Source organism: Antarcticibacterium flavum, assembly GCF_006159205.1.
Lineage (GTDB): Bacteria > Bacteroidota > Bacteroidia > Flavobacteriales > Flavobacteriaceae > Gillisia > Gillisia flava.
The window spans coordinates 1-57,671 of the sequence record NZ_CP040812.1 but is presented as its reverse complement, the minus strand read 5'-3'; the positions used below and the strand labels follow the sequence as shown (position 1 = coordinate 57,671).

Here is a 57,671-nt window from a genome sequence, read left to right as displayed (position 1 = left end):
AAGTACTGTGATCACGTGTGTGAATAATCCCAGCCTGGAATCGAAAAATGCTTTAAGGGTAAGAGGCAGAATACAAAGGGGGACTATATACACATATCTGGGTTCAAATCTTACCACCAGGGTGGTAAGAAAGACCATAAGTAATAAGTTGAAGAAGATAAAAGTGATCTTTACATTGTTGTCATAAATATCCCGGCGGTATTTTCTAATGAAAAGCAAAAGCATTAAGAGTGCCAGGCACACCAGCAGCGAATAACCAAATATGATCCAATTGTAACTAGATTCACTCCAAAGTTGTGATTCATATTCCTGTTTAAGGGAATTTAAAATATCCAGCTTCTCCCCTTCTACGATCTCTCCCCGGGAGATAATGATAGTACCTCTTTCTATACTTCCCCTGGTATAGGATATCGCATTAAGTTTACTGTCGAGTTCTCTTTGAGTAAACGCCCCGTCGAAGACGACATTAGGTTCAATAACCTCATAGAATAACTCCAGTAATTCAGGTTTAAGGGAGGTAAGATTGCTCCTGTTTATGTTTGTGTTCAAATAATCTGGGATCTCCTCCTGCAGGAAAATTTGGCCGTAATTGATCTCCTCTGCAAAATTTCCTCTTTTAAGATAGACAGGCTGGTCATCTTCCATCCTGGTATCATCCTGGAGTACTCCTATCCCATATAATTCATCCAGTAATTTCTCAACAAAATTGGAGATTACCTGCTCCCGGCGATCCAGGATACTATCGCTGAAAACTTCAGATATCTTCTCCTCTGCATTTGCCTTAACCTCCTCCACAACATTATCATTGAAATTGTAGTAGGGAATGTGATTGGAAATGATCTGGTCCTTTTCCTTTACAATTTCATCATCTGTCTTTAAAATAGCAAAATCAAAGGGAGCGTACAGGTTCTCATACTGCCAGGGTTTTCCACGGGTTATTTCATATTTAAATTTTCCTCCTTTTGGTAAAAGATATACTATAAGAACACCGGTGAGTATAAATAAAAAAACCTTGTAGAATAAGGCCTGGTTTTTATAGAAGTTGTTTATGAAATTATTCATCTAAAAGATTCCTGTTAATCAAAAGTAATAAAAAAACATCATGCAAGCTGTTGCCTTGGTTTGTTCTTTATAAAATGATTAAATTCGCAACAAATGAAATTCAAATCATAACGTCATGAAAGAAGTTGTTATAGTAAGCGCTGCGCGTACTCCAATTGGAAGTTTTCTTGGAAGTTTATCTACTGTTCCTGCCACGAAATTGGGGTCAATCGCCATAAAAGGTGCTCTAGATAAAATAAATCTGAAACCTGAACTTGTAGATGAGGTTCTTATGGGAAATGTTGTGCAGGCTGGTCTTGGACAGGCTCCCGCAAGACAGGCTGCACTTGGTGCAGGCATTCCTTATAACGTTTCCTGTACAACTGTAAATAAAGTTTGTGCCAGCGGGATGAAAGCCGTTATGCAGGGTGCACAGTCTATCGCCCTTGGAGATGCAGAGATCATTGTTGCCGGGGGAATGGAAAATATGAGTATGATCCCTCATTACCTGCACCTTAGGAATGGCCAGAAATTTGGGCCTGCAACTATGATTGACGGCCTTCAAAAAGATGGATTAAGTGATGCTTATGACCAAAGTGCGATGGGAGTATGTGCAGATGCCTGTGCTGTAGAACATGAATTCTCTAGAGAAGATCAGGATGCCTATGCCATTCAATCCTATGAGCGATCTGCCAAAGCCTGGAAAGATGGTAAATTTGATAACGAGGTGGTCCCGGTAGAGGTCCCTCAACGTAGAGGTGAGCCTGTTATCTTTAAAGAGGATGAGGAATATAAGAATGTAAAAATAGATAAGATTGCCTCTTTACGTCCTGCATTTTCAAAAGATGGAACAGTGACAGCTGCCAATGCATCTACAATAAACGACGGTGCCGGTGCTGTTATCCTGATGAGCAGGGAAAAGGCCGATGAACTTGGATTGAAATCCCTTGGAACTATAAAAGGGTTTGCAGATGCTGCCCAGGATCCCAAATTATTTACCACTTCCCCTGCCAAAGCATTACCCAGGGCCCTTGACAAAGCAGGAATTTCGAAAGATGATGTGGATTTCTTTGAATTCAATGAAGCCTTCTCTATAGTAGGACTTGCAAATATGAAATTGATGGGTCTTACAGATAAAAATACGAATGTTAACGGTGGGGCTGTATCTTTGGGCCATCCCCTTGGCTGTTCAGGAGTAAGGATCATAATTACCCTACTTAGCGTACTGGAGCAAAATAATGCCAAAACCGGTGCTGCCGCAATATGTAATGGTGGCGGGGGAGCTTCGGCAATTGTAATTCAAAGAGACTAAGTAGAACCCGGAACCTATTCTTGATGCAATACGGTATTTGCAACCTTAGTATTGTGCCGGTAAGAAATCTCCCGGCCGATACCGCTGAAATGGTTACCCAGCTCTTATATGGCGAAAGTTTCAAGATCCTCGAAGAAAGGGGTAAATGGAGCAGGATACGTAATGCATTTGATTCGAGTGAAGGCTGGATTAACAACAGGCAACTATTTAAGATTCCTGAAGAAACCTTTATAGATCTCCAGGACAGTGCCCCTATTTATTCATCAGATCTTATTGAATTCATCACCGAGGAAGCGGGAAATCTTATGGCCATACCCATTGGATCCCTGCTTAATTACGCTTCCTTGCAGGATTTTACATTTGAAGGTAATATTCTTTCGGGTAACGGTGACAGGAAAGCTTTGATCGATACTGCCTTATTATACTTAAATACCCCATACTTATGGGGAGGGAAAACCCCATTTGGAATTGACAGCAGCGGGTTCACCCAGATGGTTTACAGGCTTAATGGCTATCATCTTCTTAGAAATTCAGCACAGCAGGCTACCCAGGGAGAGGCTTTGAGCTTTATTGAAGAAAGTGAACCTGGAGACCTTGCATTCTTTGATGATGCTGAAGGAGTTATTACTCATGTGGGAATCATAATGACAGATAATTATATCATTCATGCAGATGGTAAAGTAAGAATAGACCGTCTCGACCATTCGGGTATATTTAACGCTGAGCTGCGCAGGCATACCCACCAGCTTAGGGTCATTAAGAAGATCCTCTAGAATTTTAATTTTCTGTATATAAAAAAGAGGCCGTCTAAAAAGTAATTTTTAGGCGGTTTCTCTTTTTATGTTGTTTAATAATTGTTTTGCTTCTCCTTTTTATAAAATTATAGAAAGTCAATGATATAGCTCTTAGGCTACACTGAACTTCCTAAGGTTGTGTGCCATTGCTATGAGTCCTATCTCAGTGGTAACCTTTTCCATTCCTCGGAGCATAAATCGCTTGAAGCCCATATTCTGCTTAATATTTCCAAAGACAGCCTCTACATCCCAGCACCGACGCTTGCGATGTGCTATACCTTCGTCACTGAGCAGTAGATCCCTTGCTTTTTCTTTCAGGCGGATTAGGTTGTGATTGCGTTCTATAGTTCTGTTCCCCTTTGCTTTGTGGCAGCTGCCTCGCAGAGGGCATCCAAGGCAATTCTGAGCCTGGTATCTATGTATTGTTTGTTTAAAACCATTCTTAGTTTGACTCTCGTAGCATTCTATTTTATTCATCGCCTGTCCCATTGGACAGTAATAAGTATCTGTTTCACGGTTGTAAAACAAGTTATCTGGATGGAAAGGGTTTTCTCTGTGCTTTTTATCCCGTTGTTCTTTGTGAAAGTAGTTGTATTTCACATAGGCAGTAACTTCTTTCTCTTCTAGATCAACATAATTTTCTTCACTGCCGTAACCAGCGTCGGCAGTAAGAGTTTGAGGAGCTTCTCCATAGGAGGCAATATGTTTTTGCAGGTGATCTTTTAAAGTGGTGGTGTCAGCTGTAGTTTGTGCTAAGGAGTAGTTAACGATAAACTGATTGTTGGTTGAAGCCTGCAAGTTATACCCGGGTTTTAATTGCCCATTTTGCATATAATCATCTTTCATCCGCATAAAGGTGGCATCGGGATCTGTTTTGCTGTAGCTGTTCCTTGTTCCCAGGATCTTCTCCTGCTCATTATATTTTTGTAGGTTCTGTGGCCAGTTCTTTTTGGCATAATTGAGCTTTTGTTTGACCTTCTTGTCAATCTCTTTGTCCTTCAGGGCCTGGTTTATGGTGTCAATGGTTTGAGCAACTTTTTCAGGATCTATAGCTTCAAAATCTGGTTCATTTGGCAACATTTGCTCCTGGTCATAAACGCTCTCCACATATTTCCAGAGTTCTTTGAGTTGTTTTTTGATACGCTCTTTGCTAGTCTTGTTAGACTTGCCCCACACAAAGGTATGGCGGTTAGCATTGGCTTCTATCTTGGTACCATCAACAAAAAGTTCTTTAAGAGAAAGCACTCCTTGTTCTGCCAATAAAATGACGACCTGATTAAAAATGTTTTGGAAAATTCCTTTTAATCGTTTTCCTCTAAAATCATTGATGGTGTTATGATCTGGTTTGCTTTGTCCGCTAAGCCACATAAAATGGATGTTCTCCTGCAGGGCTTGCTCTATCTTACGAGAGGAGTAAATGTTGCGCAAATAGGCATAGATGGTCACTTTTAGTAACATCCGGGGATGATAGCTGGAAGTACCACCTCCTTTATAGCTCCTTTCTAGAGTTGAGATATCAAGGCGATCAACAATGGTATTTACAATTCGGACAGGATGATTCTTAGGAACTAAATCATCATAGCTGGGTGGAAGAAGACTTAACTGGTCCTGAGAGTAAGTCTTAAATACAACTTTCTTGTTCATACCATGAAAATAATACATCTTAGAATTATTTCCAACGAAAAAGGCTGCCTTTTCAGACAGCCTTTTCATTTAAGGAGATTCTCTTAATTTCCTCCGTTCAATTTTTGCTGTAGAGCTTCAGCTTTATCTTCTTCCCCAAGTTGATAATAGATGTTCATCGTTGTACGAATAGCATCTGTATTCTCAGGGTTGTTCTCCATTACTTTTTCAAGGTAAGGAAGAGCTTCTTTATAGATCTCTTTTCTTTGTTCTGCAAGCTCATCATATTTCTTGGTATCTGCTTTACTCATACCAAGGCTGTTCATTTGCTCCACAAGAGCCGCTTCCTTTGCAAGAATAGCAGCAGCTATATTTAGTCTTGCGTCTGTCATTGAAGGGTCAATTTCAAGAGCTTTTTTATAATATTCAACAGCCTGCTCGTTATCTCCTACTTCAAAAGTAGTAACACCAAGGTTGTAATAAAGAGTAGCATTATTAGGATCTCTTTCAAGAATTCCTTCCATTATGGTCTTATACTTTTCTTTATCTCCCATACGGTAATACATATCTGCCTCAGATTGTAAAAGGCTTATATCGTCTGGATTGGCTTTCTTAGCTTCTTCCATGGCAGCAATTGCCTCGTCATCATTCCCCTGTGCTATATGGATCAATGCAATATTCTTTGCGATCTCAGCATTTTTAGGCGGTGATTTACGATCCTCAGGATTAATATACTCTCCTGTTTTTACCATAAGGTCCCTTTGTGACTGGGGCATAGACTCCTCTTCTCCGGTTGCTTTATTCACCGCAATATACTCTGTTTCAATTCCGGTAAATCCAAGGTCCCTTAGCTCTTCATAATACTCAAGGGCGGTTTCATATTCCCCTGTATTAATTAAGTTTGATGCGGCATAATAAAGATAAACTGTATCCTGTGGGTTCATTTGGTACCCTGCATACAATTTCTCTGCAGCACCCTTATAGTTCTCTGAATTTTGATCATTGATCGCGCTTTGCACCAGGGCGTTGGTTACACCAGAGAGCCCCTCTGCGGCTTCCTGCTCTTCCCCTAATTGCTCAGCCTGTTTAAAGGCCTGGGCTGCTGTTCTAAGGTCCTCGACAGAAACATTTTCCCCGGTCCCCAGATAAGCCTTTCCTTTATAAAGATAAAAATCAGATTTAAAGCGATCATTAACGCTGGATAAATTAGGTTCTGCCTGCTGCAACAAAGATTTGGCTTCAGCATAACTTCCTTTATCTACTGCCTTACCGGCGTCACGAATCTCTTTTTTCTGAGCAATCGCTACCACCGTTAGGAATGATAATGCAATAGTTAAAAACTTCCTTTTCATTGATTTTGGTTTTATGATTATTTACTCTTCACTATCATCTGCAATAGTTGTGCCATCAACAATTTGATCAGTGTCATCGGGTGTTACGGCGTCTTCCAGGTCAACTTCTCCCTCTTCATTCTGCATTACTTTTGCCACAGCGGCAATCGCATCATTCCCCTTAAGATTAATAAGTCTTACACCCTGGGTTGCTCTTCCCATAACTCTCAAATTATCCACACTCATTCTTATCGCAAGGCCAGATCTATTGATGATCATAAGGTCATCATTATCTGTCACATTTTTGATAGCTACAAGTTCGCCAGTTTTTTCTGTAATTGAAATAGTTTTAACACCTTTTCCACCTCGATTTGTGATCCTGTAGTCCTCAAGCTTGGATCTTTTACCATATCCATTCGAAGAAACCACCAGCACATCGGCTTCAAGATCATTCACCGCGATCATACCAACCACTTCATCCTTATCATTTGCAAGGGTAATTCCTCTCACCCCGGAAGCATTTCGACCCATTGGCCTTGTCTTGCTTTCCTCAAATCTAATAGCCTTACCACTTTTTATGGCCAGCATAACCTGGCTATTTCCTGTAGTAAGTTTGGCTTCCAGAAGTTCATCATCTTCTCTAATGGTGATGGCATTTATTCCATTCACCCTTGGTCGGGAATATTGCTCCAGAGAGGTCTTTTTAACCTGCCCTTTTTTGGTTGCCATTATTACGAAGTGATTATTGATGTACTCCTCATTCTTAAGGTCCTGGGTACAAATGAAAGCCTTTACTTTATCGTCTGGCTCAATATTGATAAGATTTTGTATAGCTCTACCTTTTGATGTCTTGCTGCCCTCCGGAATCTCATATACTCTCATCCAGAAACATTTTCCATTTTGGGTAAAGAACAACATATACTGGTGATTGGTTCCTGCGAAAAGATGTTCCAGGAAATCCTCACTACGGGTAGTGGAACCTTTTTGGCCTACCCCACCCCTGTTTTGAGTTTTATACTCATTAAGGGAAGTCCTTTTAATATATCCTGCATGAGATATAGTGATAACCACCTGCTCATCTGGGATCATATCTTCAATACTAAGGTCGCCTCCTGCATATTCTATTTGGGATCTTCGCTCATCACCATACTTCGCCTTTATCTCCAAAAGTTCATCCTTGATCACCTGCATCCTTCTTTCCTTGCGTTCAAGAATATCTTTAAGATCCTCGATGGTCTTTAATAATTCATCGTATTCTGCACGAAGTTTATCCTGTTCAAGACCGGTAAGCTGTCTTAAACGCATTTCTACGATTGCCTTGGCCTGCAATTCTGAAAGCTCAAACCTTTCAATTAATTTATTACGGGCCTCTTCCGCATTATTGGAAGACCTTATAAGTGCGATTACTTCATCAATATTATCTGAAGCTATGATCAAGCCTTCAAGGATATGCGCTCTTTCTTCAGCTTTTCTAAGTTCAAATCTTGTTCTCCTTACAACCACATCATGCCTGTGCTCTACAAAATGGTAGATCATATCCTTGAGATTCAGCATCTCTGGACGGCCTTTAACCAGGGCAATGTTGTTCACACTAAAGCTGGTTTGAAGTGCGGTGTGCTTATATAAGGTATTCAATACAATATTTGGGATCGCATCCTTTTTAAGGATATATACGATCCTCATCCCATTCCTGTCAGATTCATCACGAATGGACGCAATGCCATCTATTTTTTTCTCATTGACAAGATCGGCTGTTTTTTTGATCATTTCAGCCTTATTCACCTGGTAAGGGATCTCTGTAACTATGATGGATTCCCTTCCATTGACTTCTTCGAGACTGGATTTGGCACGAACTACAATCCTTCCCCGGCCAGTTTTAAAAGCTTCTCTTACCCCGTCATATCCATAGATGGTACCACCGGTAGGAAAATCTGGTGCTTTAATATGAGTGATCAATTCATCGATCTCAATATCATGATTATCGATGTATGCCACTGTCCCGTCAATTACTTCTGAAAGATTGTGAGGTGGCATATTTGTGGCCATACCAACGGCAATTCCACTAGCCCCGTTCACCAATAAGTTAGGCACGCGGGTTGGAAGAACTGTAGGCTCCTCCAGTGTATCATCAAAGTTTAACCTAAAGTCTACGGTTTCCTTATCAATATCGGCCAGCATGTCCTCTGCGATCTTGCGCATTCTTGCTTCTGTATAACGCATAGCTGCCGGGCTATCCCCATCTACAGATCCAAAGTTACCCTGCCCGTCTACAAGCATATATCTAAGGCTCCACTCCTGGGCCATCCTAACCATGGTATCATAAACAGATGTATCACCGTGTGGGTGATACTTACCTAATACTTCTCCCACGATCCTTGCAGATTTTTTATGGGCCGTATTTGATCTTATACCTAATTCATGCATCCCGAACAAAACCCTTCTGTGAACAGGCTTTAGCCCATCACGAACATCAGGCAGCGCACGTGACACAATGACCGACATCGAATAATCGATGTAAGCCGATTTCATTTCATCTTCAATGTTGATAGGAATTAATTTTTCTCCTTCAGCCATATTTACCAGTTTATTTTAGTTCTAAAATCTAACGTGCCAATTTACGCAATTTGCCAATGTTTTATGGGGAATCTCCCCCTGTTTTGACAAATTTTATTAACAAAAATTTAGGCCGCGGTGGTTAATAAGTTCGTTACCTTGAATTTTGATTATTGGAAGTTATTTTGTCAATTAGCTTAGAACATATTAAAAGGTATAATTTTTGAACCTCTTACTATGAATAAAAATTAAAGAGAAAGGAATTTAAGATGGATGATAATTTTTCACCCAAAGTTAAAGATGTCATAGCATACAGCAAGGAGGAAGCTCTAAGGCTGGGCCATGACTTTATAGGAACCGAGCATTTAATGCTGGGACTCCTGCGTGATGGGGATGGTAAAGCTATAAATATATTGAATGCTCTTGATATAGACCTTAGTCATTTGAGACGTAAAGTAGAAATATTAAGCCCAGCTAACCCGGCTGCAACCGGAGTGTCCAACGAGAAGAAGAACCTGCACCTAACCCGGCAGGCAGAGCGTGCATTGAAAACCACGTTCCTGGAAGCAAAATTGTTTCAAAGTTCTTCCATAAACACCGCTCACCTACTGTTGTGTATTTTAAGAAATGAAAATGACCCTACGACTAAACTTCTTAATAAACTTAAGATCGATTATGACGGGGTTAAAGATCAATTTAAATATATGATCACCAATGAAGATGATTTCCTTGAAGCTCCAAGGGCAGAATCCTTCAGCGACGAGGACAGCAGCACAGATGATGCTACCAAGGATAACCCCTTTAGCAGCTCCGGTGGTAAAACTAATAAAAAATCTAAAACCCCTGTTTTGGATAATTTTGGCCGTGACCTAACAGCAATGGCTGAAATTGATAAGCTTGACCCCGTAGTAGGAAGAGAAAAAGAAATTGAGCGTGTAAGCCAAATCCTTAGCAGGCGTAAAAAGAACAACCCATTACTTATAGGAGAACCCGGGGTAGGTAAATCTGCAATTGCAGAAGGACTTGCTCTACGCATTGTGAAACGGAAGGTTTCCAGGATCCTTTTTGATAAAAGGGTAGTTACTCTGGACCTTGCCAGCCTCGTTGCAGGTACTAAATATCGCGGACAGTTTGAGGAACGTATGAAGGCCGTGATGAACGAGCTTGAGAAAAATGATGATATCATCCTGTTCATTGATGAGATACATACCATTGTTGGAGCCGGTGGAGCCACAGGCAGTCTTGATGCCAGCAATATGTTCAAACCTGCTCTTGCAAGAGGTGAGATCCAGTGTATTGGTGCCACTACCCTGGATGAGTACAGGCAGTATATAGAGAAAGATGGGGCGCTTGAAAGAAGATTCCAGAAGGTGATAGTAGAACCTACAACCGTGGATGAAACCCTCGAGATCCTTAATAATATAAAGAACAAGTATGAGGAACATCACAATGTATCTTATACTGAAGAGGCCATTGACGCCTGTGTAAAGTTAACAAACAGGTATATGACAGACAGGTTCCTGCCAGACAAGGCTATTGATGCCCTGGATGAGGCCGGGGCCCGTGTTCATATTACTAATATCGAAGTTCCAAAGCAAATCCTTGACCTGGAGCGTAAACTGGAAGAAGTACGTGAAAGCAAGAACGCCGTTGTAAAGAAGCAAAAATATGAAGAAGCGGCTAAGTTAAGGGATGATGAAAAGAACCTGGAAAAACAGCTTGCTGTTGCCCAGGAGAAATGGGAAGAGGAATCCAAAAAACATAAAGAAACAGTAACCGAGGATCATGTGGCAGATGTTGTTTCTATGATGACAGGAGTTCCTGTGAACAGGATCGCACAAACAGAGATCAATAAACTGGCAGAATTGCCTAAACGCATTAAAGGAAAAGTAATTGGCCAGGATGATGCTGTGAATAAAGTGGTAAAAGCCATACAGCGTAACCGCGCAGGACTTAAAGACCCTAATAAACCAATTGGTTCCTTTATCTTCCTTGGACAAACAGGAGTTGGAAAAACCCAGCTTGCAAAGATCCTTGCAAAGGAACTCTTTGACAATGAGGACACCCTCATTCGTATTGATATGAGTGAGTATATGGAGAAATTTGCCGTATCAAGATTGATTGGTGCCCCTCCGGGATACATTGGTTATGAAGAAGGAGGCCAGCTTACTGAAAAGGTAAGAAGAAAACCATATGCAGTACTCCTCCTGGATGAGGTTGAAAAAGCTCACCCAGATGTATTCAATATGCTACTGCAGGTACTTGATGACGGTTATCTTACAGATAGTCTTGGAAGAAAAATAGACTTTAGGAACACAATTATTATTATGACTTCCAATATAGGATCCAGAAAACTGAAGGATTTTGGGCAGGGAGTTGGATTTGGTACAGCTGCCAAACGTTCTCAAATTGATGAGAATGCCCGCAGCGTAATTGAAAGTGCACTTAAAAAAGCATTTGCTCCAGAGTTTCTTAACAGGATAGATGATGTTGTGATCTTTAACTCTTTAGAAAAAGAAGATATTCATAAGATCATTGACATTGAACTTAGAAAGCTTTACGAGCGTATAGGTTTGATAGGTTACACCCTTACATTAAGCGACAAAGCAAAAGATTATATTGCTGAAAAAGGTTTTGATAAGGATTATGGCGCAAGGCCCTTGAACCGGGCTATTCAAAAATATATTGAAGATGCACTGGCAGAGGAGATCATTACCTCAAATCTTACTGAAGGTGATAAGATCTTTATGGATCTGGATGAATCTAAACAGGAACTTACTATTAAAATAGAGAAGGCCGCAAAAGAAACAGAATCTTAGATTCCCAGGATAAATTACTTAAACAGCTCCTTTTCCGGGAGCTGTTTTTTTTATGGAAATTTCCCTCTTTAATACCCACATTAGCAACCTTTTTTTCTTACGAATTAGAAAATTAAATACTACATTGCAGCATCATATTTTCCCTACAAATTTATGACTGAAGATATAATTAAACTGGACTTTGGAAAAGTTTGGTTCAAAGATAATGTACTCATTGCAGAGCTCAATGAAGGAATTCTCCTTGACGTGGAGCAAAACCGAAAATTGTTGGAGATGGGAAAAAAAGCTTTTTCCAACCGTCCATATGGATATGTTTCATTTCGTAAGAATTCCTATGCCGTCAATCCAATGGTTTACCTTGAGAGTGCCAGCACAACAAATCTAAAGGCGATCGCCGTAGTTACTACAAACGAAACGTGCAGGCAAAATGCTATTTTGGAAAAACAATTTTTTAAAGACCGCAATTCCTTTGAGGTTTTCGAAACCCTGGAAGAAGCCCTCAATTGGTTGAAATTTAAAGTAGATATTTAATCAAAAAGTATTTCCTCCCCTATTTCCATTCCTTTTAGGAATTTCCTGGCATTTTGAATATGGGTAGCCATAACCTGGTCTTCCTTGACTATAGGCACCAGCTCTCTAAAGGAGCCTACAAATTCTTCAATAAAACGGGATGATTTTGCAGGTTCTCTAAAATGTAAGGCCTGGGATGCATTAAACAGTTCAATGGCCAGGATCGTGGTGATATTATCCAGCACCCTAAGCACTTTAGTAGCTCCATTTGCTCCCATACTCACGTGATCCTCCTGCCCGTTTGAAGAGACTATTGAATCTATACTTGCGGGCATAGCATACATCTTGTTTTGGCTCACTATACTGGCCGCGGTATATTGCGGGATCATAAAACCACTGTTCAAGCCCGGGTTCTCCACAAGGAAAGTTGGTAAACCCCTAAGACCCGAAACTAATTGATAGGTTCGGCGTTCAGAAATATTGCCGAGTTCTGCCAGGGCAATAGCCATATAATCAAGGGCCAAAGCCAGGGTTTGACCGTGAAAATTGCCACCTGATATAATTTTGTTGGCCTCTATAAAAATATTGGGATTATCTGTTACTGAATTGATCTCGGTCTTGAAAGTTTTTCTAACAAAAGAGATCGTGTCCTTCGTTGCTCCATGCACCTGTGGGATACACCGAAATGAATAAGGATCCTGAACAATTTCCTTTTCTTTTGCAGCTATTTCACTGCCATCAAGAAACTCTCGCAGTCTTTCTGCTGTTTTGATTTGCCCCCTGTGCGGCCTTACCATATGGACCAATTCATCAAAGGGAGACATATTACAGTCAAATGCGTCTACAGAAACCGCTCCAACCAAATCTGCCAGGTAACATATCTTGTAAGTTTCCAATAGAGCATAGATACCGTGGGCACTCATAAATTGTGTTCCGTTCAAGAGAGCAAGTCCCTCTTTAGACTGCAATCTTAATGGTTCCCATCCAAACTTCTTCAGGATTTCTTCCCCTGGAAGCACCTCGCCTTTAAAATAAACTTCCCCTTTGCCTATTAGGGGAAGCGATAGATGTGCCAGTGGCGCTAAATCACCAGAAGCTCCCAGGGAACCCTGTTCATAAACCACGGGCAGGATATCTTCATTATAAAAATCTACCAGTCTTTGAACAGTTGTTAATGCCACACCAGAATTGCCATAGCTTAAGGACTGTATCTTCAGCAGCAGCATGAGCCTTATTATAGGTTTTTTAACCTTGGGTCCGCTTCCACATGCGTGGGACATTACTAAATTTTCCTGTAGCTCAGTAAGGTTTTCCTGGGATATCTTAACATTGCAAAGGGAGCCAAACCCGGTGTTGATCCCGTAGATGGGTTTGTCATTTTCATTGATCTTCTTATCTAAAAAACTGCGGGACTTTTCAATATTTAATCGCGCCTCATCACTTAACTCCAGTTTTTTATTGTTCTTAATGATGTCATATATAACCTGCAAATCCAGAACTGCCGAACTAATATAATGGTAGGGTTCCATAAAAAAATTAAATTTTTTGATTGCTTAACATCCAATATACTGGAAAGCTCCATAACGAATAATATGAATACAGCTTATTCCATTCATATTAAACCCCTTTGCAACTTTCCCTGCAGTTGGTTAAACAATTGCTAAAATAAATTAATATAAATCAATATTAAGAAGAATCTTCATCATTTTTAAATAGCTCAAGAATCGCCTTTCCTATATAATTTGTTATATCACCCGCAATCATCCCTTCATAGCTCAATTCATTTGCTGCAAGATCTCCCGCCCTGCCGTGGAGCCAGGTTCCAATAATCGCTGCTTCCAGAGGAGAATAACCCTGGGATATAAAGGCGGTTATAACCCCGGCCAGCACATCTCCTGCTCCTGCCGTTGCCATACCGGGATTCCCTGTATCGTTAATATACATTTCATTACCCGATAATATTATGGTATGAGCATCTTTAAGGACCATTACCAGCGAGTATTTATTTAAAAATTCCATGGCTTTATCCAGTTTGTCCAGGTCATCCTCCCAATCTCCAATAAGCCGCTGCAGTTCTCGGGGATGTGGCGTTAATACAGACTGGGGCGGCAACAGTTTTAAAAATTCCTTGTTTTTGGAGAGCATATTCAAGCCATCGGCATCAATTACCATAGGAAATTTAATTCCCTCCAGAAGGTTTCTAAAAGCCCCTGTAGTGGTACCCGATGTTCCTGCCCCCATACCAAAGCATACTACTTCCGGTTTGAGATCATATTTAATATTCATTATTTCCTTATCTCCCTCATCCATTATTACCATAGCCTCAGGCAATACAGTTTGAAGGATCTCGTACCCACAGGATGGTGCATAGATACTCACCATTCCAGCCCCACTTCGCAATGCTGCTCTTGCTGTAAGGGAAATACTTCCAATTTTGCCATAGCTACCTCCAATGATAAGACTATGACCGTAAGTACCCTTATGCGAAAATTTATCCCTTGGACGATACATATCCAGAATTTGGATATGATCAATAAGTTTTGCCCTCACCGGGAGAGAGGAGAGGAAATCCTGGTCCAGGCCAATATCCAGAACCTCGACTTCACCGGCATAACTTCCGGTTTGCGGTAAATAGAATACAAGCTTAGGAGACTGAAAAGTAAGGGTTAAATGAGCTTTAATAATGTCATGTCCGGTTTTCGGCATCTTATCAGCAAACAGTCCCGAGGGCATATCAATGGCAATGACGAGCGCACTGGACAAGTTAATCTTGCTTATGAGTGAAGCCACCCACCCTTCAGCAGGGCGATTAAGGCCAATTCCAAAAATTGCATCTATCACAATATCTGTTTCAGCAATTTCAGGTATTTCATCTTCACTTTTTATGGATACAGGCCACGGCCTGCCGAGCTCTTTTAATTTATTATAATTGATTAAAAAGTCTTTGGACCTATTGCGGGAATAGTCGACAATGAATACCTCTACATTATAACCCTCGCCCAGGAGAAGCCTAGCTATCACCAACCCATCTCCCCCATTATTTCCAATGCCCGCAAATACTTTTATCGGTACCGGGCCGGGCTCCAACCGGGAGATGATCTCTTTAAAAGCTTCAGTCGCGGCACGCTCCATAAGATCTGTAGAGGTGATCTCCTGCCGTTCAATTGTTTTCTCATCTGCTTCAGCTAAATACCTGACGTCGTATATATTCATAACTATGGTCCTTGGTGGTGTTGTTCAAATATAAAACTTCTGCCGCGGCAATCCTTCAGCAATATTAAATTCCTAATAATTGTCGTGGAAATTACCCTATATTCAGCCTGAAATAGATAAATTTGCCCAAATTTTAATCAAATGAAAGAAATCGCTCTTACAGAAGTTCATAAGGCTTTAAATGCCAAAATGGTCCCATTTGCAGGATATAATATGCCCGTCTCCTACGAGGGTGTAAATGCTGAACACGAAACCGTGCGTAAAGCAGTTGGGGTGTTTGACATATCTCATATGGGAGAATTTCTTGTTACCGGGGAGAATGCACTGGCCCTAATCCAAAAAGTTTGTAGCAATGATGCCTCAAAACTTGTTGATGGGAAGGCACAATATACCTGTATGCCTAACGAAGAAGGAGGAATTGTGGATGACCTTATCATTTACAGGATAAATGCTGAAAAATATTTGCTGGTAGTGAATGCTTCCAATATTGAGAAAGACTGGAACTGGATTTCCCAGCATAATACCATGGATGCCCATATTAGGGATCTTTCTGATGAATATTCTTTACTGGCCATACAAGGCCCAAAGGCTGCAGAAGCTATGCAGTCACTTACAGATATAAACCTTTCTGAAATGAAATTCTATACCTTCGAGGTTGCTGAATTTGCAGGCGCAAAGAATGTGATCATTTCTGCTACAGGTTATACAGGTAGCGGTGGTTTTGAGATCTATTTCAAAAATGATGACGCAGTTCAAATATGGGAAGGGGTTATGGAAGCCGGAAAAGACTTTGGCATCAAACCTATAGGCCTTGCCGCAAGGGATACCTTAAGGCTGGAAATGGGGTATTGCCTGTATGGGAATGATATAGACGAGACCACATCCCCTATCGAAGCCGGTTTGGGCTGGATCACTAAATTCACCAAAGATTTTATCAACCACGAAGCCCTTAAAAAAGAAAAAGAGGAAGGCCCAAAACGTAAACTTATAGCATTTGAACTGGATGAGCGTGGAATTCCACGCCAGGGATATGATATTGTTGATGAAAATGGCAAGATTATTGGCGTAGTGACATCGGGCACTATGTCGCCTTCATTGGATAAAGGAATAGGACTGGGTTATATACCGGCTGCAATGGCAGATGCCGAGGAGAAGGTATATATCCAGATACGTAAAAAGGCTATTCCTGCTTCCCAGGTGAAGCTGCCTTTTTATAAAGGATAATACTATTGAAAAAAATATTGATCTTAGGAGCAAGCGGCTTTATAGGGAATGCCTTATATAAAGAGCTTTGCTCCTATTTTGATACCTATGGCACCTACTCCAGCAATGCTGGCCCCTACAGCGGCAACAGGAAATTCTTTGCCTTTGACCAGGAAGCCGAGGATATAAGCGTATTGCTGGAAAACCTTCGTCCTACCATTATTATCTCTGCTCTGCGCGGGAATTTTGACGCCCAGGTGCATACTCATTTTTCCATTATCAATTACATAATGCAAAATGACTGTAAACTTATTTACATCTCATCTGCCAACGTTTTTGACGCTTTCACCAATTACCCTTCCTATGAATATGATAAGACTTTGTCACAAAGTGTTTACGGCAGGTTCAAGATCAAGATCGAGAATGCGTTGCTTAGACTTCCCAATAACAAATACAATATAGTACGCCTCCCTATGGTTTTTGGTTCCAACTCCCCGCGAGTCCTGGAGATCAAGAATAAAATAGAATTTGGAGAAGCCATTGAGGTATTTCCAAATGTGGTGGTGAACGCCACAGAGATCACCCGTGTTACCCAGCAAATCCATTATATAATTAACAGGAAAAAGCAGGGTGTCTTTCATCTTGGAAGCAATGACCTTACCCATCAACACGATCTTATCCTGGATATAGCCGAAACCCTGGGATATAAGAACCCCTTACTCAAACAGGTCTATGATTCCAATTATGACAGATTCCTGGCGGTCCTGCCCAAGGATAATCTCCTGCCTAAAAACCTGCAGATCTCTGTACAGGATGTGGTGAGATCTTCTGTGATCGTTTGAGACAGGAGCTTCTATGGCACAAATTAGCTGTTCTCTTTTGTATTGTGTAACTTTATGGACTGCATACACAAAATTTATCCTAAAAGATATACAATGAAAAAATTATCAGAAAACGAAATAAGTGAGAAGCTAAAAGACCTTGAAGGATGGTCTTATTCCGGCAACGGGATCCAAACCTCATTTGAATTTGAAAATTTCAAGGAAGCTTTTACTCTTATGACCCGTATTGCTTTTGAAGCCGAAAGCCAGCAGCATCACCCAAACTGGTCAAATGTTTACAATCAACTTGAAATTACTTTGTCCACTCACGACGCCGGTGGTGTTACCGAAAAAGATTTTGAACTGGCACGTGCTATTGAGGATATTGTAAATTCAGATTAACGAAGAAGAAAATCACAGGGACGTTCCTTTTTTTTAATAAAACTGGAACGTTTTTTTTATTTTTACGCCACATTTAAAATTTATATGGGAAGAGCATTCGAATTTAGAAAAGCACGTAAAATGAAGCGCTGGTCTGCAATGGCAAAAGCCTTCACTCGTATTGGAAAAGATATAGTAATGGCCGTGAAGGAAGGGGGGCCAGATCCAGATACTAACTCGCGGCTTAGGGCTGTAATTCAAAACGCCAAGAGTGTCAATATGCCTAAGGATAATATCGAAAGGGCTATTAAAAGGGCAAGTGATAAAAGCCAGGGGGATTACAAGATCGTTCTTTTTGAAGGTTATGCTCCCCACGGGATTGCTGTTCTTGTTGAAACAGCTACAGATAATAATAACCGGACTGTTGCCAATGTAAGAGCACATTTTAGTAAATGTGATGGGAATCTTGGCACCTCAGGTTCTGTTGAATTCATGTTTGACCATACCTGTAATTTCCGAATCAATGCTGAAAGGATAGATCCTGAAGAACTTGAACTGGAATTGATCGATTTTGGGGCTGAAGAGGTTTTCAAGGATGAAAATGATATCCTTATATATGCTCCCTTTGAGAGTTTTGGAGCCATTCAAAAGGAACTGGAAAACCGTGAAATTGAGATCCTGTCTTCAGGATTTGAAAGGATCCCACAAGTCACTAAGAAATTGTCTCCTGAAGAAGCAGCAGATGTTGAGAAACTCCTGGAAAGGCTGGAAGAGGATGACGATGTACAGAACGTATACCATACAATGGAAGAAACCGAAGATTAAGCTCTTCGGTTTCTTTTTTAAAAATTCTCTGCTACTTTTCCCTGGACCCCGTCGTAGAATTTCAGGATCTTCCTTAGATCTTCCTCTACATCATCAGTTGGATAAAATGGTTCAGAAAAAGTTACCTGTTTTTTAGCATAATCAAAAGCCACCCTAATTACCGGCACATTAGCTGCCTTTGCTATATAATAAAATCCTGTTTTCCAACGCTCTGTTTTCTTTCGGGTACCCTCAGGTGACATCGCCAGGCGAAATACTTCTTTCTGCTCAAAAATTTCAGCAATCGCGTCCACCTTTTTTTGATTAGGAGTACGGTCCAGAGGTGTGCCTCCTACCCATCTGAAATACCATCCAAAGGGAGGCCTGAACAATTCCTTTTTGGCCAGGAAATTAATTTCCCGTCTTAATATCCTTCGCACCATTAGGCCTATTAAAAAATCAAACCAGCTGGTGTGAGGGGCAACGATCACAACACACTTTTTTAAAGCAGGATCTATTGTTCCTATAAGCTTCCACCCCATAAGACGAAAGAAGATAAACCGGTAGAGATATCTCATTACCTATCCTATCTTCTCCTTAACCCCGGCTGTTCTTTTATCTCTTGTTGCTTTTGTAGGTTCCCCCTGCGGCGTTTCTTTTCCTCGATCAACAGGGAAAGTTCCCGCCCGGTTTGACCTTTAACAGAGGTATTCTCCTCTGCCCTTCTTATAAGGTATGGAACGACATCCCTAACAGGCCCAAAAGGAAGTAGTTTGGCAGTATTATACCCTTTTCGGGCAAGATTATAACTTATATGGTCACTCATTCCATAGAGCTGGCTAAACCATACGCGATCATCATCTATTTTAAGGTTTTTGTCTTCCAGGATCTGTAAGGCCAGGTAATTACTTACCTCATTATGAGTTCCTATAAATACAGATATATCATCTAAATTGGCCAGGCAGTACGATAAAACTCCATTAAAATTAACATCTGTAGCTTCTTTATTCTCACAAATTGGAGAGACGTATCCCATTTTTTTGGCCCGTTCATTCTCCTTTTCCATATAAGCCCCACGCACAATCTTAGCACCCACCCTAAAGGCATTTTTCTTTCCTTTTTCATGTAAGTCCTGCAAGTATTGCATACGATCCCACCTGTAACACTGGATGGTATTAAAAACAATAGCCTTTTCCTGGTTGTATTTCATCATCATTCTTTCCATTAGCTCATCTGCCGCTCCCTGCATCCAGGTTTCCTCTGCATCGGCCAGAACACTAATATCGTTTTGATATGCTGCTTCACAAATATTCTCAACACGCTGTTGTACCCGCTTCCATTCCTCTTCTTCTTCCGGGGTTAATGTTACCCTGGAAGTCACTTTTTCCCATATAGCGAAACGGCCAATACCCGTTGGTTTAAAAACTGCAAAAGGTAATTCCTTTCGTTTGGCAGCAAATTCAATGATACTTATCTTCTTTTTCATTGCAGCATCAAACTGCTCCTCCTGCTCCTTCCCTTCTACCGAGTAATCAAGGATACTGTGAAGTTTTTTGGTGTACATTTTCTCAATTGTTGGCAGGCAATCATCTGTAGATTCCCCTCCACTAAATTGATTGAAAATAGTACTTTTAATAAGTCCCTCCACCGGCAGGTGCATCTTTAATGAAAAACGGGTTAAAGAGGTTCCTATTTTAACCAGGGTGGGCCTGTTGATCATTCCAAATAGGAAGAGAGCCCTGTTGAGTTCGTCGTCAGATTTTAACTTAAAAGCTGTCTCGGTATCATTGAAAATCTTTTGTGTGATCATTATAAAATTATTAATACAACAAAGATAAATATTGAGAAATGAATTTTTATTAAAATTCTCCTTATTTTCGACTTTTCAAAATATAGCTCAAACCTTATAAAATATGACTTTGGACGCGCAACTGGCACCGGTTTTTTATTCTGAAGATGGTTATGCACAACTAAATAACTTTTTAAGTTCGAAATCACCTTCTATCATCTTCATTTTAGTTGACAGTAACACCAGGGAACTTTGCCTTACACGACTGCTTCAAAAATTGGAAACTACCTGTGTGACAGAAGTTATTGAAATGGAAGAGGGAGAACAAAACAAGAATATTGAGACCTGTACAGGAATTTGGGAAGCTTTAAGTGAGCTGGGAGCAGACAGAAAGGCACTGCTCATAAACCTGGGAGGTGGGGTGGTGACAGACCTTGGAGGTTTTGTGGCCAGCACCTTTAAACGCGGCATAGACTATATCAACATCCCTACTACCCTGCTTTCAATGGTGGATGCCTCGGTTGGCGGAAAAACCGGAGTGGACCTGGGTAACCTTAAGAACCAAATTGGAGTGATATCTCAACCGGAGATGGTCATTATAAATACCACCTTCCTGGAAACGCTGCCAGCAGTAGAAATGAGAAGTGGCCTGGCAGAGATCCTTAAACATGGCCTTATTGCCAGCAGGGATTACTGGCATAAAGCCAATGACCTTGGCAAACTTACCCTGGATGATCTTGAAAGCATAATTGCAGAATCTGTTGAAATCAAAACAACAATCGTTAAAAAGGATCCCAGGGAAGAAAATTTAAGAAAGACACTTAATTTTGGTCACACCTTTGGCCATGCAATTGAATCATTTTACCTGGACCACCCTCATAAGAAACGCTTGCTTCACGGGGAAGCTGTTGCTGCAGGGATGATCATTGCAGCATACATATCAAACCATTTAACTTCCCTTCCCCAGGAAGACCTGGAAGAGATCACAAATAACCTTTTAAACAGCTATCCTGTTTCAAATATGGAGCGGGAAGATTACGAACCCATCATGGAGTTAATGAAATTTGACAAAAAGAACTCCCATGGAAAGATCAAATTTGTACTTCTGGAAAAAATTGGGAAAGCCGTAATAGACTGCGAGGTCCCTCAACAACTGCAAACAGAGGCACTTGAATACTATAATAATCTTAAAAAGAAAGAATAAGGATTGCGGTTCAGTTTTATTTTTTTAAATTATTTCCTCAATTGGTTATAATCCAATTTTTATTATAATTGCACAGTCAAATAATAGTTATGAAAAGAGTCATTGTAGATTACAAAAAACTTACACCAGAGATCCTGAGCCTTCTAGTAGAGAAATATCCCGATGGTTATGATGATGACCAGATCATCTCCTTTAAAAATGCTAAAAATGAGACTATTGAAGCTGTTGAAGTGAGGACAGAGGATTCAATTTATCTTGTGAAGGTAAGTACAAGACTGGAGAATACTATGGCCAATTATGATGAAGATGATTACGATGATTCAGATTTTAATGAGCCAATTGTAGATATTCCGGAAAAAGAAATCGAGGAAGAAGCAGATGAAGATGAGGAGGATAAATTATAAAAAATCATTGTTGTCCGGTTAAAGAGTCTGGACCGCTTCCGCCGCCAGAATATAGAACCTGGACTAAAATCTGAATCAATGGAAAACAGCGCTTTACCCAATTCTAAAAAGCCCGGATTTTCCTAAACTCTTTTAGATCAAAACCATCCCCGTGTTGAGGTTGACGCGACACCAATGATAAAAAATAAAACCTGCATAAAACCCTCCTGTCTTACAAGGTGGTTTTATGCAGGTTTTTATATTAAAGAACTTTATTTTATGCGTGCTGTTCTTCGTGTTTACCTTCTTTAATTTCCTCAATTACTTTTGCATTAAATGCAGGAAGATCATCTGGATTCCTGCTAGTAACAAATCCCTGATCCACAACTACTTCTTCATCAACCCAATTTGCACCTGCATTCATAAGGTCTTTTTTAATAGAGTGAAAAGAGGTCATTTTTCTACCCTTAACCACATCTGCACTTATTAGGGTCCAGGCTGCGTGGCAAATGGCCGCCACAGGTTTCTTTTGCTCAAAGAATTTTCTAACAAAAACCAGGGCATCATCACTTCTTCTCAAATAATCTGGATTTATTACTCCCCCGGGTAAAACTAATGCATTATAGTCTTTTGGGGTAACTTCATCCAGAGTGTAGTCAACATCATATTCCTTTGACCAGTTGCCTTCATTCCAGGCTTTAATTTTTCCCGATTCCAAACTCACAATATCCACCTGGAAGCCTTCCTTTTCCATTGCTTCTTTAGGTGATTTCAATTCACTTTCTTCAAATCCATTGGTAGCCAAAATGGCTATTCTCTTTTTCATTTTTCCTGTTTTTAAATTAAAAAATTCAGTTTTTTAAATTTACAGGATATAGGCGGGACGACGTCTTAAGAGGTTTATAAATTAAGCGGGTGCTACGTTAAACCTTTATTAATCATCGGTTTCACACTCTTCCCTTTCCCTCTCCACGTCTATAGTGGCTTTAATTCTTTGAAGCAGTTTATGGTCCTCCTGTAGTTTTACGTTCTTTTTTTCCAGCTTTTCCAGCTCCTTAAAAATTGCTGGCTCACTAAACCTATTAGGCCTTATTCTTTCATTTTTATGCAAGGCATATTGTACAGTAAATTCTGCTCCAAAAAACATAATGAGGCAGGTGTAATTTACCCACAATAGGATAAGAACAATAGATGAAGCCCCTCCATAGACAGAGCCGGGATTGCTTTGACCAAAATAGTAACCCATGAGAAATTCACCTATAAGAAAGAGAATAGTAGTTAAGGCAGCACCGTAAATTGTGATCCTCCATTTCAAATGAATATCTGGCAGCAATTTAAAAATAGCTCCAAACAGTACTGTGATAAAAACAAATGATAATACATAATTAAGGATCTTCAAACCAACAGTCGTAATTACGGGAGCCGTATCTCCAATATAATCACCAAGTATGGCGACCAGAGCTGATATTACCAGCGCCATTAACATTAAAAAGCCTATTGCCAGCACCATTCCAAAAGATATAACCCTGTCCAGGACCATTCGCATAAATGTCTCTTTTTTGGCTGCGACGTTCCAGATGTTGTTCATGGATTTTTTTAATCTGAAAAAAACCCCGGTTGCTCCAAATAATAACATAGCCACACCAAAAACAATTGCCCAGGTGGAGTTTTCTGTGATTGCAGCACTGGTGATCATTCCTTCCACTGCTCTGGCTGCATCTGCCCCAATAAATTCAGTAATCTGGTCGGTTAGCTTACCCTGTACAGCCTCTCTTCCAAAAAAATAACCTGCTATGGAAACAACGATGATCAAAAGTGATGGAAGAGAAAAAAGAGTGTAATATGCTATAATAGCACTCTCTGCCCAGGGATCATTACTGTTCCAGCTGAAGTAGGTCTTTTTAATAAGACTGAAAAAGGTTTTAATCTTCCTCATAATTTGTAATGAGATTGAAATAACCTTAGATGATGCTTCTCATGCCCGGCAATGATAAAACCGGCAGCAGCTACGCTTAACTCCCCCCACTGGAGACACCTTTCTCCTTAAGCATGGTATTACTGAAACTTTTAAATAAACAGATTCCAGATGCTCTAATGGCTTTATATTCTTCAAGAAGATCTTCCCCTTTTCTTTCCGTGGCAAAAGAGGCAGGTACATAGGAGTCCTGGTCAAACCCGGGCAATGGGGTTTTATCTCCCCTGGAAATACACAAAGCCCTATATTGGAAAATTCTCTCGGTATCAAAAAGATGCTGTAAAACCTGGGCCACAGTCCATTTCCCTGGCGCATAATGTTTTTAAGATCATCTTGATTGAGACCCTCCAAAAATGAAGACATTTCTTTTCCCTGCCCGTTTAACAGGCTTAGTAGATCATCCTGCGGCAATTGGTCTATATACTTTTGGTAATAAGCAGGATATTCCGAAATTGGTAAATTGGCAAGGGTCATATAATAAGACTTTCGTTATTATTCATATAACTACAAGATATAAAAAACCCCCTTCAACACTAGATATCAAAGGAGGTTTAATATAAGTTTAATAAAGTTACATACTCTTGAAAATAGAATGCATCAATCTTTTCTTATCATTCATACTTTCTTCAAGAGAGATCATTGTCTCTGTTCTGTAAACCCCTTCTATATCGTCCAGCTGGAAAATAATTTCCTTGGCATGTTGCGTATTTCGTGCACGTATTTTACAAAACACATTGAATTTGCCTGTAGTTACGTGAGCAACAGTAACAAATGGGATATCATTAATACGTTCCAATACAAATTTTGTTTGGGATGTATTCTTCAAAAATATACCAACATAGGCAATAAAGGCATACCCCAGTTTTTCATAATTAAGGGTAAGGGAAGAACCAAGTATAATTTGCGCTTCTTCCATTTTTTTCACCCTTACGTGAACTGTTCCTGCAGAAATATTTAATTTTTTTGCTATATCTGTAAAAGGGGTGCGGGTATTCTCAATTAGCATATCGAGAATTTGATGATCTGTATCGTCTAATTTGTACTTTGCCATAACTCTTAACGTCTTTAAATGAAAAACAAAATTAATACAAATTCAATAAATAATTAGTAACGATTTTCAGTTATTTGCATATTTTATAATTAAAACTTCATTTTTAAGAAGAAGATTATGAACTATAACGTTTTCGCTGACCTCTCCTCCATCTGAAAGCTTAACTTCTTTTTCCTCACAGTCAATTTCCTTATGCCCATAAAATTTTAAATTGGCTTCTATCTTTTCAATGCAGGGTATGAATTCTATTTTATTATCCACCAACTCTTCATTGTATTGAATGGCGATATCGACTATTTGATCCTTCAGGAGTGCTCTTCGTAAAATAACATCAAAGAACAGCTTCTCATTTTGAGGTATATTGAAATAATCCTCCTCACTTTTAGTGTTTATCTTTTTTGCAGCAATGACCTCCAGGGCAGTAATTAAAGCCTGTACAAGAAACTCCCGGACCTTTTCCCGCTCGTAGTCATTATAATAATGTCCTGCTTCAAACAGGATGGTGGGAACATCGAGCGATTGAAACGTATCGCCTGTGCAGTTAATATTAAAAGCATCGCTGTACCTGCCAACCATTCCGGGGATTTTTTCCTGAAGTCGCTCATTCATCGCTACAATCACTTTCATAGATGCTTTCCTTGAAGGCGTGACGCTCCTCTCCTCATTCATTGCGGGAGTTAAAAACGAAATAGTAGCAGGTAAGGGTTTTGGGCCGGCACTAAAAATAGTACGTTGGTCGTGCAGATTAAAGCAATAATGAGGCTTAAATTCATTATATACCTTTCTCAAGACTTTGCTTTCTTCCTCTTCCCGGTTGTGGGCATCCCTGTTAAGGTCAACTCCACGAGAATTTACTCTTGTATAAGCTCTGGCGCCATCTGGATTGAGCATGGGAACAAAACAAATTTGAAGCTCTTTAAGAAGGCTTTCAATATATTCCTCATTAGCAAATATCCTGAAGGACTTAAGAATATCAAAAACCGCTTTTGTAGTGGTAGATTCATTCCCGTGCATTTGTGACCATGCAAAAATTTTTATTTTACCATTGCCCACAGTAATTCTATGGATAGGTTCCCCCATATGAGATTTCCCAACTTCATAAAATTTAAAAGCTGAACCAACTTCGTGAATAGCCTTTTCTATATGATCAAAATTAAGGTAACGGCCCTGGAGCCTTTCTTCCTTATAAAGTGAATAGTTTACAATGAAATCCTCATATGAGGTAATTGATGTTTTTTCCATGTTTACAAAAGTAAATAAAGCAAATTTTACAATTGTAAACAGTCTTAAATTCTAATTATGTTTAACTTTGTAAACAACTGAAAGCTCCTGAAACAACAAATAGATCATAGGTGTTGGGAAAAAATCCATGCCGCCAATAATTGATACTTAATTTGCTTAATTTTAGTTGTTTATATATGCTTATGTAGACCTTTAGTTTATTTTAAAAACTATATGTTTACAATTGTATGCAGATGGACTGGTTCTTATTTATTACATTTGTAAACAGAATTAAATTGAAACATAATTTACAATGGTAAACAGTGATGAGTTTAGCAACAGGTTGCAAAAAGTGATGGAATATTATGATCTTTCTGCCGCTGCATTTGCAGATGCGATAGATGTGGGCCGCTCTTCTATTTCACATATTATCTCGGGAAGGAATAAACCCAGCCTTGATTTTGTTCTCAAAATAGTTCAAACTTACCCCGAGGTAGAACTCTATTGGTTGCTGAATGGGAAAGGAAGTTTTCCAACCGATGTATCAAAGCAAGAACCTCCTAAAGCCTCCCCCTCTGTTGCTACTCCCGCACCTTCTTCCACCCAGGAAGGTGTTGCTCCCCCAGGCAATTTATCAGCCACTCCTGCCTCTGATACAACCCGGACAGGAAAAGAAATAAAAAAAATAGTAATTTTTTACACTGACGGTTCTTTTGAAGCCTTTGAAAATTGAATATTACCCTTGAAAAGCTTTATTTTGCATTTAAATCCAGGGAGAGTTAGCTCTTGTTGCCCCTGGACCCAAAAAGCCTTAAGAATGAAGTATTTCCCGGTTGTTTTATGTGTTTTAGTGTTATTCACCGGATGTTATTCCCCTGAACGGGATTGTGCCAGTTACAGGACCGGAACCTTTGAATTTGAAACTTACCTCAATGGGGAGATCGTCACTTCAAGATTTGTAAGAAATGACTCTATTGAAATTGATCATTTCCAGGGGAAAACCGATACCTCTTCTGTAAGATGGCTGAATGATTGCGAGTATATAATTAAGAATTTAAACCCGAAGAACCGGGCAGAGAGACAGCCAATTCATATAAAGATCCTTACGACAGGGAAAGACTCCTACACCTTTGAGTACGGCCTGGTTGGAGACAGCCAGAAAGAAAAGGGAGAGGTTAAACGTATTGAGTAATATCAGTTATTTTGCCCGCCTTTTCGTAATAATTTATTTTGCTCCTCCATTAACTCATTAAGATTGGTAAGCAATTCAATATTCTTTGGAGTTTCGACTGTTTTGTCTTTGGGATCTTCAGATTTTCTTCGAAACCTGTTCATTAATTTCACCACCAGGAATATGGTCATCCCTATAATCAAAAAATCTATGAGTGCCTCCACGAGGGCTCCATATCCTATTGCTATCTCCTCTACTGCAGGGGAAACACCCGGCTGTTCTGCAACACCTTCCCGCAGGACTATTCTCCTTGAAGCGTAGTTAACCCCTTCTGTCATCATTGATAGTGGCGGCATTACGACCTGTTTCACGAGCACATCTACCACCTTATTAAAGGCGGTACCTATGATGATCCCCACCGCCATATCTATCATATTGCCTTTTACAGCAAACTCCTTAAATTCCTTTAAAAACCCCATTACTCATCAAATAATTTTGTCTGGCTTTCCCCCTGGGAACTTTTTCTTATCTCACCTTCTGCAAGGTTTGGTGTGTTACTTTCCACTGTTTCCTCATCCTTCACCTCCAGCTCCTCGGTAGGAACAACTTCAGGTTCATAAGGTACGGGATCCAATAGGTTTATTTGTTTTAATTTTTCTGTAGTCAACTGGTTTCCAAGCGCTTTAATCCCTTTAACTGAAATGAATTCTTCAAGATTTACCACTTCATTTGCCCGTTGATCTTTACCTCTCGCTTTAGTAAAAACCAGCTCTGCCTGCGGGATATAATCTGTTGAAACCAATTCCAGGAATGATTTCTCGTGGTCACCTATAAAAAGCTCATCCTTATCTGGATTTTCAATTAGAAAACGCTTCACATAATACTTTTCCTTTTCTGCCTCCCAATATATTGCCGAGATTGGTTTTTTAGGCACCCACTTCTCCAGGACAATTATTTCGTCATCAAACCTTGTGGTAAGTTCGGGCTTTATTGTTTTTGCCACTCCGTTTTGAGTGATAATGAGCAGCCTGTCCTCTCCTTTGAATTCTCCCAGAAGCTCTCCTCTTTCATCTACATTAAGACGCTTTACACTATCATCAAACCAAATTCTGCGAGGCTTAAGGGTTGAAACACCTTCTTCCTTGAGTTCAATTTTCTTGACCGCATACTTGGTTACAATATTTCCTTTCACATTTCGGCCCTTGATAAGCATATCTGCAAAATCCACTTCAAACCTTAGCTTCTTAATGCTTCCCACCTGTCTAAGGTATACTGTAACAACTTCTGCTTCACCATTAGGATTGGCAGAGAAATACAGGATCTTTGAATCTTTCTTGCCCTGGGTTACATCATATTCCCTGTCACGGGTAATAGAAGTAACGGCAAATCTCTTAATATAGGAGGAGCCATTCTTCCCGTCGCGGTATACGAGGTTGTAGATCGTTCTTTTATCTTTCTTCTTAAAGACCGCCACATGTATAATATCCTTACCTACAAAGGTTTTTGCATCTACTTTGGTCACCATCATCTTCCCGTCTCCCGTGAAGACTATAATATCATCGATGTCTGAACAATCTGTAACAAATTCGTCTTTCTTAAGGGAGGTACCAATAAAGCCTTCATTTCGATTTACATATAGCTTGGTATTGCGCATAGCCACCTTGGAAGCTTCTATATCATCAAACAGGCGAAGATCTGTCTTACGCTCTTTTCCTGCACCATATTCTTTCTTAAGTCTTTCAAAATATGAAACAGCGTAATCTACAAGATGGTCCAGGTGATGTTTTACTTTGGCGATCTCCTCCTCAAGGGCTTCTATTTTTTGCTGTGCCTTATCGATATCAAATTTAGAGATCCTTTTGATCCTTATTTCTGTAAGCCTTACTATATCTTCTTCTGTAATGGCTCTTTTTAGATGCCCAATATGAGGTTTTAAACCTTCATCTATCGCTTTAATTACCCCCTCCCATGTCTCCTGTTCTTCAATATCACGGTATATCCTGTTTTCTATAAATATTCTTTCAAGGGAGGCAAAATGCCACTGCTCCTCAAACTCATCCAGCCTGATCTCAAGGTCCTGTTTTAATAAACTTAGAGTATGATCTGTAGAGCGCTTTAAGATTTCAGTAACCCCCAGGAATACAGGTTTATTATCAATGATCACACAGCCAAGTGGTGAAATGGAATTTTCACAAGTGGTAAAGGCATAAAGCGCGTCAATAGTTTTATCTGGTGAAATATTTGGGGGAAGGTAGATAAGGATCTCCACATTCTCTGCAGTGTTATCCTCTATCTTCTTGATCTTGATCTTTCCCTTGTCGTTTGCTTTAAGTATAGATTCAATTAAGGTGGTGGTAGTGGTACCGTATGGGATCTCCGTAATTGCAAGAGTATTTTTATCATACTGGGAGATCTTGGCGCGTATCCTCACTCGTCCTCCCCTCATCCCATCATTATAATCTGTCACATCTGCTTCCCCGGCGGTTGGAAAATCCGGGAAGAGTTTAAAGCTTTTTCCTTTGAGGTGCTTTATAGAGGCATCTATAAGTTCCATGAAATTATGAGGAAGGATCCTGGTGCTTAATCCCACCGCAATACCTTCAGCTCCCTGTGCCAGTAAAAGCGGAAATCTCACCGGGAGGTTTACCGGCTCTTTCTTACGACCATCATAGGAAAGTTGCCATTCAGTTAATTTAGGATTAAATAAAACTTCCAGGGCAAATTTGGATAACCGAGCTTCGATATACCTGGGAGCCGCTGCCCGGTCACCAGTTAAAATATTCCCCCAGTTTCCCTGGGCATCTATGAGCAGGTCTTTTTGTCCAATTTGAACCATGGCATCCCCTATACTGGCATCCCCGTGAGGGTGATACTGCATGGTATGTCCAACGATATTGGCTACTTTATTGTACCTGCCGTCATCAAGATCTTTCATGGAGTGCATTATACGGCGGTGTACGGGCTTAAAACCATCTTCCACAGCAGGTACTGCACGTTCCAGGATCACATATGATGCATAATCTAGGAACCAATCCTTGTACATGCCTGTAACACGAATAAGTTGTTCTTTTGGTTGTTCCTCCCCGTTTAAGGGTAAATTATCCTGGTTATCTAGATCCATTTAAGAAATTGCTTTATTTTTTTCCAATACTTTACGCAGGGACTCGATCATTCCTCTTTTCTTTTTCTTCCCTAAAAATGTAATATTGAACCTATAGCTACGTGGGCCTTTCTTGCGACGGCTCCTTATATAAATTTTTAAACTGGCATAGATCCCGTAATCGCTTACTTCAAAATTAATAAGCTTGGATTTTGGAAATTCTGCCCTTTTAACCCTGTATTCCATAAATTTTGAAAAGAAAACCCCATTATTTTTGAAATTCAGGGTTTCCCCATCACTGTCAAAATCAAAGGACTGCGCGATACGATGAAAATAAATGCCAAATAGCAGAAGGAGAATATTGGGAAGAAAGTGACTAAAAGTCATCGCATTCTCGGTTTCTGAGGTGGTCATTATTTCAATATTCACAAAAAGATTGGTTACAAAAGCAGCTACAATTAAAATGTAGATGGAAGGAATAATCTTTGTTTCGGAAGTATTTTTAAACCTCATAGGCTACTCTGCGATCAAATCCAGTTCAACTTTAAGATTATCAATTATGAATTCCTGCCTGTCTGGCGTATTCTTACCCATATAAAAACTCAAGAGTTCTTCAATGGACATATCCTTGTCCAGCATAACAGGGTCAAGACGGATATCTTCTCCAATAAAATGTTTGAACTCATCTGGAGAAATTTCTCCCAATCCCTTAAACCTCGTTATTTCTGCTTTGCCAGAAAGTTTATTGACGGCCTGCTGTCTCTCAAGCTCACTGTAACAATAGATTGTTTCCTTCTTATTTCTTACCCTGAATAATGGGGTTTGGAGTATATAGAGGTGGTTTTCTTTTATAAGTTCAGGAAAGAATTGCAAAAAGAAAGTTATTAGTAAAAGCCGAATGTGCATCCCGTCCACATCGGCATCTGTCGCGATCACTATATTATTATACCTAAGGTCTTCTATGGATTCCTCAATGTTCAGGGCAGCCTGTAGCAAATTGAATTCCTCATTTTCATATACGATCTTTTTGGTAAGACCATAACTATTAAGGGGCTTTCCTTTTAAACTGAACACAGCCTGCGTATTCACATCCCGGGATTTTGTAATGGATCCACTCGCAGAATCTCCCTCTGTTATAAACAGCGTTGTCTCCAGGTACCGTTCCTTTTTACTGTCCCCCAGGTGTATACGGCAATCCCTAAGTTTTTTATTGTGAAGGCTGGCTTTTTTCGCCCGGTCCTTTGCCAGTTTCCTAATTCCTGATAGCTCCTTTCTTTCCCTTTCTGCCTGCAGGATCTTACGTTGCAGCTTCTCTGCAGTTTCAGCATTCTTATGGAGGTAATTATCCAGATGGGTTTTTACGAAATCATTGATATAAGTACGCACGGTGGGAAGTTTGCCTCCCATATCTGTAGAACCGAGTTTGGTTTTGGTCTGGCTTTCAAACACCGGCTCCATCACCTTAATACTTATTGCTGAAACTACCGACTTTCGCACATCTGATGCCTCATAGTTCTTCCCGTAATACTCACGGATAGTCCTTACCAGCGCCTCTCTGAAAGCCGCTAGATGCGTACCTCCCTGAGAGGTATTTTGCCCGTTCACAAAGGAGTGGTATTCCTCAGAATACTGGGATTTACTATGGGTTAAGGCTATCTCAATATCATCACCGCGTAAATGAATGATCTCATATAGTTGATCATCCTCATTTATGCTGTCTCCAAGAAGGTCCTTTAAACCATTTTCTGAATAAAACTTTTCACCGTTAAAGATAATCGTCAATCCCGGATTGAGATAAACGTAATTCTTGAGCATTTTTTCTATATACTCATCACGGTACCTGAAATTTTTAAATATGCTTTCATCCGGGATATAGGTTACCTTGGTACCACGGCGCCTGGAGGTCTCCTCCAGTTCCTCCTCGTTTACGAGGTTCCCTTTTTCAAATTCAGCCGTTTTGGAGCGGCCATCCCGGGTAGATTCTACTTTAAAACTGGATGAAAGTGCATTAACGGCTTTTGTACCTACACCGTTTAAACCAACAGACTTTTTAAAAGCGCGGGAATCGTACTTTCCCCCGGTATTCATTTTGGAAACTACATCAACAACTTTTCCCAGCGGAATCCCACGGCCATAATCCCGCACTATAACCCTTTGGTTTTGTACAGAGATCTCAATGGTCTTCCCGGCGCCCATGACAAATTCATCAATACTGTTATCTATTACCTCCTTTAGAAGTATATAGATACCATCATCTGCCGTGGAGCCATCTCCAAGTTTTCCAATATACATCCCGGGACGCATACGTATATGCTCCTTCCAGTCCAGTGACCGGATATTATCCTCTGTATATTTAGTATCTTGACTCATAACTAGTAGGTGCGGTTGAGTCGCTAATATAAGGTTTACATCAAAAAGTTAAAACCCCGCCTGCACAAAGTAATTAACAAAGCATTAAGAGGAAATGTTGATAGACTTGAGATATTAGATGTGAGACTTGAGATATGAGACTTGAGATCATTGTTGTCCGATAAAAGAGTCTGGACCGCTTCCGCTGCTAGAATCTAGAACCTAGACTAAAAAGTGTGTGGAAAATACTGGTTTAACCTCTTATAAAAAGCTTGAATTTTCCTGAACTATTTCAGATCCAAAACCACCCCCTGGTTGAGGTTGATGTATCTTCTGACTATATATATTAAGGCTTAAGAAAATTTTAAATATTTTAATCGGACACCAATGACTTGAGATTTGAGATTTGAGATAGACAATCGAGCTCATCCTTCTAAAAATCAATCCTACCAATTCCCCAGGTAATTCTAAAATCTAACGTCTAACATCTAACGTCTAACGTCTTATTAAACGTTGAACCTAAAATGCATCACATCCCCGTCCTTCAAAATATAGTCCTTGCCTTCTACCCTCATCTTACCGGCTTCCTTGACCTTTGCCTCACTCCCGAAGGAAACGTAATCATCATAAGCGATCACCTCTGCACGAATAAATCCTTTTTCAAAATCTGTATGTATCACCCCTGCGGCCTGTGGCGCACTTGCCCCTACGGGAATTGTCCAGGCTCTTACCTCCTTAACACCGGCGGTAAAATAGGTTTGTAAATCAAGTAACCTGTAGGCAGAGCGAATCAACTTTGCAGAACCTGCCTCATCAAGGCCAATATCTGCAAGGAACATTTGCCGCTCTTCGTAATCGTCCAGTTCTGTAATATCGGCTTCAGTACCAACTGCAAGTACAAGCACCTCAGCATTCTCGTCCTTTACAGCTTCCCGCACTTGTTCTACAAATTCATTTCCTGTAGTGGCAGAGCCTTCGTCAACATTACAAACATACATCACAGGTTTATCTGTAATTAGTTGTATATTATTAACAAAATCCTCTCTTTCAGCATCTGTAAGCTCAATTGCTCTTACAGATCTTCCCGCTTCAAGGCCCTGCTTCAGTTTTAATAAAGCAGCTTCCTCTTTTTGCGCATCTTTATTCCCTGTTTTGGCAGCCCGCTTTACCTTTTCCAGCTTTTTTTCAACCGTCTCCAGGTCCTTAAGCTGTAACTCCATATCAATAGTTTCCTTATCTCTTACAGGATTTACAGAACCATCTACGTGCACAATATTATCATTTTCAAAACATCTAAGCACATGAAGAATAGCATCTGTCTCTCTAATATTTCCCAGGAACTGGTTACCAAGGCCTTCTCCCTTACTTGCCCCTTTTACCAGACCTGCTATATCCACGATCTCAACAGTTGCAGGCATAACCCTCTCCGGCTTTACCAGGGATTCCAATTTTTCCAGTCTCGAATCGGGTACGTTCACCACTCCTATATTTGGCTCAATAGTACAGAAGGGGAAATTGGCGCTTTGCGCCTTGGCATTGGATAAACAATTAAAAAGAGTTGATTTTCCTACGTTGGGTAATCCTACAATTCCGGCTTTCATATTATATTTTTAAGGATACGGGTTCTACTCTGGGCAATAGCTCAAAATTTTAGGCTATGAGAACAGACCCGAATTTATAACCTGTGTTTTTGCGGCTGCAAAGATAGGCTTTAAAGTTGAAATTGAGAAGATAGCATCAATTATGAAAAAGGTAGAGGGAATCACATTCATATTTTCTACTTTTTGCCTCACCTATTAGGATTTAGTAAAACCCTAACGAAGCTTTATCAAGTCTTAACAGCTTATCATTGTAGATTTGTAAAAACCTAAAAATAAAACAGTTATGAAAAAGTTAGTTTATTTATTGACATTTTTGTTTGTGGGAACCATCTATGCACAGGTTACAGATCAACCCACACAATCAAACAGGGATAATATGGATATGAGGACAGACAGGGCCACATATTATGATATCCAGGAACCATCAGATTATACTTTTAATAATCAAAACTTCAGGTTTACACCAAATGACAGGGGTGACCTTACCGTATCGCAGATAGAAAACGGAACAGAGACCGAAATTGGAAATCTTCGCAGAACTACTGCAAACGGGTATTATATTATGACTTCTACTTCAGACCCTAATGATGTTTCCTTTGGACGCTTTGATGAGCAGGGAAATTTCAGGACCTACAGGTATGACAGTACTACAGATAGTGTACTTGAAGAGGATTACAATATAAGTACTCCAAGAAATATTCGTGGCCAGAATCAAAGCGATATGAGAAGAAACAACCCTAACAGGAACCTTAACAACCAGGGTGTAAATAACAGAAACACCAACAACCGTGGTGTGAATAACAGGAACACTACTACGAATGATCCTATAGATAATAAATAGATCATTAATATGGTATTAATTAAAAACGCTCTCAGGTTTGGGAGCGTTTTTCTATTATAACCGGGTTTTTTTCAGGATTCTGATCTTCATCAGTTTTCGGCACATTTCACAGGATTTTATAAGCTTGTGGGAGGAGAAGTTTTTTTATAACCGTAAATTTGCACCTCAATTATTTACTATGAATAAAGGAATCTATATAGCCACGCTGGAATCCAACAGCGGGAAATCTATTATCTCCCTGGGGCTTATGCGCACCCTTCTTGGAAAAACCACAAAAGTGGGTTATTTCAGGCCTATTATAAATGATGTACCAACTGGAAAAAAGGATAATCACATCGATACAGTGCTAAGTCATTTTGAAGTTGATCTGCCTTACGAGGATGCCTATGCCTTTACCCGTAGCGAGATCATTCAAAAGCGTAATGACGGCCAGTCTGGTGAGATCATTGATACTATCATTCGCAAATACAAGAACCTTGAAGAAAGATTTGATATTGTCCTGGTAGAAGGAAGTGATTTCTCAGGTGAAGGCAGTGTCTTTGAATTTGATGTCAATGTTTTAATTGCCAAGAACCTTGGGCTCCCTGTGATCATTGTTGCAAGCGGGCAGCATAAAACCAAGGAGACCTTGATGGGCAGCCTGCAAATGGCCTTTAATGCATTCATTAACAAAGATGTAAAAGTGCTGGCCATGGTAAGCAACCGCATACAGCCAGAAAATCTTGAAATCGCCCTAAACGGGATGAGGGAATTCCTGCCAGATGAGGTGGCCGTATTTGCCATTCCATTAATAGACACTCTCTCCAATCCAACTTTAAAGGAAATTATCACGGCACTTAACGGTAAGGTTCTATTTGGACACGATTTTCTTGATAATCAAACAGGTAATTTTAATGTGGGTGCAATGCAATTGCGCAATTACCTTCACCATTTAAAGAATGAAAGCCTGGTCATTACCCCGGGAGATCGTGCAGATATAATCCTTGGAGCCCTGCAGGCAAATATTTCTACCAATTATCCAAGGATCTCGGGGATCATCCTTACCGGGGGCATCACTCCCGAAGATTCCATAATCAAACTTATCGAGGGACTCTCGCAGGTTGTTCCAATTATATCTGTTGAGGATGGTACTTTCAATGTAGCAAATAAAGTTGGAGCAATTAAATCCAATATTTATGCAGATAGTGTTCAAAAAATAGAAACTTCCATAAGCACCTTTGAAAAATATGTTTCCCTTGATAAGCTGGCCGAGCAGCTCATAAATTTCAAACCAAAAGGTATCACTCCCCGAATGTTCCAGTACAGCCTGGTGAAGCGGGCCCAACAAGCAAGGAAACATATTGTCCTGCCCGAGGGGACAGATGAAAGAATACTTACAGCAGCGGCAAAACTCATAGCCATGGACTTGGTAGATATCACCTTACTGGGAGATGAGGAGATCATAAAAAGTAAAATTATGAATTTAGGTTTAGTGCTTGACCTGGAGAAGATCAAAATCATAGACCCCGTTAAATCTGTACATTTTGAAGATTACGCCCTCACCTATTATGAATTAAGGAAGCATAAGAATGTGAACCTGGATATGGCCCGCGACAGGATGAGCGATGTCTCTTATTTTGGCACGATGATGATCTATAAAGGTCATGCCGATGGAATGGTATCGGGTGCCGCCCATACTACACAACATACTATTATACCTGCTTTACAGTTCATAAAGACCAAACCCGGGGTGTCTGTGGTTTCTTCTGTATTTTTTATGTGCCTTGAGGACAGGGTTTCAGTTTTTGGGGATTGTGCCATTAATCCCAATCCCACGGCTGAGGAGCTTGCAGAGATCACAATCTCTTCAGCAGAAAGCAGTAAGGCTTTTGGAATAGAACCCAAAATAGCAATGCTCTCCTACTCTTCGGGAACATCCGGGAAAGGTGAGGATGTAGACAGGGTAAGACAGGCCACAGAGATCGTTAAAAGCCTGAGGCCAGATCTAAAAGTAGAGGGCCCTATCCAATATGATGCAGCCGTAGACCTAAGTGTAGGACAAAGTAAATTACCAAATTCTGAAGTTGCAGGACAGGCCAGCGTTTTGATCTTCCCAGATCTTAACACCGGTAATAATACTTATAAAGCGGTACAACGGGAGACGGGGGCCCTCGCAATTGGACCTATGCTCCAGGGGCTTAACAAACCGGTTAATGACCTTAGCCGAGGCTGTACTGTAGACGATGTTTTTAATACTGTAATCCTTACCGCCATCCAGGCACAGGGAATTTAAATCTTAGAAATGAACAAAATACTTATTATAAATTCCGGTAGTTCCTCCTTAAAATTTCAGCTTATTGCAATGCCTGCTGAAGAAGTACTGGCCTCAGGGCTGGTAGAGAGAATAGGACAGGAAAATTCAATGTTGCATTATAAATCTGGTGATTTTAAGACTTCTGAAGAATTTTCAATCCCCGATCATTCTGTAGCCTTAAAAAAGGTAACAAATTATTTACTGGATCCTGAAAAGGGTGTTATTAAGGATGCTTCAGAAATTCCCGCAATTGGGCACAGAGTGGTTCATGGTGGAGATGCTTTTTCGGAAACCATTGAGATCGATGAGGAGGTGAAATCTGAAATTAAAAAGCTTTTTTCCCTCGCCCCGCTCCATAATCCGCCAAACCTTAAAGGGATCCAGGTCGCTGAGGATATTTTTCCTGAAGCTAAACAGGTAGCTGTTTTTGATACTGCCTTTCACCGCTCCATTCCAGATTGTGCCAATACTTATGCCATTCCCCTGTCCTTTAAACAGGATCATAATATCCAGGTATACGGTTTTCACGGTACCAGTCATAAATATGTGACAGAGCAGGCAATCGAAATGCTGGATAAGAAAAATTCAAAGATCATAAGCGTGCACCTGGGCAATGGCTGTAGTATTACTGCTGTGCAGGACGGCAAAAGCGTAGATCATTCCCTTGGTTTTGGACCGGTGAATGGCCTAATCATGGGTACCCGGAGCGGTGATATTGACCAGTCCATTATTTTTTATATGATTGAAAAACTGGGATATTCAGCTAGAGAGGTAAGCGACTTGCTTCATCACAAAAGTGGGATGTTGGGACTTACCGGCTACAGCGATCTTCGGGACATTGAGGCAGAAGCAGAAAAAGGTAACCGCAAGTGCCAGCTTGCACTGGAGATGAATGCCTACAGGATCAAAAAATATATAGGTGCTTATACTGCCGCTATGAATGGCCTGGATGCGATTGTTTTCACAGCGGGGATTGGTGAGAATAGTGACATACTTCGCTCCCTGGTTTGTAAAGACATGGAGTACCTGGGTATCGAGATCGATCCCGAAAAGAATGTAATTCGATCAAAAGAGAATAGAGCGATCAATCGAGAAAATGCAAGGGTAAAAGTGCTAATTATTCCCACCAATGAAGAACTTGAAATAGCCAAACAAACATATAAACTGGTTTTTTAACACTTAAAAATTCCGAATCGCAGAATCGCTTTGCAACCCGCTCTGTCTCTGGATTCTGCGATTTGGACTTATCATATTACTGAAACTTTTTGTCAACATTTTTTTGTTAGTAAATTTATAATTATTTGATTTACATACATATAGCAACTTTTAGTTGTAAACTTTCTTCTCATTAACACATCTATAACAGTTTATTTTTTTCTACTTTAGTGCTTTCCAATAAAATGATTTAACTAACCTAAATCGTCATTCAAAAATGAAAGTAGAAGCACCAAAAACCCCCACCCAAACCTATTCCCAGGAAGAAGCCTTCCAAAAGTCATTGACCTATTTCAAAGGAGATGAACTTGCAGCCCGAGTATGGATCAACAAATACGCGCTAAAGGATTCAGACGGGAATTTATATGAACTTTCCCCTCAGGATATGCACGTGAGGATCGCTAAAGAAATTGCGCGAATAGAAAGTAAGTATCCAAATCCTATGAGTGAAGAGGAAGTGTTGGGGTTGCTGGAAGACTTCAAATATATCGTACCTCAGGGAAGCCCTATGGCAGGAATTGGGAATAAATATCAAATCGCTTCTTTATCCAATTGCTTTGTAATTGGAAACGGGGGCATGAGCGACTCCTACGGCAGCATCATGAAAGTAGACCAGGAACAGGTACAGCTTATGAAACGTCGCGGTGGAGTTGGTCATGATCTTTCTCATATACGTCCTAAAGGTTCTCCTGTAAAGAACTCTGCTCTTACTTCTACCGGTCTTGTACCTTTTATGGAGCGGTATTCAAATTCAACAAGAGAAGTTGCCCAGGATGGCCGTCGCGGTGCTCTAATGCTTTCAGTTTCAATCAATCACCCCGATGCAGAGGATTTCATCGATGCAAAAATGACCCAGGGTAAGGTGACTGGAGCAAATGTATCTGTACGTATTGATGACGATTTCATGAAGGCGGTTAAGGACAATAAGTCTTACACCCAAAAATTCCCTATCCATAGTGATAATCCTAAATATACTAAAGAGCTTGAAGCTAATAGACTTTGGAACAAAATAGTTCACAACGCATGGAAATCGGCAGAGCCTGGCATTCTTTTCTGGGATACCATCATTAAAGAATCTGTACCAGATTCTTATGCAGATCTTGGATATGAAACCGTTTCTACCAATCCTTGTGGAGAGATCCCGCTTTGTCCATACGATTCCTGTAGATTACTGGCTATAAACCTACTTTCTTATGTAGAGAATCCATTTAAAAAAGAAGCATCTTTCAACTTTGACCTGTTCAAGAAACACGTTGCTGCTGCTCAAAGAATTATGGATGACATCATAGACCTGGAGCTGGAGAAAATTGACGATATCCTTGCCAAAATAGATGCAGATCCTGAAAGTGAAGAGATCAAGGGAGTTGAGAAAAACCTTTGGTTACAAATAAGAAAAAAGGCTTACGAAGGAAGAAGAACCGGAATTGGTATTACTGCAGAGGGTGATATGCTTGCAGCTCTTGGAATTTCGTACGGCAGCAAAGAAGGTATAGACTTTTCAGTAGAAGTTCATAAAACTTTAGCTATTGAAGCCTACAGAGCATCTGTATATGCAGCCAAGGAAAGAGGAGCTTTTAGTGTTTATGATTCTGAAAGAGAAAAAGACAACCCGTTTATCCAGCGTTTAAGGGAAGCCGATGAAAAGCTTTATTTTGAAATGATGGAGTATGGCCGCAGGAATATTGCACTTCTTACCATTGCCCCTACCGGGACAACAAGTTTAATGACTCAAACCACTTCGGGAATAGAGCCTGTTTTCCTTCCTGTATACAAGAGAAGAAGAAAAGTAAATCCAAATGACAAAGAAGCCCGTGTAGATTTTGTAGATGAAACCGGAGATTCCTGGGAAGAATACGTGGTATTCCATCACAGGTTTAAAGAGTGGATGCAAATAAACGGGTATGATACAGATAAAAACTATACTCAAAAGGAACTGGATAAATTAGTTAAGAAGTCACCTTATTACAAAGCTACCTCCAATGATATAGATTGGGTAAGCAAGGTAACCATGCAGGGTGCTGTACAAAAGTGGGTGGATCACTCCATAAGTGTGACAGTAAACCTTCCAAATGATGTGACAGAGGAGCTTGTAGGACAGCTTTACCTAAAAGCCTGGGAAGTTGGTTGTAAAGGGGTAACTGTTTACAGAGACGGTTCAAGAAGTGGAGTATTGATTTCCAACGAAGAGAAAAAAGAAGAAGGATCCACATCTTCAATTTTCCCGACAAAACGTCCCGCCATCCTTGAAGCAGATGTAGTGAGATTCCAGAATAATAAAGAAAAATGGATTGCCTTTATTGGTATCATTGATGGAAAACCATATGAGATCTTTACCGGTCTTGCAGATGATGAGGATGGTATCCTTATCCCAAGATGGGTAAATGAAGGCCTTATTATTAAAAATAAGGATGATGAAGGAAACTCAAGATATGATTTCCAGTATGAGAACCAAAGAGGTTATAAAACAACTATTGAAGGACTCTCTCATAAGTTTGATCCTGAATTCTGGAACTATGCAAAATTGATCTCAAGCACTCTTAGACACGGGATGCCAATTGAAAAAGCCGTAGACTTGATCAACAGTCTGCAATTAGACAATGAATCCATAAACACCTGGAAAAATGGTGTGGCAAGAGCCCTTAAGCGTTATGTTGCAGATGGTACAAAGGCAAAAGGCCAGACCTGTGCAAATTGTGATTCCACCAATCTAATTTATCAGGAAGGATGCCTTACCTGTACAGATTGTGGATCTTCAAAATGTGGATAGATTAGTATTGAGATATTAGAATTGAGTATTGAAATTTAATCTATAAATAAAAAGGGAGCCAGTTTAAAAACTGGTTCCCTTTTTATTTATAGGTATTCTTATTTACTTATTTCAACTCAATATCAGTACACCCCAACTCTCACCTCAATTCTCAATACTCATTACTCACTTCTCATTACTCAACAATATACATCTCGTTACTTGCCTTTATGTAAACCTGTGGATTAAAAGTTGATTCAAAACTGTTTCTTACCATATCCAGTTTAAGGTCAAGCTCGGCAATACGGGTTTTTAAATTCTCATCCCCTTATATTTATTGATAAGGCTTTTATACTTGTCAAGGTTCTCGAGGATCCTGAAGGTTAGCGTACCAAATCTAATTTTAAGGTTTTGAACAGCCACCATTTGGTTGTAATATTCCTGTTTCCAGTTTTCAGGATTTTTATTCTTTTCCTCAGCGATCTTATTCTCGGCAATTTTGGAAATATTGAGGATATATTCTGTTCGTTTCTTGGCATCGGTCTCATCTGTGAAATTCCTCTTGAAATCTGCACGGTTAATGCCTAAAATTTCCACAATATTCTTTTCCATTGCTTTATCCTGCAATTCCTTAAGTTCATCAAGGCTCTTAGTTATAGCCTTCCATTCTGTTTCAATAAGATCCTTATCATGAGTGAACTGGGAAACAGTAGTGGTAAGCTTAAACATCTTTAAACTCTTCTCGCGTAGCTCACGATCACGACGGCCAAGGGAATTAATGAAACTCCCAATCCCATCAAAAAGACTGCCTGCAAACATTCCTGTAAAAGGTGTACCCTCTGCCAGGTTACCGGTAACATTCAGGATATGGCTTAGTGCATTTAACCTTGCTTCATCCTTTTTGTTATCCTCAATATATTTTTCAAATTCCTTGAACCAGGCCGCATACCCCTCATAGGTCATGGGATTGCTCACCTTATCCAGGGTGGTATAGAATTCCCTGGAACTGTTGAAAAGGTTAAGGGGTTTAATTTCCCTCTCCATAGAAGCGAGGTTGAGGACAGCAGAGCTGTAATTATATTTATATACAGAAACCACATTTTTATCAAGTTCAGATTGTTTTTCCTCCAGGATCTGTACCCGTTGTACCAATTTGTCCACCTTCTCTGTGGCACTACTGGTATTTTTTAGACTTTCATCCAGGGTTGAAAGCTTGCTGTCTATTTGCTTTATTCTAAAATCGAGGTTCTCCCTTTGCAGGGAGCGCTCCCTGTTCAATTCAAGCAGGACAAGGTCTGTCACACTTTTATTATCATTTATTATCCTTGGAATCTCCCCCGGGGTCTGTGAAAAACCGGCAATGGGAAGTAGTAAAACAATTAAAAAAATTCTGGTAAGAGGATTTTTCATCATATAGTTATTAGTCGTTAGTTATTAACGGAATAGGCTTTATCATATTTTATGCCGATTTATTCTGAAAACCTATTCCTACAGCAGAAAAAAGGTTCTGTATGCCGTAATTTTCAATTTCTGCCAACCCTGAGCAGCAACGGAAAAGAAACTTCAGCTTTTTCCCCAAAACTTTCTCGCAAGGGGCCGGCAATCTTCTCTACAGGATCATAATGGTTTGCACGTTGAAAATGGCTTACGGCACTCCATGTTCTTAGATACCCCAAAAGCTGCTCAAGGGTCCAGGCATACCTTATAAAAAATTGCGGAGCATTAATTTCTTCAAAAGGAAAGGGGATTGTCTTATATTCCTGTTCAAGGTATTTTCTTTCTACATCCCAGTATGGGCCTACGGTATTTTTGTAGAAGTCGTCTACAATCTCATTGATTTGGGAATTTGCCCTAATTAAACCGTATCCGGTAATACAAATTACTCCCCGGGTTTCAGCACCCGTTTTACCTCCCTGTAGAAATCCTGAAACTCAAACCAGTGTACAGCCTGCGCTACTGTTACAAGATTAAAAAATGAACCTGGAAAATTTGTTCTTTCAGCCGGAACAGCAGTATAATTAATATTTTCCTTCTGCTTAGCCTCTGCTATTTGTTGCCTGCTAATATCTGTGGCTTCTACCCTCTCGAAATAAGGTGCCAGTGCGGCTGCGAGTTGTCCATTCCCTGTTCCACAATCCCAAAGCTTCCCCGTGTTATTAACCAGTTGAATCAAATACTCAATTAGTTCTTGAGGATATTTGGGCCTGTATTGGGAATAATCCTTGGGACTATGAGAGAAATTATCTTTCATTATAATTTACCTTCTATGCCATCTACGGGTGAACCACCATACACCCGCCTGCAGGATGCCCGTCAAAGCCGCTGCCCCTGCAAAATTTATTATTGCTGTAAGAACTCCAAAGCTATAGTTATCCCTAAAGGTGGTTGGTAGTTCAAACCGGTTTACAAATTCCTGTAAAAAATATCCATAGATTATATAGGCAACAAAAAGAAAGATATAAGTAAAGTAAAAAAATTGATTGGCTTGTGTAGTCCACTTGTGGAAAATGGCCACGCTTACAAATACAAGCCAGGATAGCCAAATACTTAGGTGGTAGAGCGATATGCTTCGCTCTACCCTACCTGCATCTGTTAATGTCCCCAGAACATCACCGGCCTGAAATGCTGAGATCACAGGATAGAACAGGATCACGATCAATACAATAAGAAGCAGGTGATGTTTTTTCATAGGAATACAATTATTTGTAATTGGAGATAAAAGTATTTTTCAATTTACCCACAGGCCAATCTATAAAAAAAATTACGTTTCGGCTGTTAACAAATAACTAAAATTCTGTATATTAGGGAATAACAATTATTTTGAAAAAGAAATGAAAACAAAAATTAAAACTCTAATTCACTTACCTTTACTTTGGATGCTTCCCATTGTATTGCTGGTAAGCTACCCTATGGTGCAAGCACAGCAAATACAGGATCAATTCAACGAGTATAAAGGTGAAGTGCGCGACAGCCAAACAGGTGATGCAGTATCCTCTGCCTTCCTGTCCCTGGATGGATCTAACATCTCTACGGTAACCAATACCGAGGGAGAATTTTCCCTGAAAATTCCGGTAAGAATAACAGAGGGTACGGTTACGGTATCCAATCTGGGTTACAAAAGCAAGACCATTTCCCTGGAATATTTTAAAAAGGAAAATACTATCATTGAACTTGATGAAAACTTTGAAGAACTTTCAGAAATAAGTGTCTTTACTGCCAATGACGCCAAACAGCTTGTACAGACAATGCTTTCAAAAACCGGAGATAATTATATAGATGATCCCACCCTGATGACAGCCTTTTATAGAGAAGCTATAAAAACAAGATGGAGAAATGTCTCTCTTGCTGAAGCTGTTGTAAGGATCCATAAAAAACCTTACACCTCTATGGGAAAAGATGATATCTCCCTTGTAAAGGCAAGGAAGAGTGCCGATTATAAAAGGTTGGATACCCTCGCCCTTAAGTTAAGAGGTGGGCCTTTCAATAACCTTTACAGTGATGTAATGAAATATCCAGAATACCTGTTCAGGCCCAATGAACTCAATGATTATACCTTTAGCTTTGATGAACCAACCAGGCTAAATAATCGATATTTATATGTGGTTAATTTTGAGCAAATTAATAAAGAACTGCCATGGTTCTTTGGAAAGCTTTTTATAGATGCACAAACCTCTTCCCTGGTTAAAGCTGTTTATGAACTTAACGTTGATAACAGGAATGTTGCCAGCCAGATGTTCGTAAGGAAAAAACCTTCCGGGGCGCGGGTACATCCTGTAAATGTCCAATATGAAATAGATTATCGCGAGAGTGATGGTAAATGGTATTATGGATACGGTAGTGCACAATTGGAATTTGTTGTGAACTGGAAGCGTAAATTATTCAACACAAAATATACCGTTAACAGTGAAATGGCTGTTACAGACTGGGAAAGACGTCCTGAGGAAAAAGTTAAAAAAGATGACACTTTCCTAAGTCAAAGCGTTGTGATGGCAGATGATGTTTCAGGATTTACAGATGTAAGATTCTGGGGTGAGAATAACATCATTGAGCCCGATAAATCCATACAAAATGCCATTGAAAAGATCCAACGGCAAATTGAGAGAAGTAACTAAAAAAGGTTAAATATCTACAAAATAAAAGGTTTTCCTGAAGAACTTAAGTTCGCTAGGAAAACCTTTTTATTTTTTCCTTCTTTTCTTTTTCGGGATCTCCTTACGACCGTAAAGCTCATTTAGTGCTTTTAGCTTTTTACGTAGAACCGGTTTCAATTTCCCCTCCTCCATTCTCCACGTCCAGTTTCCCTCTGTGCTACCCGGGATATTCATTAAACCTTCACTGCCCAGTCCCAGGATATCCTGCATTGGAATAACAGCGAGTTTAGAAACAGAAGATAGTGCCAGGCGATGAAGAACCTCGTTTACATTCTTTCCGGTAACTTTTGTGCCACTAAACTTTTCAAGGTGCTCCCTGGCCTCTATATCTGCTTCTTTATACCAGCCTTTGCTGGTGTTGTTATCATGCGTGCCGGTGTAAACAATACTATGGGGGCTATGATTAAAAGGCAGGTAAGGATTTTTCTTTTTTTCTTCTCCAAAGGCAAAGTGCAGCACTTTCATACCGGGAAAATTATATTTTTCCAGCAGCCTGTATACCGGCTCATCCAGAGAGCCAAGATCCTCAGCTATCAAGGGCATTTTTGGAAATTCCTCCTTAACGATCTTAAAAAAGTGGGTTCCGGGCGTTTTTGCCCATTTCCCGTTAACTGCTGTTTTTTCACCTGCAGGCACCTCCCAGTAAGCTGCAAAAGCCCTGAAATGATCCAGCCTTACAAGATCAAAAAGCAGTAAGTTTTGTCTTATTCGTTCGATCCACCAGTCATAACCTTTGGTTTTTAGAATCTCCCAGTCATACACAGGGGTACCCCATAATTGCCCTGTTTTGCTGAAATAGTCTGGAGGAACACCTGATAGAAATTTTGGCTCCTTCTCACTGTCCAGTTTAAAATAAGATTGATGAGCCCAAATATCGGCACTGTCATGGGTGACATAGAAAGGAATATCTCCAATAAGTTTTATGCCATTCTTATGAGCATAGGTAATTAATTTTTTCCACTGGCTGAAAAAGATGAATTGAATGAATTTAATCTTTTCTATTTCTTCTTTCAGTTCTTCTTTAGCCTTTTTAATAGCTGCCGGTTTACGGTCCCTTAAACTTACCGGCCAGGTGGACCAGGCACTCGTATGATCTTTTGATATAGCTCTAAACAGCGCATAATCCTCCAGCCAGTAGGAATGGGTCCTGGCAAATGAAGAATACGCTCCAGGTTTTCTTTTAGTTTTAAATGCAGAAAAGGCCGCATCCAAAAGTTCTTCTTTAAACTTCCTGGCCTTTTCAAAGTCTGTTTTTCCCGAAGCCGATAAGCCTGAAGCTGTAAAATCCTTTAAATTTAGATATCCCTCATCCTCCAGATCTTCAGGGCTTATAAGGAGAGGATTCCCCGCAAAGGCAGAATCACTGCTATAAGGCGAATGATTATATTTTTTATAAGTAGGATTTAAAGGCAATAGCTGCCAGTATGTATTACCCGATGCTGCCAGGAAATCAATGAATTTATAGGCCTCAGGTCCCAGGTCGCCAATGCCAAATGCAGAAGGCAGGGAGGTAATATGCAGGAGAATTCCGCTACTTCTTTCTAATTCCATTTATTTGTCTTTCGCACTTTTAAATAATACAACCGGGAATTGCTCCAAATGTGATGTAAGTTCAAGAGATCCTTGATTGTCTGAAAATTCATTTGTAAATATATTTTTCCAGGTACCTGGATACCCTTTGGAAAGAACAACCTTTAAGTCTTTTATTCTTTCAATGTCCACTGCTAAATTGGAAGGGTCAAAAAGTTCATTTACCAGCGCCGGTACAACTACTAAAGAATAATCATTTTTAAACCTCCTGGAGAAAGCGACAAAATTCCCTGAATTCTCTCCCGTTACTTCGAGTGGGATATATTCTCCAAGTGTGAATAGTTCCTCATTTTCCCTGCGATGCTGCAGTGTTTTGAGCATAGTATACATTTTCACCTCTCCGGTTTTAAAATTAGTGGTGAGCTCTTTTAAACTATCCTTACTAACCTGCAAATTTTCAAATTTTACCAGGAACTCCTGCCTTAAGTCATAATCCACAGGCCGCCTGTTATCTGGATCTACAAAGCTTAGGTCCCAAAGTTCTGTCCCCTGGTAGATATCGGGGATGCCCGGGGATGTAATTTTGATCAACAATTGCCCCAGGGATTTTACTGCTCCCAAACCGGCGATTTTTTTCTGAAATGGATCAAAAGACTTTCTAAAGGTATCATTATGAAGGACCTCCTCAATAAATTTAAAAACATCATTCTCATAATCTTCATTAGGTTCGGCCCAATTGGAGTGAACCTTTGCCTCTCTTAAAACTTTTTGCAGGTATTCACAGGTGCGGGTGAGAAAATCATCTTCCTGCCTGTAAGGCAAACCTGCAAGTAAAGTTTGATATATAAAGTATTCCTCGTTCGCCCCGGGACCTTTTTTATTTTTCCTGATCCCGGCATTGAGTTCTTTCCATTCATTTACTTTTTCAAACCATTCCCGCGGTATCTCACTTATAACATTCAACCTCATCCTGGTATCTTCTCCCCTTTTGGTATCGTGAGTGGCAGTAGCATTTATAGTATAGGGAAATTGTGATCTACGGGCTATCATAGCCTGGTGGAATTGATCTATTGTTATACCAAAGTTCTCTGGAGAATCTCCAACTTCATTGTGGGAGACAAGCCTGTTATAAATATAGAAGGAAGTATCCTCCACCCCTTTTGCAGCCAATGGACCGGTAAATTGCTGGCATCTTTGCAGGAAATAAAGCATACTCTCCTTATTTCTATTAACCTTACCAAGAAATAGATCTCTTATATAATCAAGTCCCTCTTTATGCTGCGGCGAATGCTCTACGGCATTACCGTAAGCTGTTTGAATGATCTCTGCCTCAGGCTTTGTTAAAGGATATTTTCCAGGGTAGATCCTGTAAACCGGAAATCCTGCAAGAAAAATACTCAGAATCTCCTTCCACTCCTGTTTGTTATACGAGTTATTGGAAGGAAGAAGTTCCTTATATTCCAGTAAATCCCAAAGATTATTAAGTTCACCTCCCATTCGCTCCTTAAGAATGAATAATTTCTTTTCGTAAACCAGCGCCTCATAATCGGCAAACTTTGGCGAGATCTCCTCATAGGCTTTGGAAAAGAACCTGTCATTCCTGGTGTTGGTAAACAAATGATTGACAGTGGCAAGAAAATCGTATCCACTGGTGCCTTCAACAGGCCAATCCCGTGGCAGTTCTTCTCCCGCTTCAAGAATTTTTTCCACGATAAGGTAAAAGTCTTTCCCCACCAGGTTTCTTAGTGCCTGCAAATATTGCCTTGGATCGTACAGCCCGTCTACATGATCAATTCTTAACCCTTGTATAAGGCCTGCATCGCACAATTCTTTAATATAAAGATGATATGCATTGAATACCTCCTCTTTTTCCATGCTAAGACAAATTAGGTCATTGATGGTAAAGAACCTGCGGTAATTTATCTCCTTCTCTGTTTCCTTCCAGTGGGCGGGCAGGTAATATTGCAGGTTTACGAGCTGCTCCATTTTCTGCTTTGAGGAATTTATTTTTTTCACTCCTGCTTCAGCATCTTCCTTAAGTTTAGGGTTACGTTCCAGTTCTCTATACAGAGCGATCTTTATATCCTCCCAATCCTTGTGCTCTTTAAAGACCTTATCAAAATTTTGGGAGCTTTCAGGATTGGCTTCAGCTAACATGAAACTATAAGACCTTTTGCTTATAGGATAGACATTATCATAATAAGCCAGGGAAAATCCTTCAGCATCAAACTGAAGCTTAAGTTCCCCTGCTTCCAGGACCTCCTGCAGTGATTTTCCAAGGAAAGGTGCCATGACCTTATCCTTGCCCTGGTAATCCCAGTTGATATCGAAAAAATTATAATATTTAGACTCCGGGCCTAGTTCAAAAATATCTTTTAACCAAACATTTCCCCCATCATAAGCCATATGATTTGGAACTATATCCTGCAGCCACGTCATATTTCTCTTCTGCAGTGTTTGTCCTATTTCCCTAAACTGCTCCAGTGTCCCGATTTCCAGGTTAATAGTAAAGGGATCTATTACGTCATAGCCATGAGTACTTCCTTCCCTGGCCTGGAAAAATGGAGCTGAATAAATGGTTGAAATTCCCAGTTTATGAAGGTACTCCAAACGCGGTTTAAGGTCTTCAATGGTAAAACCGGGAGAGAGTTGAAGCCTGTAAGTAGTATCTGGCTTTTTCATTATGGTACGAGGTTTAATTTCTTTTCCAGCTCAATGAATGCCTGTATCCACTCCCCTGCTTTTTCATTCCCGGCCTTCTCCTCGTTTGAATAATGATCAAACTGCTCATCCTTTATCTCAAATGCAATGTTTTGTGCCTCCCATTCGTTAGGTTCAAGAGGACTTTCCTTAATAAGTTGTAAGAAATCATTAATGAGCTTAAGCAATTCAATATTATCTGGGTCTTCCCTTAGTTGCTTCATTAAGGAATTAAGCTTATTATCTGTAAGATAACCCAGGGTAACATCATCCAAAGTCACATTGATATGTGAAGCAGATTCCAGCAAATGCTTTAAGCGATGAAGTTTAAAATGTTCATTCTCCAGTTCATGAATGATCTTGTTGTTCACAGCCATATCTACAGGCATTTTTAACCTGTTGGGAACTGCCATGTTGATCTCCTTAAAAGTTTGAAGTAAGGGATAGGAGTTATCATAAATTTGCTGCATACTGGTCTCAACACTCTTGAGGGTATTTTCCATGATAAGCTTCATAATACTTCGCTGCTCATCCCTGAATAAATGCCAGAAGGAATAATTATGGTTACCAAAGTACTGGTCCATCATATTAAAGATCTCATATACATTCCCTTTATGAAAGAAACTGGCAACACTGGAATGCATTTCTTCCAAAGCTTCTGCTCCAAGATATTTTCGCACTCCTCCAAATAAGTGGTGATCCCCATATGCAATACGGCATATGAGATATCTACCGTTTCCCAGGTGATATCTGAACGAAATTCTGTACGCCCTATCACCAGCTTTTGTTTCCCTGCTTCATAATAATGTCTTGTTTTGACACTCGCGCTAAAGTTATAAAGGCTCACCTCTTCAGGGAATTCCTCAAAGAGGATGAGACCGCGTAGTGAGCTCCAATTCGAATCATATCCAGGGCCATGGGTTCAACGAACTTTCTGTACGCCGTAAGTGCAGTTCCATATTCGGGAATGTTACTCGGGATCTCCTCAAGTAGTCTCACAAAATCCTCCTCGTAGCTCTTACCGCTAATTTCCTCAGCAAGCTGGATAGCCCGTTTAGCATAAAAATATCCTGCATGGACTCAATCCCGTGACCTCATCAAAGAACCAACCACAACTGGTATACATAAGCATACTATGATATTGCATCTCCAGGAGCTTCAACAGCTTTACCCTTTCTTCCTCATCCAGTTCCTTTTTGAAATTTGCTTCCAGAAACTCTTCTACGTTGTGCCGGTCCCGGTCAAGGATCACTTTAATATAATTATTCCTTACTTCCCAGGGCTGGAAGTGTAGGCTGCCATCTCTTTCTCATAAAGGCCAATGAGATGGTCCCGTACCCAGTCAAAGGTCTTTCGAAGTGGTTCCCGCCATTGCTGGTCCCATCCTTCATTCCCCCCGGTGTTGCACCCGCAGTCTGACCGCCATCTCTCTACACCATGGTAGCAGCTCCATGAAGTGTTTTCCACGATCTGGGCTTCATATTCCGGGGGAAATTTCTCCAGGAATTCCCCATAAATGGTCAATGTGGAATCCTCCTGTTCCTCAAGGTGATGTAGACAATAAGATAAAGCCATTTCTCCCAGGTGATGGTGATGGCCATAGCTTTCCCCATCTGTTGCAATATGCACTAACTGCACTTTTTCCTCATCTGTAAATTGTCCCTGTAGTCTTGAGGCAAAGCGTTCCCCGTCATTAAGAAGTCCTTCAAATGCAACTCCTTGCGAAGCCGGGCCATCATAAAAGAAGAGACTTATGCTTTTCCTGAAGGAAGTTTGTAGATATAGGCTTTTTTGGTGTCTACTTTAGCATTGGTAGCATCATGCCATTCCTTTTCTCCCAGTTTCCTCACCTGCTTTGCCTGATAAGGTGACAGGATAGTGAATTTGATCCCATGCTTTGCCATCAATTCCAGGGTGCTGGTGTTTACTGCTGTTCTCCCAGCCACATGCCTTCGGGATCCCGATTAAAACGAGACTTAAAATCTTCTATTCCCCAAATGATTTGGGTTTCCTGGTCCCTTTCGTTTGCAAGCGGCATGATCAAATGATTAAATGCCTGTGCAATTGCAGACCCGTGGCCTGAAAATCTTTCCTGGCTCTCCTTGTCGGCCTCCAAAATGGCATTATAGGTTCCCGGGGCCTCATTTTCCATCCAGGCCAAAAGCGTGGGACCTATATTAAAGCTCATCCAGCCATAATTATTCATTATGGCTTTGATCTTTCCCTCATCATCCCAAATCCTGGAGGAGGTATTCCTTACATAGCACTCTGCATTGATCCTATGGTTCCAGTCATGATATGGGTAGGCCGAATCCTGGATCTCTACCTTGTTTAACCAGGGGTTTTCACGTGGTGGCTGGTAAAAATGGCCATGGATGCAAACATATTTCTCTTTCATATTTTCATTCTTTATAAGTGGCAGAAAAATATCCTCGATCTTTCTTCTGCATTAATTAATATGTGGGAACAATTTTTAATCCTTTTTACAAATGATAAAGGAATGTCCCGGCAACTTCTCTCCCGGCGAAAAATTCTCTCTGCCTCCCCATTGCTTATTGCAGATGCCAGCAGGATCTTTAAATCACCTTCAGGCATTTTATACTTTGAGGCTCATTACTAAAATTGTAAGCTGCAAGAAGCCCCTTCGAGTTTTCAGTTTCAGCCAGCAAAAGATTTTTTTCAACAATAGCTGTGTTTTTATTTCACTATTCTGAAAGTTCAAATTCTCCTTCCTTTCTTAGCTTCAGTAGATATTTATAAAATTCAAATAGTTTTCTTTTTCCTTTCGTCATCTTTAAAATTCCAGTTTAATTTGGAGTTATTAAAGGTCTCTTTTGACTGCGGGTCTGGGAAATCGCCTTCATGGGTAAGAAAATATTCGAACTCTCTTTTCCTTCCTTGCTGAACGGCTTTTACCAGCTCTGGATCACCGTGACTTACAAAATATTGGAAAGGATTCTCCTCTCCAAATTCCTCTCCCATAAACAACATTGGCACAAAGGCAGAAGTAAGCATTATGCCTGCGGCAAGCTTTTGTCCTTCGAAGGAAAGAAGATGAGTTAACCGGTCGCCAAGCATCCGGTTTCCCACCTGGTCATGATTTTGAATTGAAACAACAAAATGGTGCGGGGCTAAGCCCTTTGGACTGTTTCCCACTGTTCTTTTCCTGTGAGAAGAATAAACGCCATCATAAATAAACCCTTGTTTAAATGCTTTGGCAAGCTGAGAAAGTTTACCATAATCGCTGTAATATCCTTCTTTTTCCCCGGTAAGCAGTGTATGTACAGCGTGATGAAAATCATCTACCCACTGCCCTTCCAGTCCAAATCCCCTTTTTCATAGGAATTAACCACCTTTGTATCATTGAGGTCGCTCTCTGCAATAAGGACAAAACGACGACTTGTTTTTTCTTCCATTTCATCTACCTTTTGACTCATTTCTTTTAATAAATGCCTCGCTCCACGATCAATTATTTCGTGAATAGCATCAAGCCTTAATCCATCAAAATGAAAATCCTCCAGCCACATTATGGCATTCTGCAAGAAAAAATTTCGAACCTCGTCACTGTGCTCATCATCAAAATTAAGTGCTGCTCCCCAGGGTGTCTGGTATTTTCAGTAAAGTAAGGGCCGTACTGGACAGGTAATTTCCCTCGGGGCCCATATGGTTGTAAACAGCATCAAGAATAACTGCAATCCCCTTCTTATGGCAGGCATCAATCATTTTTTTAATCCATTTACTCCGCCATAGCTATATTGAGCAGCATAAGGATACACTCCATCATATCCCCAATTCCTTTCTCCGGGAAATTGGGGAAATGGGCATTATTTCTATAGTATTGGCTCCCAATTCCAACAGGTGGTCCAGTTTATCAATAATCGCCTCATAAGTTCCCTGCGGGGTAAAAGTCCAACGTGAAGCTCATAAATTACCATTTGTGATAAGGGAATTCCTTTCCAGTCATTATCCTGCCAGGAAAATTCATTTTGATCTATAACCTGCGACCAGGAATGAACACCCTCCGGCTGGGAGCGAGAAGCAGGATCTGGAAATTGATCCTTATTATTAAGTATATATTTATATAATCCCCGGGTTTTGTTCCTTCAACTATACCCTCCCAATAACCATTCTTATCCCTGGTAAGGGATATTGGCTTTTTTTCCTTAAGCTTTACTGCAACCTTTTCCTTAAAAGGTGCCCAAACGCAAAATCGGGTTTTATTATTCTGAAGATATTCTGCTCCTGTTTTCTATTCATTATTTTAATTAATGCTTGGAATTATCAAATCTAAGAAGGATAATCCCTAAGAATTAAGTTTAGTAATATTTTAACGGAGAAGTTTACCCCACTTATCTAACTTTAAGTACTTTAAAAATAGCCGGCACCTTAGGTATCCAATAATCAGGCTTTTGATAAAGATTTCAAATATGAGCAAAATCTCAATACAAGATAAATATTAAAAAATTAAAAGAGTGCTCCCTTATTAAAATGGGACTATTATAAACAATAATCTACAAATGAAATTAATGAATATAGAAGGACATTTAAGAGTAAGTATAGATAATGTGAAACCGCAAATAGATTGCGGTAAGTATCCATAAAGAGAACTGTAAATGAAAGGGTAGATGTAACTGCCGATATATCCTAAAATCCGTAAGTCTTATATAAAAAAGCTGCAAAACCTTATTTAATGGGGCTTTGCAGCTACGTAATATTCACTTAAATTAGTGTTGCACAATACTACAGCCGTGAAGATAATAAAATCCAATCCGATCTCCGCTTTCGGAGGAGCAAATTTTGTTTTTGACTATTTGAACAAGATGAACATCGATCAAATTTGTAATGACAGGCTTCCTCCAATGGTCAATCAAAGTAAATATTCCTGGAAAGACATTTTCTATTCTTTGAAATCAGTCTACCTCTGTGGAGGAGATTATATCGAAGATTTACAAGCACATTTGAAACCCCATTTCACTAATAATCCTTTTGTAAAACTAGCAAGTCCTGACACTGTTTTAAGAAGACTATCTCAACTTTCCGAGCAAACTCAATCTTGTAAAACCAAGCGAGGTGTTGTAACTCATCAATATTGTACAAACTCAAAAAATTAGAAAGTCTGAATATAGATATTCTTAAAAAGCTTGGAGTTTTTAAGTCTGACAAGCTTACTATTGATTACGACAACACGATTATTTTCAATGAAAAGGAAGATAGTAAGATGACGTATAAAAGGAATTATGGATATCAGCCCGGAGTATGTACCATAAATGAAGAGAACATCCTATATATTGAAAACCGGAACGGAAACTCGGATGCAAAATCTTTTCAGCTAGACACCCTTAAAAGAGTATTTGATTTATTGGATTCCCAAAAGATCAAAAAAGTCCATAATTTCAGAGCCGATGCGGCATCATACCAATATGATGTCATTTCCTTCTTACAAAGTAAGGTTGATAATTTTTACATAGGATGCAGGAACAGCTATGTTGAAAATATTTTTCCCAAGTTGGCCAGTGGGAAGAAATGAAGTGTGAAGATGGGACCATGGAAGTAGGATCTATTGAGATAACCCCCTTTAAACGACAGTCCCCATCAAATAAGGCACAAACATATAGACTCGTTGTAAAAAGAAAACCAAAAAAAGATAGGCAGATAGACTTGATTACTCAAGATATTTATGATTATAGAGCCATAATAACAAATGATTTTGATCTGGATACCAAAGGTGTTGCAGCGTTTTACAACCAAAGAGGAAATATGGAGCGCCAGTTTGATATACTTAAAAATGATTTTGGTTGGAACAATATGCCTTTCTCATCCTTGAACAAAAATCTTGTCTTCTTATACTTTACGGCAATATGCCGGAATCTCTACAATAAGATAATCCAGCATTTTTCTAAAACGAACAGGTATCTAAAACCCACTTACAGGATGAAAAAATTCATTTTCAGATTTATCATATTACCTGCTAAATGGATCAAACAAAGCCGCCAACTCAAATTAAGGATTTATTCATACAACCATTATCAAACATAGTAACAACAACAGAAAGAGTAGAAAGAAATCTAATATCTGCAAAAATAATCCTACACCAGGGATGAGCTATTATTGTCTTAATTCAAAAAAATTAGCTTTTCAAACCTCAAATAGTAAACATCTCAATAATAAAAAATAAAATGTGCCTGGATAATTCCTCGGAAACAAAATAATGGAAAACATTTTTATTATGAACCTATAAAAAAGATCAATTTTAAAGAGAGATGCGGATTTTAGGATATACGGGGATGGTCACGATAAAGTGGATGCCGTACTTTTTTCGTGAAAAGAAAAAAGGAAAGGGTAAAGAGAGGAAGTGGCAGGAAAAACCAATGGAATTCCTGGGAAATGATAAATGGACAATGCATTTCCAGGCACCCGAAACCGGGTTTTTTGAATACAATTGAGGCCTGGATAGATCATTTTAAAACCTGGCAGGACGGTCTCCAAAAAAAATATGAGGCCAATCAACCTATACAAACCGAACTTCTTATTGGGCTCAAATGATGGAGGAGGCAATTGCACGCGCTACTTCGCCAGATAAAAAGAAACTTCAAAAATGGATAGAGGTCTTAAGGGACGATAATAACGACGAAGCCTCGGTAAATCTGGCCTTAAGTGAAGAGGTATCCTCTATCATGTATCATTCAAGAGATAGAAATCATTCGAGCCGGTACGATAAAACACTCGAAGTACTGGTAGAAAGGGAAAGGGCCTTATTTAGCTCCTGGTATGAATTTTTCCCAAGGTCCACTTCTCCCAATGAAGGGGAGCATGGGACATTTCAAACCAGCGAAAGGATCCTTGAAGGAATAAGTAAAATGGGATTTGATGTAATCTACTTGCCTCCTATTCATCCTATAGGACGCAGCCACCGCAAAGGTGTGAACAATGCCACCACTGCCAATGCCGGTGATCCCGGCTCCCCATGGGCCATAGGTGCAAAGGAAGGCGGCCACAAGGCTATTCATCCTGAACTTGGTACTATCGATGATTTTGTGAATTTCGTTGGTAAAGCTAATGACCTGGGGATAGAGGTGGCTTTGGATTTTGCAATTCAATGTTCTCCAGACCATCCCTATGTAAAAGAGCATCCCCAATGGTTCAAATGGCGCCCGGATGGCACTGTACAATATGCTGAAAATCCGCCAAAAAAATACCAGGACGTCTTGCCAGTGAATTTTGAAACAGCCGACTGGGAAAATCTCTGGAAGGAACTTAAAAGCATTGTGGAATATTGGATAGATAAAGGGGTTAAGATCTTTAGGGTTGATAATCCACATACCAAATCCTTTATTTTCTGGGAATGGCTCATTAACGATATAAATCAAAAAGTATGATGGCATTATTTTTCTTGCTGAAGCTTTTACCAGGCCAAGGGTCATGGAAAAACTGGGGAAGATAGGTTTCACCCAGTCCTATACCTATTTCACCTGGAGAAACAGTAAGGCGGAATTTATAGAATACATTACAGAACTTACCAAAACAGAAATGAGGGAATATTTCCGGCCCAACTTCTGCCAAATACTCCCGATATACTTCCAATTTCATTGGAGCATAAAGAAGAACCTTCATTTCTAATAAGGCTCATCCTTGCAGGGACGCTTTCCTCCAACTACGGGATGTATGGCCCCCTTTTCGAATATAATCTAAATGAACCTTATCCAGGAAGGAGGAATATATAAGATCTGAGAAATATGAGGTCAAGCATTGGGACTGGAATAAACAAACCAAAACAAAAGAGACTATCACCCTCCTTAACAGAATAAGAAAAGAAAACAGGCACTCCAAAGCACCTGGAATATTGAATTTTGCGATACAGATAATGACCAGATTTTATGTTATTCCAAAATAAGCCAGGACGGCGAGAATAAGTTATTGATCGTGGTGAGCCTGGATCCCCACCACAG

At 40.0% G+C, this 57,671-nt stretch carries 51 protein-coding genes and 4 pseudogenes (1 of these 55 running past the window's edge); 23 read left to right on the top strand and 32 right to left on the bottom strand.

Annotated features, from left to right (window positions below):
- A protein-coding gene (locus tag FHG64_RS00230; protein ID WP_139064563.1) for an HD family phosphohydrolase crosses the window boundary here: on the bottom strand, nt 1-1,062 show its 5' portion. The gene continues 984 nt to the left of window position 1, outside the view; 1,062 of the gene's 2,046 nt are visible here — the first part of the coding sequence; the start codon lies at nt 1,060-1,062; the stop codon falls past the left edge of the window.
- 115 nt (nt 1,063-1,177) lie between these two features.
- Here FHG64_RS00230 and FHG64_RS00225 point away from each other — a divergent pair, with 115 nt between their 5' ends.
- Both FHG64_RS00225 and FHG64_RS00220 read left to right on the top strand, forming a co-directional pair.
- A complete protein-coding gene (locus FHG64_RS00225; protein WP_139064562.1) occupies nt 1,178-2,353 on the top strand; it encodes an acetyl-CoA C-acyltransferase in 1,176 nt (391 codons plus the stop codon).
- A 23-nt stretch (nt 2,354-2,376) separates the two neighbouring features.
- A complete protein-coding gene (locus tag FHG64_RS00220; RefSeq protein ID WP_139064561.1) occupies nt 2,377-3,126 on the top strand; it encodes a C40 family peptidase in 750 nt (249 codons plus the stop codon).
- A gap of 132 nt (nt 3,127-3,258) precedes the next feature.
- Here FHG64_RS00220 and FHG64_RS00215 read toward each other — a convergent pair whose 3' ends face one another.
- From FHG64_RS00215 to gyrA, 3 genes are all read right to left on the bottom strand, one after another.
- The gene (locus tag FHG64_RS00215; RefSeq protein WP_139067849.1) at nt 3,259-4,791 is read right to left on the bottom strand and encodes an IS1182 family transposase; all 1,533 of its coding nucleotides are present in this window, start codon (nt 4,789-4,791) and stop codon (nt 3,259-3,261) included.
- An 83-nt stretch (nt 4,792-4,874) separates the two neighbouring features.
- Nucleotides 4,875-6,122 carry a tetratricopeptide repeat protein gene (locus FHG64_RS00210; RefSeq protein ID WP_139064560.1) on the bottom strand — a complete coding sequence of 416 codons (1,248 nt, stop codon included), beginning with the start codon at nt 6,120-6,122 and terminating at the stop codon, nt 4,875-4,877.
- A 21-nt stretch (nt 6,123-6,143) separates the two neighbouring features.
- On the bottom strand, nt 6,144-8,675 hold the full coding sequence (gene gyrA / locus FHG64_RS00205) for a DNA gyrase subunit A (protein ID WP_139064559.1): 2,532 nt from the start codon (nt 8,673-8,675) through the stop codon (nt 6,144-6,146).
- A 248-nt stretch (nt 8,676-8,923) separates the two neighbouring features.
- Between gyrA and FHG64_RS00200 the strand changes: the two genes are divergently transcribed.
- Together FHG64_RS00200 and FHG64_RS00195 are read left to right on the top strand one after the other, a co-directional pair.
- Nucleotides 8,924-11,473, top strand: coding sequence for an ATP-dependent Clp protease ATP-binding subunit (locus FHG64_RS00200; protein WP_139064558.1), 2,550 nt, complete (start codon nt 8,924-8,926; stop codon nt 11,471-11,473).
- Between the two features lie 153 nt (nt 11,474-11,626).
- Complete coding sequence (locus FHG64_RS00195) at nt 11,627-12,004, top strand: DUF7793 family protein (protein ID WP_139064557.1); 378 nt, start codon at nt 11,627-11,629, stop codon at nt 12,002-12,004.
- Here FHG64_RS00195 and hutH read toward each other — a convergent pair.
- Both hutH and FHG64_RS00185 read right to left on the bottom strand, forming a co-directional pair.
- On the bottom strand, nt 12,001-13,512 hold the full coding sequence (gene hutH, locus FHG64_RS00190) for a histidine ammonia-lyase (RefSeq protein WP_139064556.1): 1,512 nt from the start codon (nt 13,510-13,512) through the stop codon (nt 12,001-12,003). The two genes, FHG64_RS00195 and hutH, sit on opposite strands and share 4 nt — an antisense overlap.
- A gap of 157 nt (nt 13,513-13,669) precedes the next feature.
- Nucleotides 13,670-15,196: an NAD(P)H-hydrate dehydratase gene (locus FHG64_RS00185; protein ID WP_139064555.1), complete on the bottom strand. Its 1,527-nt coding sequence runs from the start codon at nt 15,194-15,196 to the stop codon at nt 13,670-13,672.
- A gap of 141 nt (nt 15,197-15,337) precedes the next feature.
- On the opposite strand from FHG64_RS00185, the gene gcvT reads away from it, so the two are divergent.
- The 4 genes from gcvT (at nt 15,338) to FHG64_RS00165 (ending at nt 18,426) form a co-directional block, all read left to right on the top strand.
- Nucleotides 15,338-16,420 carry a glycine cleavage system aminomethyltransferase GcvT gene (gene gcvT, locus FHG64_RS00180; protein WP_139064554.1) on the top strand — a complete coding sequence of 361 codons (1,083 nt, stop codon included), beginning with the start codon at nt 15,338-15,340 and terminating at the stop codon, nt 16,418-16,420.
- Nucleotides 16,421-16,425: 5 nt separating this feature from the next.
- A complete protein-coding gene (locus tag FHG64_RS00175) occupies nt 16,426-17,241 on the top strand; it encodes a sugar nucleotide-binding protein (protein WP_139064553.1) in 816 nt (271 codons plus the stop codon).
- 93 nt (nt 17,242-17,334) lie between these two features.
- Nucleotides 17,335-17,622, top strand: a complete 288-nt coding sequence (locus FHG64_RS00170) for a 4a-hydroxytetrahydrobiopterin dehydratase (protein WP_139064552.1) — start codon at nt 17,335-17,337, stop codon at nt 17,620-17,622.
- 84 nt (nt 17,623-17,706) lie between these two features.
- Nucleotides 17,707-18,426 carry a YebC/PmpR family DNA-binding transcriptional regulator gene (locus FHG64_RS00165; protein ID WP_139064551.1) on the top strand — a complete coding sequence of 240 codons (720 nt, stop codon included), beginning with the start codon at nt 17,707-17,709 and terminating at the stop codon, nt 18,424-18,426.
- Between the two features lie 17 nt (nt 18,427-18,443).
- Here the strand turns inward: FHG64_RS00165 and FHG64_RS00160 are convergent, their stop codons facing one another.
- Both FHG64_RS00160 and FHG64_RS00155 read right to left on the bottom strand, forming a co-directional pair.
- Nucleotides 18,444-18,983: a 1-acyl-sn-glycerol-3-phosphate acyltransferase gene (locus FHG64_RS00160; RefSeq protein WP_139064550.1), complete on the bottom strand. Its 540-nt coding sequence runs from the start codon at nt 18,981-18,983 to the stop codon at nt 18,444-18,446.
- Between the two features lie 8 nt (nt 18,984-18,991).
- Nucleotides 18,992-20,215 (bottom strand): proline dehydrogenase family protein, encoded by a 1,224-nt coding sequence (locus FHG64_RS00155; RefSeq protein WP_139064549.1) that lies wholly within the window; start codon nt 20,213-20,215, stop codon nt 18,992-18,994.
- A 103-nt stretch (nt 20,216-20,318) separates the two neighbouring features.
- Between FHG64_RS00155 and aroB the strand changes: the two genes are divergently transcribed.
- Entirely contained in the window at nt 20,319-21,398 is a 1,080-nt protein-coding gene (gene aroB / locus FHG64_RS00150; protein ID WP_139064548.1) for a 3-dehydroquinate synthase, read from the top strand.
- 89 nt (nt 21,399-21,487) lie between these two features.
- Complete coding sequence (locus FHG64_RS00145) at nt 21,488-21,802, top strand: hypothetical protein (RefSeq protein ID WP_139064547.1); 315 nt, start codon at nt 21,488-21,490, stop codon at nt 21,800-21,802.
- A gap of 256 nt (nt 21,803-22,058) precedes the next feature.
- Here the strand turns inward: FHG64_RS00145 and FHG64_RS00140 are convergent, their stop codons facing one another.
- From FHG64_RS00140 to FHG64_RS00120, 5 genes are all read right to left on the bottom strand, one after another.
- On the bottom strand, nt 22,059-22,607 hold the full coding sequence (locus FHG64_RS00140; protein WP_139064546.1) for a type 1 glutamine amidotransferase domain-containing protein: 549 nt from the start codon (nt 22,605-22,607) through the stop codon (nt 22,059-22,061).
- A gap of 108 nt (nt 22,608-22,715) precedes the next feature.
- Complete coding sequence (locus tag FHG64_RS00135; RefSeq protein ID WP_139064545.1) at nt 22,716-23,717, bottom strand: YihY/virulence factor BrkB family protein; 1,002 nt, start codon at nt 23,715-23,717, stop codon at nt 22,716-22,718.
- A 76-nt stretch (nt 23,718-23,793) separates the two neighbouring features.
- Nucleotides 23,794-24,051, bottom strand: coding sequence for a hypothetical protein (locus tag FHG64_RS19480; RefSeq protein ID WP_246054218.1), 258 nt, complete (start codon nt 24,049-24,051; stop codon nt 23,794-23,796).
- Nucleotides 24,052-24,327: 276 nt separating this feature from the next.
- On the bottom strand, nt 24,328-24,807 hold the full coding sequence (locus FHG64_RS00125) for an Lrp/AsnC family transcriptional regulator (protein ID WP_139064544.1): 480 nt from the start codon (nt 24,805-24,807) through the stop codon (nt 24,328-24,330).
- 66 nt (nt 24,808-24,873) lie between these two features.
- Nucleotides 24,874-26,049, bottom strand: a complete 1,176-nt coding sequence (locus tag FHG64_RS00120; protein ID WP_139064543.1) for a M14 family zinc carboxypeptidase — start codon at nt 26,047-26,049, stop codon at nt 24,874-24,876.
- 292 nt (nt 26,050-26,341) lie between these two features.
- Between FHG64_RS00120 and FHG64_RS00115 the strand changes: the two genes are divergently transcribed.
- Both FHG64_RS00115 and FHG64_RS00110 read left to right on the top strand, forming a co-directional pair.
- Nucleotides 26,342-26,761: a helix-turn-helix domain-containing protein gene (locus FHG64_RS00115; RefSeq protein WP_139064542.1), complete on the top strand. Its 420-nt coding sequence runs from the start codon at nt 26,342-26,344 to the stop codon at nt 26,759-26,761.
- 84 nt (nt 26,762-26,845) lie between these two features.
- The gene (locus tag FHG64_RS00110; RefSeq protein ID WP_139064541.1) at nt 26,846-27,220 is read left to right on the top strand and encodes a DNA topoisomerase IV; all 375 of its coding nucleotides are present in this window, start codon (nt 26,846-26,848) and stop codon (nt 27,218-27,220) included.
- Between the two features lie 2 nt (nt 27,221-27,222).
- Here the strand turns inward: FHG64_RS00110 and mscL are convergent, their stop codons facing one another.
- From mscL to ychF, 5 genes are all read right to left on the bottom strand, one after another.
- Nucleotides 27,223-27,678: a large conductance mechanosensitive channel protein MscL gene (gene mscL, locus FHG64_RS00105; RefSeq protein ID WP_139064540.1), complete on the bottom strand. Its 456-nt coding sequence runs from the start codon at nt 27,676-27,678 to the stop codon at nt 27,223-27,225.
- Nucleotides 27,678-30,320: a DNA gyrase/topoisomerase IV subunit A gene (locus FHG64_RS00100; RefSeq protein ID WP_139064539.1), complete on the bottom strand. Its 2,643-nt coding sequence runs from the start codon at nt 30,318-30,320 to the stop codon at nt 27,678-27,680. The genes mscL and FHG64_RS00100 overlap by 1 nt, the downstream gene beginning before the upstream one ends.
- Nucleotides 30,321-30,812, bottom strand: coding sequence for a hypothetical protein (locus FHG64_RS00095; protein ID WP_139064538.1), 492 nt, complete (start codon nt 30,810-30,812; stop codon nt 30,321-30,323).
- A 3-nt stretch (nt 30,813-30,815) separates the two neighbouring features.
- Entirely contained in the window at nt 30,816-32,669 is a 1,854-nt protein-coding gene (locus FHG64_RS00090) for a DNA topoisomerase IV subunit B (protein WP_139064537.1), read from the bottom strand.
- Nucleotides 32,670-33,154: 485 nt separating this feature from the next.
- Nucleotides 33,155-34,249: a redox-regulated ATPase YchF gene (gene ychF, locus FHG64_RS00085; RefSeq protein ID WP_139064536.1), complete on the bottom strand. Its 1,095-nt coding sequence runs from the start codon at nt 34,247-34,249 to the stop codon at nt 33,155-33,157.
- Between the two features lie 283 nt (nt 34,250-34,532).
- Between ychF and FHG64_RS00080 the strand changes: the two genes are divergently transcribed.
- The 4 genes from FHG64_RS00080 to FHG64_RS00065 all read left to right on the top strand — a co-directional run bounded on the left by FHG64_RS00080 (nt 34,533) and on the right by FHG64_RS00065 (nt 41,365).
- Nucleotides 34,533-35,090: a hypothetical protein gene (locus FHG64_RS00080; RefSeq protein WP_139064535.1), complete on the top strand. Its 558-nt coding sequence runs from the start codon at nt 34,533-34,535 to the stop codon at nt 35,088-35,090.
- 178 nt (nt 35,091-35,268) lie between these two features.
- A complete protein-coding gene (pta, locus tag FHG64_RS00075; protein WP_139064534.1) occupies nt 35,269-37,362 on the top strand; it encodes a phosphate acetyltransferase in 2,094 nt (697 codons plus the stop codon).
- A gap of 9 nt (nt 37,363-37,371) precedes the next feature.
- Nucleotides 37,372-38,559: an acetate/propionate family kinase gene (locus FHG64_RS00070; protein ID WP_139064533.1), complete on the top strand. Its 1,188-nt coding sequence runs from the start codon at nt 37,372-37,374 to the stop codon at nt 38,557-38,559.
- Nucleotides 38,560-38,815: 256 nt separating this feature from the next.
- A complete protein-coding gene (locus tag FHG64_RS00065; RefSeq protein ID WP_139064532.1) occupies nt 38,816-41,365 on the top strand; it encodes an adenosylcobalamin-dependent ribonucleoside-diphosphate reductase in 2,550 nt (849 codons plus the stop codon).
- A gap of 291 nt (nt 41,366-41,656) precedes the next feature.
- On the opposite strand, the gene FHG64_RS00060 is transcribed toward FHG64_RS00065, so the two are convergent.
- The 3 genes from FHG64_RS00060 to FHG64_RS00050 form a co-directional block, all read right to left on the bottom strand.
- Entirely contained in the window at nt 41,657-42,757 is a 1,101-nt protein-coding gene (locus tag FHG64_RS00060; protein ID WP_246054216.1) for a hypothetical protein, read from the bottom strand.
- Nucleotides 42,758-43,223: 466 nt separating this feature from the next.
- Nucleotides 43,224-43,595 (bottom strand): class I SAM-dependent methyltransferase, encoded by a 372-nt coding sequence (locus FHG64_RS19475; RefSeq protein WP_246054214.1) that lies wholly within the window; start codon nt 43,593-43,595, stop codon nt 43,224-43,226.
- A 6-nt stretch (nt 43,596-43,601) separates the two neighbouring features.
- A complete protein-coding gene (locus tag FHG64_RS00050) occupies nt 43,602-44,033 on the bottom strand; it encodes a hypothetical protein (RefSeq protein WP_139064531.1) in 432 nt (143 codons plus the stop codon).
- 142 nt (nt 44,034-44,175) lie between these two features.
- On the opposite strand from FHG64_RS00050, the gene FHG64_RS00045 reads away from it, so the two are divergent.
- Nucleotides 44,176-45,456 (top strand): carboxypeptidase-like regulatory domain-containing protein, encoded by a 1,281-nt coding sequence (locus FHG64_RS00045; protein ID WP_139064530.1) that lies wholly within the window; start codon nt 44,176-44,178, stop codon nt 45,454-45,456.
- A gap of 66 nt (nt 45,457-45,522) precedes the next feature.
- Here FHG64_RS00045 and malQ read toward each other — a convergent pair whose 3' ends face one another.
- The 6 genes and pseudogenes from malQ to FHG64_RS19745 form a co-directional block, all read right to left on the bottom strand.
- The gene (malQ, locus tag FHG64_RS00040; RefSeq protein WP_139064529.1) at nt 45,523-47,046 is read right to left on the bottom strand and encodes a 4-alpha-glucanotransferase; all 1,524 of its coding nucleotides are present in this window, start codon (nt 47,044-47,046) and stop codon (nt 45,523-45,525) included.
- Entirely contained in the window at nt 47,047-49,707 is a 2,661-nt protein-coding gene (gene treY / locus FHG64_RS00035) for a malto-oligosyltrehalose synthase (protein ID WP_139064528.1), read from the bottom strand.
- Nucleotides 49,707-50,754 (bottom strand): annotated as a pseudogene (locus FHG64_RS19470) (DUF3536 domain-containing protein). Before FHG64_RS19470 ends, treY begins: the two are co-directional and overlap by 1 nt.
- 25 nt (nt 50,755-50,779) lie before the next feature.
- Nucleotides 50,780-51,480 (bottom strand): annotated as a pseudogene (locus tag FHG64_RS19755) (DUF3536 domain-containing protein).
- Nucleotides 51,477-51,671, bottom strand: coding sequence for a hypothetical protein (locus tag FHG64_RS19750; protein ID WP_218937538.1), 195 nt, complete (start codon nt 51,669-51,671; stop codon nt 51,477-51,479). The pseudogene FHG64_RS19755 and the gene FHG64_RS19750 overlap by 4 nt, the downstream one beginning before the upstream one ends.
- Nucleotides 51,650-52,123, bottom strand: coding sequence for a polysaccharide deacetylase family protein (locus FHG64_RS19745; protein WP_218937537.1), 474 nt, complete (start codon nt 52,121-52,123; stop codon nt 51,650-51,652). Before FHG64_RS19745 ends, FHG64_RS19750 begins: the two co-directional genes overlap by 22 nt.
- Here FHG64_RS19745 and FHG64_RS19065 point away from each other — a divergent pair.
- Nucleotides 52,097-52,345: a hypothetical protein gene (locus tag FHG64_RS19065; RefSeq protein WP_168191286.1), complete on the top strand. Its 249-nt coding sequence runs from the start codon at nt 52,097-52,099 to the stop codon at nt 52,343-52,345. The two genes, FHG64_RS19745 and FHG64_RS19065, sit on opposite strands and share 27 nt — an antisense overlap.
- Before the next feature lie 143 nt (nt 52,346-52,488).
- On the opposite strand, the gene FHG64_RS19345 is transcribed toward FHG64_RS19065, so the two are convergent.
- From FHG64_RS19345 to FHG64_RS19330, 4 genes and pseudogenes are all read right to left on the bottom strand, one after another.
- Nucleotides 52,489-52,815, bottom strand: a complete 327-nt coding sequence (locus FHG64_RS19345; RefSeq protein ID WP_218937536.1) for a hypothetical protein — start codon at nt 52,813-52,815, stop codon at nt 52,489-52,491.
- Nucleotides 52,816-53,027: 212 nt separating this feature from the next.
- Nucleotides 53,028-53,267: a hypothetical protein gene (locus FHG64_RS19340; protein ID WP_218937535.1), complete on the bottom strand. Its 240-nt coding sequence runs from the start codon at nt 53,265-53,267 to the stop codon at nt 53,028-53,030.
- A gap of 40 nt (nt 53,268-53,307) precedes the next feature.
- Nucleotides 53,308-53,448 (bottom strand): alpha-amylase family glycosyl hydrolase, encoded by a 141-nt coding sequence (locus FHG64_RS19335; protein WP_218937534.1) that lies wholly within the window; start codon nt 53,446-53,448, stop codon nt 53,308-53,310.
- 268 nt (nt 53,449-53,716) lie between these two features.
- A pseudogene (locus FHG64_RS19330) lies at nt 53,717-53,956 on the bottom strand (hypothetical protein); the annotation flags it as partial.
- A gap of 858 nt (nt 53,957-54,814) precedes the next feature.
- On the opposite strand from FHG64_RS19330, the gene FHG64_RS00020 reads away from it, so the two are divergent.
- The 5 genes and pseudogenes from FHG64_RS00020 (at nt 54,815) to FHG64_RS19055 (ending at nt 57,101) form a co-directional block, all read left to right on the top strand.
- Complete coding sequence (locus FHG64_RS00020; protein ID WP_168191291.1) at nt 54,815-55,252, top strand: transposase; 438 nt, start codon at nt 54,815-54,817, stop codon at nt 55,250-55,252.
- Nucleotides 55,249-55,761, top strand: coding sequence for a transposase (locus FHG64_RS00015; RefSeq protein WP_139064526.1), 513 nt, complete (start codon nt 55,249-55,251; stop codon nt 55,759-55,761). The genes FHG64_RS00020 and FHG64_RS00015 overlap by 4 nt, the downstream gene beginning before the upstream one ends.
- A 224-nt stretch (nt 55,762-55,985) precedes the next feature.
- Nucleotides 55,986-56,168, top strand: a complete 183-nt coding sequence (locus FHG64_RS19060; protein ID WP_168191285.1) for a hypothetical protein — start codon at nt 55,986-55,988, stop codon at nt 56,166-56,168.
- Nucleotides 56,110-56,408, top strand: a pseudogene (locus tag FHG64_RS19950) (maltotransferase domain-containing protein); the annotation flags it as partial. The gene FHG64_RS19060 and the pseudogene FHG64_RS19950, both read left to right, overlap by 59 nt.
- Nucleotides 56,400-57,101 carry an alpha-amylase family glycosyl hydrolase gene (locus FHG64_RS19055; RefSeq protein ID WP_394344229.1) on the top strand — a complete coding sequence of 234 codons (702 nt, stop codon included), beginning with the start codon at nt 56,400-56,402 and terminating at the stop codon, nt 57,099-57,101. The pseudogene FHG64_RS19950 and the gene FHG64_RS19055, both read left to right, overlap by 9 nt.
- Here FHG64_RS19055 and FHG64_RS19050 read toward each other — a convergent pair.
- A complete protein-coding gene (locus FHG64_RS19050; protein WP_168191283.1) occupies nt 57,076-57,336 on the bottom strand; it encodes a hypothetical protein in 261 nt (86 codons plus the stop codon). The two genes, FHG64_RS19055 and FHG64_RS19050, sit on opposite strands and share 26 nt — an antisense overlap.
- Nucleotides 57,337-57,671: the final 335 nt, after the last annotated feature.

Excerpts from the sequence above, each read along its gene's own strand:
- FHG64_RS00225 (WP_139064562.1), top strand. The coding sequence starts at position 1,178 with ATGAAAGAAGTTGTTATAGTAAGCGCTGCGCGTACTCCAATTGGAAGT.
- FHG64_RS00220 (WP_139064561.1), top strand. The coding sequence starts at position 2,377 with ATGCAATACGGTATTTGCAACCTTAGTATTGTGCCGGTAAGAAATCTC.
- FHG64_RS00215 (WP_139067849.1), bottom strand. The coding sequence starts at position 4,791 with ATGAACAAGAAAGTTGTATTTAAGACTTACTCTCAGGACCAGTTAAGT.
- FHG64_RS00210 (WP_139064560.1), bottom strand. The coding sequence starts at position 6,122 with ATGAAAAGGAAGTTTTTAACTATTGCATTATCATTCCTAACGGTGGTA.
- gyrA (WP_139064559.1), bottom strand. The coding sequence starts at position 8,675 with ATGGCTGAAGGAGAAAAATTAATTCCTATCAACATTGAAGATGAAATG.
- FHG64_RS00200 (WP_139064558.1), top strand. The coding sequence starts at position 8,924 with ATGGATGATAATTTTTCACCCAAAGTTAAAGATGTCATAGCATACAGC.
- FHG64_RS00195 (WP_139064557.1), top strand. The coding sequence starts at position 11,627 with ATGACTGAAGATATAATTAAACTGGACTTTGGAAAAGTTTGGTTCAAA.
- hutH (WP_139064556.1), bottom strand. The coding sequence starts at position 13,512 with ATGGAACCCTACCATTATATTAGTTCGGCAGTTCTGGATTTGCAGGTT.
- FHG64_RS00185 (WP_139064555.1), bottom strand. The coding sequence starts at position 15,196 with ATGAATATATACGACGTCAGGTATTTAGCTGAAGCAGATGAGAAAACA.
- gcvT (WP_139064554.1), top strand. The coding sequence starts at position 15,338 with ATGAAAGAAATCGCTCTTACAGAAGTTCATAAGGCTTTAAATGCCAAA.
- FHG64_RS00170 (WP_139064552.1), top strand. The coding sequence starts at position 17,335 with ATGAAAAAATTATCAGAAAACGAAATAAGTGAGAAGCTAAAAGACCTT.
- FHG64_RS00165 (WP_139064551.1), top strand. The coding sequence starts at position 17,707 with ATGGGAAGAGCATTCGAATTTAGAAAAGCACGTAAAATGAAGCGCTGG.
- FHG64_RS00160 (WP_139064550.1), bottom strand. The coding sequence starts at position 18,983 with ATGAGATATCTCTACCGGTTTATCTTCTTTCGTCTTATGGGGTGGAAG.
- FHG64_RS00155 (WP_139064549.1), bottom strand. The coding sequence starts at position 20,215 with ATGATCACACAAAAGATTTTCAATGATACCGAGACAGCTTTTAAGTTA.
- aroB (WP_139064548.1), top strand. The coding sequence starts at position 20,319 with ATGACTTTGGACGCGCAACTGGCACCGGTTTTTTATTCTGAAGATGGT.
- FHG64_RS00145 (WP_139064547.1), top strand. The coding sequence starts at position 21,488 with ATGAAAAGAGTCATTGTAGATTACAAAAAACTTACACCAGAGATCCTG.
- FHG64_RS00140 (WP_139064546.1), bottom strand. The coding sequence starts at position 22,607 with ATGAAAAAGAGAATAGCCATTTTGGCTACCAATGGATTTGAAGAAAGT.
- FHG64_RS00135 (WP_139064545.1), bottom strand. The coding sequence starts at position 23,717 with ATGAGGAAGATTAAAACCTTTTTCAGTCTTATTAAAAAGACCTACTTC.
- FHG64_RS00125 (WP_139064544.1), bottom strand. The coding sequence starts at position 24,807 with ATGGCAAAGTACAAATTAGACGATACAGATCATCAAATTCTCGATATG.
- FHG64_RS00120 (WP_139064543.1), bottom strand. The coding sequence starts at position 26,049 with ATGGAAAAAACATCAATTACCTCATATGAGGATTTCATTGTAAACTAT.
- FHG64_RS00115 (WP_139064542.1), top strand. The coding sequence starts at position 26,342 with ATGGTAAACAGTGATGAGTTTAGCAACAGGTTGCAAAAAGTGATGGAA.
- FHG64_RS00110 (WP_139064541.1), top strand. The coding sequence starts at position 26,846 with ATGAAGTATTTCCCGGTTGTTTTATGTGTTTTAGTGTTATTCACCGGA.
- mscL (WP_139064540.1), bottom strand. The coding sequence starts at position 27,678 with ATGGGGTTTTTAAAGGAATTTAAGGAGTTTGCTGTAAAAGGCAATATG.
- FHG64_RS00100 (WP_139064539.1), bottom strand. The coding sequence starts at position 30,320 with ATGGATCTAGATAACCAGGATAATTTACCCTTAAACGGGGAGGAACAA.
- FHG64_RS00095 (WP_139064538.1), bottom strand. The coding sequence starts at position 30,812 with ATGAGGTTTAAAAATACTTCCGAAACAAAGATTATTCCTTCCATCTAC.
- FHG64_RS00090 (WP_139064537.1), bottom strand. The coding sequence starts at position 32,669 with ATGAGTCAAGATACTAAATATACAGAGGATAATATCCGGTCACTGGAC.
- ychF (WP_139064536.1), bottom strand. The coding sequence starts at position 34,249 with ATGAAAGCCGGAATTGTAGGATTACCCAACGTAGGAAAATCAACTCTT.
- FHG64_RS00080 (WP_139064535.1), top strand. The coding sequence starts at position 34,533 with ATGAAAAAGTTAGTTTATTTATTGACATTTTTGTTTGTGGGAACCATC.
- pta (WP_139064534.1), top strand. The coding sequence starts at position 35,269 with ATGAATAAAGGAATCTATATAGCCACGCTGGAATCCAACAGCGGGAAA.
- FHG64_RS00070 (WP_139064533.1), top strand. The coding sequence starts at position 37,372 with ATGAACAAAATACTTATTATAAATTCCGGTAGTTCCTCCTTAAAATTT.
- FHG64_RS00065 (WP_139064532.1), top strand. The coding sequence starts at position 38,816 with ATGAAAGTAGAAGCACCAAAAACCCCCACCCAAACCTATTCCCAGGAA.
- FHG64_RS00060 (WP_246054216.1), bottom strand. The coding sequence starts at position 42,757 with ATGATGAAAAATCCTCTTACCAGAATTTTTTTAATTGTTTTACTACTT.
- FHG64_RS19475 (WP_246054214.1), bottom strand. The coding sequence starts at position 43,595 with ATGAAAGATAATTTCTCTCATAGTCCCAAGGATTATTCCCAATACAGG.
- FHG64_RS00050 (WP_139064531.1), bottom strand. The coding sequence starts at position 44,033 with ATGAAAAAACATCACCTGCTTCTTATTGTATTGATCGTGATCCTGTTC.
- FHG64_RS00045 (WP_139064530.1), top strand. The coding sequence starts at position 44,176 with ATGAAAACAAAAATTAAAACTCTAATTCACTTACCTTTACTTTGGATG.
- malQ (WP_139064529.1), bottom strand. The coding sequence starts at position 47,046 with ATGGAATTAGAAAGAAGTAGCGGAATTCTCCTGCATATTACCTCCCTG.
- treY (WP_139064528.1), bottom strand. The coding sequence starts at position 49,707 with ATGAAAAAGCCAGATACTACTTACAGGCTTCAACTCTCTCCCGGTTTT.
- FHG64_RS19065 (WP_168191286.1), top strand. The coding sequence starts at position 52,097 with ATGGATGCAAACATATTTCTCTTTCATATTTTCATTCTTTATAAGTGG.
- FHG64_RS19745 (WP_218937537.1), bottom strand. The coding sequence starts at position 52,123 with ATGAAAGAGAAATATGTTTGCATCCATGGCCATTTTTACCAGCCACCA.
- FHG64_RS19335 (WP_218937534.1), bottom strand. The coding sequence starts at position 53,448 with ATGATTGATGCCTGCCATAAGAAGGGGATTGCAGTTATTCTTGATGCT.
- FHG64_RS00015 (WP_139064526.1), top strand. The coding sequence starts at position 55,249 with ATGAAGTGTGAAGATGGGACCATGGAAGTAGGATCTATTGAGATAACC.
- FHG64_RS19060 (WP_168191285.1), top strand. The coding sequence starts at position 55,986 with ATGCGGATTTTAGGATATACGGGGATGGTCACGATAAAGTGGATGCCG.
- FHG64_RS19055 (WP_394344229.1), top strand. The coding sequence starts at position 56,400 with ATGTATCATTCAAGAGATAGAAATCATTCGAGCCGGTACGATAAAACA.
- FHG64_RS19050 (WP_168191283.1), bottom strand. The coding sequence starts at position 57,336 with ATGAAGGTTCTTCTTTATGCTCCAATGAAATTGGAAGTATATCGGGAG.